At 63.1% G+C, this 57671-nt stretch carries 46 protein-coding genes and 2 tRNA genes (1 of these 48 running past the window's edge); 14 read left to right on the top strand and 34 right to left on the bottom strand.

Annotated features, from left to right (window positions below):
* The 4 genes from ACRQHG_RS00240 to ACRQHG_RS00225 form a co-directional block, all read right to left on the bottom strand.
* On the bottom strand, positions 1-1483 hold the 5' portion of the coding sequence (locus ACRQHG_RS00240) for a hypothetical protein (protein ID WP_435713118.1). Its footprint begins 1217 nt before the window's first position; the window shows 1483 of its 2700 coding nt (coding positions 1-1483); it begins with the start codon at positions 1481-1483; the stop codon falls past the left edge of the window.
* Between the two features lie 81 nt (positions 1484-1564).
* A complete protein-coding gene (locus ACRQHG_RS00235) occupies positions 1565-2200 on the bottom strand; it encodes an ATP-binding cassette domain-containing protein (protein WP_435713119.1) in 636 nt (211 codons plus the stop codon).
* Positions 2201-2270: 70 nt separating this feature from the next.
* Positions 2271-2600, bottom strand: a complete 330-nt coding sequence (locus ACRQHG_RS00230; protein WP_435713120.1) for a hypothetical protein — start codon at positions 2598-2600, stop codon at positions 2271-2273.
* A 43-nt stretch (positions 2601-2643) separates the two neighbouring features.
* Entirely contained in the window at positions 2644-3786 is a 1143-nt protein-coding gene (locus ACRQHG_RS00225) for a resuscitation-promoting factor (protein WP_435713121.1), read from the bottom strand.
* Between the two features lie 329 nt (positions 3787-4115).
* Here ACRQHG_RS00225 and ACRQHG_RS00220 point away from each other — a divergent pair, with 329 nt between their 5' ends.
* Positions 4116-4892 carry a hypothetical protein gene (locus tag ACRQHG_RS00220; protein ID WP_435719299.1) on the top strand — a complete coding sequence of 259 codons (777 nt, stop codon included), beginning with the start codon at positions 4116-4118 and terminating at the stop codon, positions 4890-4892.
* Positions 4893-4959: 67 nt separating this feature from the next.
* On the opposite strand, the gene ACRQHG_RS00215 is transcribed toward ACRQHG_RS00220, so the two are convergent.
* On the bottom strand, positions 4960-5958 hold the full coding sequence (locus ACRQHG_RS00215) for a TatD family hydrolase (protein ID WP_435713123.1): 999 nt from the start codon (positions 5956-5958) through the stop codon (positions 4960-4962).
* Positions 5948-7774, bottom strand: a complete 1827-nt coding sequence (gene metG / locus ACRQHG_RS00210) for a methionine--tRNA ligase (protein WP_435719298.1) — start codon at positions 7772-7774, stop codon at positions 5948-5950. The genes ACRQHG_RS00215 and metG overlap by 11 nt, the downstream gene beginning before the upstream one ends.
* Positions 7775-7969: 195 nt before the next feature.
* Between metG and ACRQHG_RS00205 the strand changes: the two genes are divergently transcribed.
* Positions 7970-8782 carry an isochorismatase family protein gene (locus ACRQHG_RS00205; protein WP_284896859.1) on the top strand — a complete coding sequence of 271 codons (813 nt, stop codon included), beginning with the start codon at positions 7970-7972 and terminating at the stop codon, positions 8780-8782.
* A gap of 42 nt (positions 8783-8824) precedes the next feature.
* Here the strand turns inward: ACRQHG_RS00205 and ACRQHG_RS00200 are convergent, their stop codons facing one another.
* The 5 genes from ACRQHG_RS00200 to rsmI all read right to left on the bottom strand — a co-directional run bounded on the left by ACRQHG_RS00200 (position 8825) and on the right by rsmI (position 14879).
* Entirely contained in the window at positions 8825-9790 is a 966-nt protein-coding gene (locus ACRQHG_RS00200) for a helix-turn-helix transcriptional regulator (RefSeq protein ID WP_284896860.1), read from the bottom strand.
* 214 nt (positions 9791-10004) lie between these two features.
* Positions 10005-11609 carry a YfcC family protein gene (locus ACRQHG_RS00195; protein WP_284889423.1) on the bottom strand — a complete coding sequence of 535 codons (1605 nt, stop codon included), beginning with the start codon at positions 11607-11609 and terminating at the stop codon, positions 10005-10007.
* 17 nt (positions 11610-11626) lie between these two features.
* Positions 11627-12583: a carbamate kinase gene (gene arcC / locus ACRQHG_RS00190; RefSeq protein WP_435713125.1), complete on the bottom strand. Its 957-nt coding sequence runs from the start codon at positions 12581-12583 to the stop codon at positions 11627-11629.
* Positions 12584-12705: 122 nt separating this feature from the next.
* A complete protein-coding gene (gene argF / locus ACRQHG_RS00185; RefSeq protein ID WP_435713126.1) occupies positions 12706-13701 on the bottom strand; it encodes an ornithine carbamoyltransferase in 996 nt (331 codons plus the stop codon).
* Between the two features lie 278 nt (positions 13702-13979).
* Entirely contained in the window at positions 13980-14879 is a 900-nt protein-coding gene (gene rsmI / locus ACRQHG_RS00180) for a 16S rRNA (cytidine(1402)-2'-O)-methyltransferase (protein WP_435713127.1), read from the bottom strand.
* A gap of 62 nt (positions 14880-14941) precedes the next feature.
* Between rsmI and ACRQHG_RS00175 the strand changes: the two genes are divergently transcribed.
* Both ACRQHG_RS00175 and ACRQHG_RS00170 read left to right on the top strand, forming a co-directional pair.
* A complete protein-coding gene (locus ACRQHG_RS00175; protein WP_435713128.1) occupies positions 14942-16711 on the top strand; it encodes a dolichyl-phosphate-mannose--protein mannosyltransferase in 1770 nt (589 codons plus the stop codon).
* A 135-nt stretch (positions 16712-16846) separates the two neighbouring features.
* The gene (locus ACRQHG_RS00170; protein WP_435713129.1) at positions 16847-18508 is read left to right on the top strand and encodes a S1C family serine protease; all 1662 of its coding nucleotides are present in this window, start codon (positions 16847-16849) and stop codon (positions 18506-18508) included.
* Between the two features lie 227 nt (positions 18509-18735).
* On the opposite strand, the gene ACRQHG_RS00165 is transcribed toward ACRQHG_RS00170, so the two are convergent.
* Positions 18736-19926 carry a cobalamin-independent methionine synthase II family protein gene (locus ACRQHG_RS00165; protein WP_435713130.1) on the bottom strand — a complete coding sequence of 397 codons (1191 nt, stop codon included), beginning with the start codon at positions 19924-19926 and terminating at the stop codon, positions 18736-18738.
* Positions 19927-20553: 627 nt separating this feature from the next.
* On the bottom strand, positions 20554-21366 hold the full coding sequence (locus tag ACRQHG_RS00160) for a hypothetical protein (RefSeq protein ID WP_435719297.1): 813 nt from the start codon (positions 21364-21366) through the stop codon (positions 20554-20556).
* Positions 21367-22035: 669 nt separating this feature from the next.
* On the opposite strand from ACRQHG_RS00160, the gene ACRQHG_RS00155 reads away from it, so the two are divergent.
* Complete coding sequence (locus tag ACRQHG_RS00155) at positions 22036-23430, top strand: amino acid permease (protein WP_435713132.1); 1395 nt, start codon at positions 22036-22038, stop codon at positions 23428-23430.
* A gap of 191 nt (positions 23431-23621) precedes the next feature.
* Here the strand turns inward: ACRQHG_RS00155 and ACRQHG_RS00150 are convergent, their stop codons facing one another.
* On the bottom strand, positions 23622-25013 hold the full coding sequence (locus ACRQHG_RS00150) for an NAD-dependent succinate-semialdehyde dehydrogenase (RefSeq protein WP_435713133.1): 1392 nt from the start codon (positions 25011-25013) through the stop codon (positions 23622-23624).
* A 388-nt stretch (positions 25014-25401) separates the two neighbouring features.
* Between ACRQHG_RS00150 and ACRQHG_RS00145 the strand changes: the two genes are divergently transcribed.
* Positions 25402-26304, top strand: coding sequence for a hypothetical protein (locus ACRQHG_RS00145; RefSeq protein ID WP_435713134.1), 903 nt, complete (start codon positions 25402-25404; stop codon positions 26302-26304).
* Between the two features lie 12 nt (positions 26305-26316).
* On the opposite strand, the gene ACRQHG_RS00140 is transcribed toward ACRQHG_RS00145, so the two are convergent.
* From ACRQHG_RS00140 to ACRQHG_RS00130, 3 genes are all read right to left on the bottom strand, one after another.
* A complete protein-coding gene (locus ACRQHG_RS00140; RefSeq protein WP_435713135.1) occupies positions 26317-27180 on the bottom strand; it encodes a Cof-type HAD-IIB family hydrolase in 864 nt (287 codons plus the stop codon).
* A gap of 41 nt (positions 27181-27221) precedes the next feature.
* Entirely contained in the window at positions 27222-28178 is a 957-nt protein-coding gene (locus ACRQHG_RS00135; RefSeq protein WP_435713136.1) for a ribokinase, read from the bottom strand.
* A gap of 167 nt (positions 28179-28345) precedes the next feature.
* Positions 28346-29866: a threonine synthase gene (locus ACRQHG_RS00130; RefSeq protein WP_435713137.1), complete on the bottom strand. Its 1521-nt coding sequence runs from the start codon at positions 29864-29866 to the stop codon at positions 28346-28348.
* A gap of 249 nt (positions 29867-30115) precedes the next feature.
* Here ACRQHG_RS00130 and ACRQHG_RS00125 point away from each other — a divergent pair, with 249 nt between their 5' ends.
* The 3 genes from ACRQHG_RS00125 (at position 30116) to ACRQHG_RS00115 (ending at position 33542) form a co-directional block, all read left to right on the top strand.
* Positions 30116-31480: an ABC transporter permease gene (locus ACRQHG_RS00125; protein WP_435719296.1), complete on the top strand. Its 1365-nt coding sequence runs from the start codon at positions 30116-30118 to the stop codon at positions 31478-31480.
* A gap of 62 nt (positions 31481-31542) precedes the next feature.
* Positions 31543-32889, top strand: a complete 1347-nt coding sequence (locus ACRQHG_RS00120) for an FtsX-like permease family protein (protein ID WP_435719295.1) — start codon at positions 31543-31545, stop codon at positions 32887-32889.
* 8 nt (positions 32890-32897) lie between these two features.
* Complete coding sequence (locus ACRQHG_RS00115; RefSeq protein WP_435713140.1) at positions 32898-33542, top strand: ABC transporter ATP-binding protein; 645 nt, start codon at positions 32898-32900, stop codon at positions 33540-33542.
* Positions 33543-33608: 66 nt separating this feature from the next.
* Here the strand turns inward: ACRQHG_RS00115 and ACRQHG_RS00110 are convergent, their stop codons facing one another.
* Positions 33609-34904 carry a DNA cytosine methyltransferase gene (locus ACRQHG_RS00110; protein ID WP_435713141.1) on the bottom strand — a complete coding sequence of 432 codons (1296 nt, stop codon included), beginning with the start codon at positions 34902-34904 and terminating at the stop codon, positions 33609-33611.
* Between the two features lie 192 nt (positions 34905-35096).
* Here ACRQHG_RS00110 and ACRQHG_RS00105 point away from each other — a divergent pair, with 192 nt between their 5' ends.
* A complete protein-coding gene (locus ACRQHG_RS00105; RefSeq protein WP_435713142.1) occupies positions 35097-35480 on the top strand; it encodes a hypothetical protein in 384 nt (127 codons plus the stop codon).
* A gap of 62 nt (positions 35481-35542) precedes the next feature.
* On the opposite strand, the gene ACRQHG_RS00100 is transcribed toward ACRQHG_RS00105, so the two are convergent.
* The 3 genes from ACRQHG_RS00100 to ACRQHG_RS00090 all read right to left on the bottom strand — a co-directional run bounded on the left by ACRQHG_RS00100 (position 35543) and on the right by ACRQHG_RS00090 (position 38570).
* Positions 35543-35618 (bottom strand) — tRNA-Ala (locus ACRQHG_RS00100).
* A gap of 148 nt (positions 35619-35766) precedes the next feature.
* Entirely contained in the window at positions 35767-37215 is a 1449-nt protein-coding gene (locus tag ACRQHG_RS00095; protein ID WP_435713143.1) for a hypothetical protein, read from the bottom strand.
* 128 nt (positions 37216-37343) lie between these two features.
* Positions 37344-38570 carry a molybdopterin molybdotransferase MoeA gene (locus ACRQHG_RS00090; protein WP_284889460.1) on the bottom strand — a complete coding sequence of 409 codons (1227 nt, stop codon included), beginning with the start codon at positions 38568-38570 and terminating at the stop codon, positions 37344-37346.
* Between the two features lie 136 nt (positions 38571-38706).
* On the opposite strand from ACRQHG_RS00090, the gene ACRQHG_RS00085 reads away from it, so the two are divergent.
* From ACRQHG_RS00085 to mscL, 4 genes are all read left to right on the top strand, one after another.
* On the top strand, positions 38707-39342 hold the full coding sequence (locus ACRQHG_RS00085) for a 5-formyltetrahydrofolate cyclo-ligase (protein ID WP_435713144.1): 636 nt from the start codon (positions 38707-38709) through the stop codon (positions 39340-39342).
* Between the two features lie 108 nt (positions 39343-39450).
* Positions 39451-39660: an FmdB family zinc ribbon protein gene (locus ACRQHG_RS00080; protein ID WP_081689984.1), complete on the top strand. Its 210-nt coding sequence runs from the start codon at positions 39451-39453 to the stop codon at positions 39658-39660.
* A gap of 108 nt (positions 39661-39768) precedes the next feature.
* A complete protein-coding gene (locus ACRQHG_RS00075) occupies positions 39769-40401 on the top strand; it encodes an SAF domain-containing protein (protein WP_435713145.1) in 633 nt (210 codons plus the stop codon).
* A 50-nt stretch (positions 40402-40451) separates the two neighbouring features.
* The gene (mscL, locus tag ACRQHG_RS00070) at positions 40452-40835 is read left to right on the top strand and encodes a large conductance mechanosensitive channel protein MscL (protein WP_026428418.1); all 384 of its coding nucleotides are present in this window, start codon (positions 40452-40454) and stop codon (positions 40833-40835) included.
* Positions 40836-41011: 176 nt separating this feature from the next.
* Here mscL and ACRQHG_RS00065 read toward each other — a convergent pair whose 3' ends face one another.
* The 13 genes from ACRQHG_RS00065 to manA form a co-directional block, all read right to left on the bottom strand.
* On the bottom strand, positions 41012-41413 hold the full coding sequence (locus ACRQHG_RS00065; protein WP_435713146.1) for a hypothetical protein: 402 nt from the start codon (positions 41411-41413) through the stop codon (positions 41012-41014).
* Between the two features lie 10 nt (positions 41414-41423).
* Complete coding sequence (locus ACRQHG_RS00060; RefSeq protein WP_435713147.1) at positions 41424-46109, bottom strand: PDDEXK-like endonuclease domain-containing protein; 4686 nt, start codon at positions 46107-46109, stop codon at positions 41424-41426.
* Positions 46110-46178: 69 nt separating this feature from the next.
* Entirely contained in the window at positions 46179-47183 is a 1005-nt protein-coding gene (locus tag ACRQHG_RS00055; protein WP_435713148.1) for a PIG-L deacetylase family protein, read from the bottom strand.
* Positions 47180-48493, bottom strand: coding sequence for a glycosyltransferase (locus ACRQHG_RS00050; RefSeq protein WP_435713149.1), 1314 nt, complete (start codon positions 48491-48493; stop codon positions 47180-47182). The genes ACRQHG_RS00055 and ACRQHG_RS00050 overlap by 4 nt, the downstream gene beginning before the upstream one ends.
* Before the next feature lie 9 nt (positions 48494-48502).
* The gene (locus ACRQHG_RS00045) at positions 48503-49318 is read right to left on the bottom strand and encodes a zeta toxin family protein (protein WP_435713150.1); all 816 of its coding nucleotides are present in this window, start codon (positions 49316-49318) and stop codon (positions 48503-48505) included.
* On the bottom strand, positions 49311-49589 hold the full coding sequence (locus ACRQHG_RS00040) for a hypothetical protein (protein ID WP_051278161.1): 279 nt from the start codon (positions 49587-49589) through the stop codon (positions 49311-49313). Before ACRQHG_RS00040 ends, ACRQHG_RS00045 begins: the two co-directional genes overlap by 8 nt.
* Before the next feature lie 219 nt (positions 49590-49808).
* Positions 49809-49880 (bottom strand) — tRNA-Arg (locus ACRQHG_RS00035).
* Between the two features lie 156 nt (positions 49881-50036).
* Entirely contained in the window at positions 50037-50975 is a 939-nt protein-coding gene (locus ACRQHG_RS00030; RefSeq protein ID WP_284893119.1) for a universal stress protein, read from the bottom strand.
* A 101-nt stretch (positions 50976-51076) separates the two neighbouring features.
* Entirely contained in the window at positions 51077-51811 is a 735-nt protein-coding gene (locus tag ACRQHG_RS00025) for a C40 family peptidase (protein ID WP_435713151.1), read from the bottom strand.
* Between the two features lie 413 nt (positions 51812-52224).
* Entirely contained in the window at positions 52225-52929 is a 705-nt protein-coding gene (locus ACRQHG_RS00020; protein WP_435713152.1) for a metal-dependent transcriptional regulator, read from the bottom strand.
* Positions 52922-54487, bottom strand: coding sequence for an MFS transporter (locus tag ACRQHG_RS00015; protein WP_435719294.1), 1566 nt, complete (start codon positions 54485-54487; stop codon positions 52922-52924). Before ACRQHG_RS00015 ends, ACRQHG_RS00020 begins: the two co-directional genes overlap by 8 nt.
* A gap of 207 nt (positions 54488-54694) precedes the next feature.
* On the bottom strand, positions 54695-56170 hold the full coding sequence (locus ACRQHG_RS00010; protein WP_435713154.1) for an NCS2 family permease: 1476 nt from the start codon (positions 56168-56170) through the stop codon (positions 54695-54697).
* 310 nt (positions 56171-56480) lie between these two features.
* Positions 56481-57671 (bottom strand): mannose-6-phosphate isomerase, class I (gene manA, locus ACRQHG_RS00005; RefSeq protein ID WP_435719293.1); only part of this gene is annotated, 1191 nt, incomplete at its 5' end.

Below are 57671 nucleotides of genomic sequence, written 5' to 3'. Positions count from 1 at the left end.
TCCGCTCGCTTCCCTGCATCAGGTAATTTGAAGAATAAAGTCCGAGCGCTCCGAGAGGATCCGTGCCAGGTGCGTCATCCGTTTTTATTTGCTGCGGAGTGAACTCACCAACCTCAAAGGGGGCGCCACCGTCACGAACAACCGAGCCAAGAGAGTGGTCTAAAGGAGAGGTCGCGCGATACGTAATCTCTGCTCCAATCTCCTGCGGAGTTACTTGCGCGGCTAGAGCGTCAGACTCGTTATAAGAAGTATAAAGGGGAGCAATGCCTACGGGATTCGCCACAAAGCTAGCCCGATATTCCTCGTCAGCCTGAGCACGCGGCGGAGCTTCATCTTCCACCGCCGTTTCGCCCGCGGGAACCGGAGTGAGTTTCGGAGCGAAAACATTATCGACAGTAACGTAAGCGCCATTGGTATAGGTCTCAGTTATTCGCCCGTAGGTTTCCCCTCCCTGTTCTGGAAGAGGCAGCAAAAACGCACGCGAGCCAAAGGGACCATTGTCATGCTCCAGATCAATGCGTTGCTCGACTGCATCCACCGTTTTTCCATGCTCGTCGACGCTCTCTATGGCAACAGAAATAGAGATATTCGGTGAGAAATCCTGGTTAGCAACGTATCCAAATATCTGAGAATTCATCCCATATGCCCGCCATGGCACCGGGCGACCACGTTCCGCCATTCCTGGCATTGCAGCGAGCGGCGCAATCGCCTCGTTTCCTTCTCCCGATCTTGCTTCCTGTGCCAGAGCAAGGTCTTGCTGAGTAACGACAAGACCGTTCGGAAGAGCCGCGAGATCATCTGCACTAAGAGGATCTCCAAGGCCCAATTTATGTTCAACTACCTTGTCGAATTCAATAAGAGGATTGAGCCATTCTCCCGACGATCCCAAAAGTTCACGTTCCGATACGGGATCTACTACTGCGACACTGGTTGCCACATCTGGCAGCGCAAAAGCCGTGAGAAGAACTGAGTTTTCATCCGGGATGGTGACGCTTGGATAGTGATACCGGTAGAGCTCTGGTCGCATGCCTATATGCGACTGGATTCCGGTGGGTTCACCGCCGGTGGGCGTGGGCCGAGCAATGATTCCTGTGGCGTCGAGGTTATATTGCGCCGTGCCTTTATCCAGAACCTTAGTTTCTGACTCAAGCACTTGCCATGTGACGCGATAGCTCTTCACAGGTGACGTTTGGAAATCTATTCTGTCCGAGGCAATTTGCGGAAGTACCCAAAATCCTTTGTAACTGCCGAGAAAACCGACCGGTGCCGCCACTGACACACCCTCAATTTTTCTCACTTCTTCTAGTATTCGCGATTCCAACTCCGGCAAGGTCTGCGCTGCATAGTTTTGTTCCAGCAGCGTCATTCCGGCTTTATCACGTGAGGAATAGAGGGCTTCGCCTGCCTTGTTATCGGTGACCAGAATGTCGTAACGTCCACGCCATTCGTCATCCATTTTGGCCCCGGCGAGGGAGTATGCCATGTGCGAGGCAAAGACCCACGCGAAGCAAAACAGCGCTATGAGCACGTAAACAGAACTGCGCTTCAAACTGGGCCGGAACATTTACAGGGTCACTTTCGTGTCAGCAATGGCCCCAATCACGTCATCGTGAGTGGCGACAAGAATACCGGCTCCCCGCCGTGCCTCCAACTGTAAAATCTCGGCAACCACGTGCGCGTTTCCCAGATCAAGCGACGAGGTGGGTTCATCCAAGATCAGTAGATCAGGTTGCTTTGCAAGAGCTCGTGCCAGCGCTACCCGCTGAGCTTCACCACCCGAAATCTTCGCTCCCCGGCTTTCCGAAATATCTGCAACACCAAGCTTTTCCAGCCATGAGTGTGCAGTGGTCTTATCAACGCCCCCGCACATAACGTTCTTGAGGACAGTTAGGTCGCCTAGTAAAAGCGCTTTCTGGTCCACGTACCCAATATTTGCGCGCCGGATATGTTGCGCTTCGCTTTCACGCAGAGAACTGAGATCTCTACCGCACCAGGAGACTCTTCCCGAACTGGGAGGCAGCTTTCCATATGCCACATCGAGGACGGTGCTTTTCCCCGAGCCCGAGCGGCCAACTACCGCCGTAATGCTCCCGGGCTCTACCGAGAAAGTAAGATCATCAAAAATAACCTTATTCGGCTTGCCAGATACCGAATACACCAAGCTCACCGCTCCAAAACCTATGAGGGTCTTGCAATCCATTTTTAACCGCCTCCCTTCGAGCATTAACTTACGGAGCGTGTGATCTTATAAGGCCCCTACCCCCGGTTGGTCACACCCACGTGACCAAGCAGAGATACACAAGAATAAGAATCACAGCCGCCACCGCCGCGATGAGCAAGGCGATTGTGCGGCGCTGCCGCCGGCCCGCTACACCACTGGAATCCGGTGAACCCCCGTAAGCCTTAGAACCCTGTGAGTGCCCAGATTCCCCAGAATCCCCAGGTTGCCCATCCAGGAATTTCCCCCACGCCAACCCGGCACCCACGAGGATCACAAATTGAATAACCCAGGCGTACCAAGGTAGCCCCACTGACCGCAGCCCGACCATCGAGATCAGCGTCATCGCACCAGCCAATACCGTGCTTCGCACCACATTCATGGTGTAACTGTATACCCGGGGCCGCGGGCTTAGCGCTGCAGGCTTAGTACCACCCGCGGGAATTGGAATGCCCGAGCGCGGCGCAGGGGCTGCCGTAGCGGCCTTCAATATAGCCCAGGCCCCAGCGGATCTGGGTGGCGGGATTGGTCTGCCAATCGGCGCCGGCGGAAGCCATCTTGGAGCCGGGCAGCGCCTGCGGAATGCCGTAGGCCCCGGAGGAGCTATTCTCCGCCAGGTGATTCCAATTCGATTCCCGGTTCCACAGCGTCACCAGGCAGGAGAACTGATCCTGACCCCAGCCGTAAGCGGAGAGCATACCCGAGGCAATTTCCTGGGCGGTGCCGGCGGGAACCACGCTGGCGCTCCCGAGCGCCGCGCTGCCACCGTCACCGCTCACGCCCGCCACCGCGGCGGCGCTTTCCGAGGTCCCCACCTTGACCACTTCATCCACGCGGGCCTGCTTGACCGCGGAAAAAGTCAGGGTACGAGCAACTTCCTTGCCGTTTTCCACCCGGATTTCGTAGGTATTGGCAGAAATGCCATCCTTACCTTCCGTTTCCACCTTGGTGGTGCCTTTGGCAAGCGCGGCGTCGTCGACCTTGGTGGAACCGTGCGCGTCCACCACCTCTTCGGTCACCACGCGCTTTTCCACCCGGGTGATGGTGACCTTCGCGCCGGGGGTGACCGCTTCGGCGAGGCTCTGCGAAACAACGTCGTCCCCGGAAACCATGATCCCGGCTTCCTGCAAGGCTTCCCCGAGGGTGCCCGCCGTGGTGGTGAGGGTGCGTTCTTCGCCTTCAAAATTAACGGTGAAAGAGTATTCGGACACCGTGGCGCCGGCCGCGCGTGCCACCGGGAAACCATCCGCATAAGCATTGGCGGGCATGGACATATGCGACATCAGGCCGATACCACTGCCGGCCAGCAGCACGGCCCCGAGCGCGGCAACCCCGCGCCGGCTGAGCGGGAAAGCGCTAAGCTGGGCGTTCGCGGCGGTATCCTCCACCGCGGCGGGTGCCTGGAATGCGGTACCGGTGGCCTGCGGCCGAGTGGCCAGCGCGGCCTGCACAGCCTCGCTCACCGCGCCGCGTTCCATCATGAGAGCCCGCGACCGCGGACCCGGGGTACGAACCTCAGCCCGAACGAATTGCTCGAGTCCCATTCCCTGTGCGCTGTGACGCCCCACTAAACTTCCTCCGTTGCTTGCGCGAGTACCCTCCGGCCCCGCTTTTATAACGAAACTATATCGAGTGTAATCATTTCGTAACATTTGGACAATGATCCGGAGGGGAAGACTCGTTTTTCTTGAGATTTTCAAGAACGCTCACACGGTGCTCGTGCGATTTTTCCGCGGATTCTTGCGGTTTTTGCGCGTATGGTACGACGACGCCGCCAGCTGGCGCATCGTAATCTGAGCGTTATTTCACACTGTCGGGGAGAGCTGGGGAGGCCCTGGGAGGGAGACGTAGCTAACGCGCCCCCAGCGCGGGCGTTACATCGATTACATTTAAGACTATGAGCACTCAATATCCCGGATACGCACAGCAGCCTGTTCCTCCGAGCTACCCCGTTCCCTCCGCATCGAAGCGTGGCACCGGCGCACTGCGCGGCCTGGCGGCTCTGACCACCGCGCTGAGCATCGCTCTTATTATCTTGTGCTTCACGCCGGTCCTGGCCCTGGGTGAAGATAATGCCTCGATCTTCGGGCTGGCGCATCCGGGTGGCGTGTGGCTGCCCGTGATCCTGTACGGCGTGGGCCTCCTGTTGGCGCTGCTGGCGGGAGTGCTCGGTTTGTTCACCACCGGCCGGGCAACCCAGGCTTTTTCGTGGCTGGCACCGCTGGGCGGGGCGGTCACCCTGGGTGGGCTCGTGGCGCTCTCCTTGGATAGTTCGGTGGGTGCGCTACGCGAATTCGGGGCGCAGTACACCGCGCTTTTCTGGGTGACCGGCGTGCTGGCCCTCATTCTAGCGCTGGTGGGGATCACGCAAGGCGTGGCTGCGGGCACGGCCGCGAAGAAGTCCGCGCGCCCCGCGTATCAGGGCTATCCCAGCTATCCCGGCTATCCCGCAGCGCAGCCCTACGGGCAGGGCGGCTATCCGGCGCCCGGGTACCCGAGCCAGGGCGCGCCGATGCAGGGGTACCCGCAGGGCTACGGCCAGGGCTACCCGGGTCAATCTCAGTATCCGGGCCAGCAGCCCTATGCCCAGCAGTACCGCCAGCCCTACGGCCAGCAAGCGTACGGGCAGCAGGCAGGGACCCAGAGTCCCGAGTCGGAAAGCCCGCAGAACTAACGAACCGCAGAACTAAACGAGCCGCGAGGCTGACTCAGCCGCAGCACCAACTAAATCCCAGAACTAACTAGGCCGCGCCCAGTTCCCCGTACACCGCCCGGGTGTTCTCCAGGAGCTGGGCGCACCAGTGCGCTTCGCTTAGGCCGCGCAGTTCGGCCCCGAAACGTACCGTCCACGCCATCACGTAGGGGGCGTTGGGGTGGCCGCGCCAGGGCACGGGCGTGAGGTAGGGGGCATCGGTTTCCGCGAGGAGCAGCGCCGGATCAAAAGCTTGGAAGGCCGCGCGGAGCTCATCATTGGCCGGGTAGGTCATTTGCCCACCAAAACTTCCGTACCAGCCTTCCTGGTTGCATAGCTCGGCAAGCGCGGCGTCGCCGGAAAAAGCGTGGAAAACTACGCGACTCGGGGCGCCGTCACGGCGCAGCACCTCCACGCAATCGGCGTGGGCCTCGCGGTCGTGAATCTGAACGGGCAGGTCGAGCTCGCGCGCGAGGGCGAGGTGGGCGCGGAACGCCTCGATTTGGGCGGCGCGGCCCTCCTCGGAAGTGCGGAAATAATCGAGCCCAGTTTCCCCAATAGCAACGACGGCGCTGGAGCGGGCCGCCTCCGCCACCCGACCGATGGCATCCTCCAGGCTGAGGGCGTGGTGAGCGGCGAGCTCCTGGGCTAACCCATCCGGGCCGGTCGCGGTGATGCCGCGATGCCGGGCGGCCTCATTGGGGTGGATCGCGAGCGCGGCGGAAAAATGGGCGCGATCCGCTTCTGCCACCGCAACGGTGGGCAGCAGATCCGGAACCTCGCAGGCGCAGGTAATGGCGTGGCATACCCCGGCGGCGTCCATGGCGGCAGCTTCCTCGCTCGGCAGCATCCGCCCGCGCGGCGGGGTGAGCGCAGAACCCGAGCCGCCGGACTGCCCCTCCCCCGCCGGCACCCAAATATGGGTGTGATTATCGATAACCGGACCGGCAAGCCGGGCCGGAGCATCGGGCAGGTACCAGCGGCGGGCCCGCTTTTTCTCCTTCGCGGAGAGGGCCGCGAATTCTTCCGGCGCTAATTCATTGCGCACGTTTAGCCCTCAACAACGCATCGAGGCGCTCCAGTTCCTCATCAACCACGCTGGTATCCAGCTTGGTGAAAACCGGGGACGGCTTCGAGATCGGGGTGCCAACCTGCACTTCCACCCGCGCCCACGGATGCGGATCGGAATAATCCCCGGTAATAATCGGGTAGGGCTTACCGGAATCCAGGTCGGTGACTTCTTCCAGGCGCGGCATCGGGGAAATATCACCGGCCCCGCCCAGCACCCGGTCCACCGCATTCGAAGAATGCGGAAGGAATACGCTCATCATGGTATTAAGATCAGAAACCACCTGAATGAGGGTGTGCAGCACCGTGCCCAGGCGCTCACGCTGGGAAGGGTCCTTCATCTTGAAAGGCTCGGTAGCGGAAACGTAGCCATTGGCCTCCCCTACCAGCCGCATAATTTCGGTGAGCGCGGCGCGCTGGCGGTGCGCGGCAATGGCATCACCCACGGTAGCGAACCCGGCTTCCACCGCATCCAGGAGCTCCCGGTCCACATCCTCGAGCGGCCCGGCCGCCGGGATTTCCCCGAAGTTCTTCGCGATCATGGCCGCGGTGCGATTGACGAGGTTCCCCCAGCCGGCCACCAGCTCGGAATTATTACGCCGCACAAATTCCGCCCAGGTGAAATCAGCGTCGGAAGTTTCCGGGCCGGCAATGGAAATAAAGTAGCGCAGTGCATCGGGCTGGTAGCGCGAGAGCACATCGCGCACATAAATCACCACGCCCTTGGACGAGGAGAACTTCTTACCTTCCATGGTGAGGAATTCCGAAGCCACCACCTGGGTGGGCAGGTTGAGCGTACCCAAATCCCCGGGCTGGCCGCCCCGGCTCCCCTCCCCGTTATAGGCGAGGAGTTCGGCCGGCCAGATCTGGGAATGGAAAACAATATTATCCTTGCCCATGAAGTAGTAGGAGCGGGCATCCGCGTTATTCCACCAGGCCCGCCAATCCTCCCGGCTTCCCACTCCGCGCGCTTCACGCCGGCGTGCCCATTCAATAGAGGCGGATAGGTAGCCGATAACGGCGTCGAACCATACGTAGAGGCGCTTGGAGGGTTGATCTTCCCACCCGGGTACCGGAATGCCCCAGGTAATATCCCGGCTCATCGCGCGCGGGCGTACATCTTCCAGGAGGTGCTTGGAAAATGAAATGACATTCGGGCGCCACTTCCCAGATTCTTCCACCTCATCAAGCCACTGCCCCAGGCGCTCCGCAAGCGCCGGCAAGTCCAAGAAATAATGCTCGGTTTCGCGGAATTGCGGCGTTTTCCCGGAGACCTTGGAGACCGGGTCGATAAGATCCTGCGGATCAAGTTGGTTACCGCAACTATCGCACTGGTCCCCGCGGGCCGAGGTGTTACCGCACAGCGGGCAGGTGCCTTCAATATAGCGATCCGGGAGGGTATTCCCGGTTTCCGGATCGAAGGCAACCGGGGCGGAGTGCACCACCATATAACCGTTATCCCGGCACACCTCAAACATCTGCTGCACAACCCGCTCGTGATTAACCGTGGTGGTGCGGGTGAACAGATCGTAGGAAAGCCCGAGCGACACCAGGTCCTCCACAATAATGCGATTATTGCGGTCCGCGAGTTCTTCCGGGGTGATTCCCTCCGCGTCGGCCGAAACCAAAATAGGGGTGCCGTGTTCATCGGTACCCGAGACCATGAGGACATCCTCCCCCACCATGCGCATATAGCGCGAGAACACATCCGAGGGAACACCGAATCCAGCAACGTGACCAATATGGCGCGGGCCGTTGGCATACGGCCAGGCAACAGCGGAGAGAATATGAGTCATGGCCACCATTCTACTAGCGTGCCGGCGCGCGCGCCCGCTCGCTGGCTATCACGCGTGCCCACTAGCTGGCTACCACGCGTGCCCGCTAGCGCGCCCGCATCCCCGCGCCTAAACTATAAGGGCGCGGCGCCACCATTGCGAAACCAGCCGGCCGCCGCGCACCGCGTGATGACCCGCTTCATCAGGAGGATGACTATGGATGAGACCCGCGCACTCATCATTGTTGACGTGCAACCCACATTCTGCGAAGGCGGCAGCCTCGGGGTAGATGGCGGTAACGCCGTTGCCGAACGCATTGCAGATTTTGTCACCGATAACGCCGAGGAATACGCTCTCATCGCCACCACCCAGGATTGGCATATTGATCCGGGCCCGCATTTTTCCGAGAATCCGGATTTTGTGGATAGCTGGCCGCCCCACGGCGTAGCCGATACCCCGGAGGCGGAGCTGCACGAATCCATCGCGGCGCTTCCTATCGACGTCCAATTCAAGAAGGGCCAGTACGCCTCGGGTTATTCCGGTTTCGAGGGCACCGATCCGCAGGGGAATCTCCTCGAGGACGTCCTGCGCACCGCCGAGGTCACGGATGTGGACGTGGTGGGTATTGCCGAATCGCATTGCGTGCGCGCCACCGCTATTGACGCGGTCCGTAACGGTTTCCGCACCCGCGTTTTTTCCGACCTCACCGTGCCCACCTCCCCGGAACTCGGGGCCGCGGCCCGCGTGGAGATGGACGAAGCGGGCGTGGAGCAGCTGCAATCCTCGGAGGCCTTCGGTTTTTACGAAGAGTCTGAGGTTCCGGATGAATTTGATGATCCGTACGACGCCGCCGCAGCTGGCGATGAGGAACTCGAGCACCTCGATGAGGATTACGAGCTCTACGAGGACGATGATTTCGATGACTACGCCGAAGAAGACGAAGATATCGATTTTTCGGATGAGGTCAATGAGGCCGATTTCGATTTCTCCGATATCGACTACCGCCCCGGAATGGACTCCGCGAAATAGCGCGGGTGTGCCAGCAGGCCCGCGAGACTCGCGAGGGGCCCGCTAAACCGAGCGCCAGAAGTCTTTGACCAGTTCCTCACGGTTAGCCACCTGGCTTTTCTTGAGGATATTGTGCACGTGCACCTTCACCGTGGAAGGTGATAGGTAGAGCTCGGTGGAAATCTGGGAATTTGTTTTCCCGCGCATGAGGTAGCCGAGCACTTCTTCTTCGCGCTTCGATAGCCCCCGGGCCTGGGAATAGAACACCAGGGAGGATTCGATGAAATCCTCCTCCAGGTGATTGACGGTTTCCGGGGGCCGGTCGAAGTGGATGCGCAGCACCCGCACCCCGAAACGCATCACGTGGATCACCCAGCAGATATACATGAGGTTTTCCAAGAAATTGCGTTCAGGAAGGAAGGCCAGCGCGGAAGCACTATCCGCGTGGGGAGCCACAAGGAAAATAAAGGTTATATTCCAGGCGAAGGTTCCCAGTACCGCCACCCAGGTAGCAACGTAAAGCCAGCGGTGGCGGCGCTGGCGAATTTTCTCCACCCCGGTGGTGGCATGCACATAATTCCACGTTGCCACGCTGAGGATCCCAATCACCACGATGCCGCGCATGGAGAAGAACACGAATTCCCGCCAGGCCGGATCGGGAATTAGCAAAGCCCCGGCACTGCCCACAATAAAAATCCCGGCCGGGATGAGGGTGCTGTGCCATTCCACTTTCGCTTCCGGTTCCGTCATGAAGGTGGCGTAGGTCAACCAGATCAGCCCCATGAGCAGGGCCCCCAGGGTGATGGATTCCAGGGGCGCGGTGATGTGGTAGACGCTGTCAATATTGCGTGGGTGGGTGAAGTCCGTGCGGGCCACGGTTGCGACGTCGAAAAAATACACGAGGAAAAGGGCAGCGCAACATACAAACATGCGACGGCGCGAAACGAGATAACACGCAAGCGCCGTCGCCGAACCCATGAGGATGAAGAGTCCCACCATCCAGGTGTAATAAAACAGTCCTATCGTCATTGCATAGCTCCGTTGCCTTCACCACGCGATTCCGCCACGGTTGCCCGCTACGCGGGATCGCGAGCGCGAGTGTCTCGCGCCACACCGTCACATTATAAAAGCATTAACCGCCGCGCCGAAATACCGGGCCGGCGGAATGCACGCTGCGGCCCCGGCGGTACCACGCCCGCCGGAGCCGCGCGTTTCGGCTATTTTTTAGCCGTATTCTTCGCGCCTACGCGCCGTAGATAAGCACCTGAGCCACGCAGGCCACCCCGCCGAAGCCGAGTACGAAGAGCACCATCGGCCACACGAAGCGGAACCAATGCTGGTACTTCATATCGAGCATCTGCAACGTTGCCATGACCAGGCCCGTGGGTGCCAGGAAGAGCATCGCGTACTGACCCCATTGATACGCACAAACGATGATCCACCGCGGGATACCCACGGCGTCGGCCAGCGGCGCCATAATCGGCATGGCCAGCACGGCCAGACCGGAGGAGGACGGCACCACAAAACCGAGCACGAAGAAGATCAGCAGCATAATAATGATGAAGAGCGGACCGGACATCCCCGAGACCAGGTTCGTTGCCGAATGGAGCAGGGAGTCGGAAATGAGGCCGTCGTTCATCACGATATTGATGCCGCGCGCCAACCCGATGATGAGCGAAACGCCCACCAGGCTGGAGGAGCCTTCGATGAAGGCATCCGTCAGCTGTTTCTCATTGAGGCGGTCTTTCCCGAAGAGGGAAATCGCCATAACCGCGATGGTAATGGTGAGGAAGGAGGCCGCCATGGTCGGGAACCACCAGCCCATGGCCATAACGCCCCACACCATAATCGGGAAGGCGGATACGAAGAGAACGAGGATGATTTTCTTCTGCCAGTTGAAGGCGGGAACATCATCAGCGTGGGTGGTCATCGCCCACTGTTTCTCGAAAGCCTCGTGATCTTCGTAAACGTAGGACTTCGTGAAGTCCTTCTTAATCATTTTTGCGTAGCGGTGCAGGTACCACACCACCACAATGGCGCCCACGATACAGCCACCCACGCGCCAGATAATGCCATCCGTGAAGGGGATACCTGCGGCATTGGAGGCGATCACCACGGAGAAGGGGTTGATCGTGGAGAAGGTGGTTCCCATAGATCCGGCCAGGAAGATCGCGCCCACGCAGATAATGGAGTCGTATCCCATGGCCAGGAATATGGGTACCAGAATCGGGTAGAAGGCCACCGCTTCTTCTTCCAGGCCGCACAGCGATCCGCCTACCACCATGAAGACGGATACCGCGAAGACGAGGAGGAATTCGTGGCCCTTGGTTTTCTTCGTCAGCGCGATGAGCCCTGACTCGAATGCACCTGTTTTTCTCACCACCCCGATGAGGCCGCCGAGCACGAAGATGAAGACCATAATGTCCACCGCTTCGATCGTGCCGTGCACCATGGCGACCGGAATATCGGCGACGCTGGCCGGATTCTGCTCGAGGGATTCATAGGAGCCCGGTACCGAGATCGGCTTATTGAGGGCCCCGGAGGTGAATTGGGAGAGGTCAATATCCATGCCCAATTCGCTCAGGGTGTCCTGAGTGCCGGGGTATTCCTTGGTTTCCCCCTGCGGGCTGAGCACGGAGAAGGTGCCGGTATCCGAGCTGTAGCTCAGCTTGGCGTAGGAGCCGGCCGGCACCAGCCACGTGGCGATAGCCGCCACGATGGTCAGGAAGAAGAGAATCGTGAAAGCGCCCGGGATGGTAATACCGCGCCGCTTCTTGCGGGGTGTTGTTGTGCCGGTGTCTTCGTCGGCCCCATTGCCGACGGGGGCATCGTTTGTGCGTGTTGTCATGATTGTGTCCTTCGGACTTAGGCGATGATCGCGGTGCCGCTCTCCCCGGAAATTCCCTGTTCGGCCTTTTCCAGAGAGGTAATAATGGCGCGTTTCCCGGCCGCGCCGTCCACGAATTCGAGGCAGGCTTCGACCTTGGGCAGCATGGACCCGGGGGCGAATTGTTCTTCCTCGATGTACTGGCGGGCTTGAGCCACGGTCATTTCGGGCACATCGCGCTGCGTGGGTTTGTTGAAATCAATGGCGACCGCGTCCACGGCGGTGAGGATGAGGAGAGTATCGGCGTCGACCTCCCGCGCCAGCAGCGCGGCGGTGCGATCCTTATCGATGACGGCCGCAACTCCGCGGTATCCCGAGCCTTCCTTGACCACCGGGATGCCGCCGCCACCGGCCGCGATCACGATGGTGCCGGCCTCCACGAGCGAGCTAATAACATCGCGTTCCACGATGGAGACGGGGAGCGGGGAGGCCACCACCCAGCGCCAGCCGCGCCCGGCATCCTCCACGTACTTGTTTCCGGTTTCCTCCATGAGGACCCGGGCATGTTCTTCGGTGAAGAAAGCCCCCACCGGCTTGGTTGGGCGCCCGAAAGCGGGATCTGCGGCGTCGACCTCCGTTTGGGTGACCACCGAAATAACCGGGCGGGCAATCTGCCGTGCCGCAAGTTCGGCCTCGATGGCCTGCTGGAGGTGGTAACCGATATAGCCCTGGGACATGGCGCCGCATTCGGCGAAGGGAATCGACGGTGTTTCCCCGGCGGCCGCGGAATTATCGGTTGCGACCTTGATCATGCCCACCTGCGGGCCGTTCCCGTGGGTGACAACGACGTCATTGCCGGTTGCCACCAAATCCACGATGGAGCGGGCGGTTTCCTTAATAAGTTCGAGCTGCTGCTCCGGGGTCTTCCCGAGCGCATTGCCGCCCAGCGCAACCACAATTTTTTCGCCGGCGGTACGGGTATTTTCCTGAGTCATCTTCTGTCCTTTTCACGCGCGGGCGACGCGCCGCGGGGTGGCCCTGCTACCTGCAGCCAGCTCCCCGGCGTCGTCGCCCGCGCTACCTGGGCACGGCCGCGCGGGCACGTGCCTGAACCCTCCTAGGAGAGGGTTGCGTACATAACGGCCTTAATGGTGTGCATGCGGTTCTCGGCTTCGTCGAAGACGCGCGAGCGCGGACCTTCGAAGACCCGGTCTTCCACTTCCATTTCCGTCACCCCGAACTTCTTGGCGATTTCCGCGCCGATGGTGGTGTTGGTGTCGTGGAAGGAGGGCAGGCAGTGCATGAAGATCGCTTCCGGATCGGCCTTGTCCATGAGTTCCTGGGTGACGCGGTAGGCTTCCAGCTCCGCGATACGCGAGGCCCACACTTCATCCGGTTCGCCCATGGAAACCCAAATATCGGTGTAGAGCACGTGGGCGCCGGTGGCGGCCTCCGCGGCATCTTCGGTGAGGGTCACGCTGCCGCCGGACTGCGCGGCGAGTTCCTTGCAGGTATCCACCAGCCACTCTTCGGGCATGCGATCCTTCGGGCCGCAGGCCACGAAGTTGAGGCCCAGCTTGGAGCAGACCACCATAAGCGAGTTCGCCACGTTATTGCGCGCATCACCGAAGAACACAAACTTCTTGCCCTTGATGCCATCCTCGAAGTTCTCCTGGACGGTGAGAATATCGGCGAGCATCTGGGTGGGGTGGAAGAGGTCGGTCAGGCCGTTCCATACCGGCACCCCGGCCTTGGCGCCCATTTCTTCCACGAGTTCCTGGGAGAAACCGCGGTATTCGATGCCGTCGTACATGCGGCCCAGCACCCGGGCGGTATCCTCAATGGATTCCTTCTTGCCCATCTGTGAGCTGCCCGGATCCAGGTAGGTCACGCCCATGCCCAGGTCCATGCCGGCCACTTCGAAGGAGCAGCGGGTGCGGGTGGAGGTCTTTTCGAAGAGCAGCACAATATTCTTGCCTTCGAGGTAGCGGTGCGGGGTGCCGCTGAGCTTGAGTTCCTTGAACTGCGCGGACAGACGCAGCAGGTAGCGGATTTCATCGGGCGTAAAATCGAGCAGCTTGAGGAAGTTGCGTCCGCGGATATTGACAGCCATTGTCGTTCCTTTCCTAGCGCGGTCCGTGGTCCCGTTCGGGCAGACCGGCCAGCGGTAACGGGGTCTTCTTTGGCCCCTGGGATCACTGTTGGCTGTCCAACCCGTACCCGCCTCGCGGCGAGAGGATCATGTCCCGGCCCCGGTTCCCCGGGGGTTGTTTTTACTGTGCATGATCCAGGTCACGCGCGCTAGGAAAATCCGGGTGGAGCGCGGGTGGAACGTGGTTTAGCCGCGTTTTTTGGCCCCTAAACCCCACTAAACCCGCGTATTTCCGCGCTTTATTCGCCCTGCTCCAGGGCGGCGCGGTAGAGCTCATTCGTGCGTAAACCGGTGCGCGCGGCCACGAAAGCGGCGGCGTCTTTGCGGCGCAGGCCGAGCTGGCACAGTTCGGCGACGTCGCCCACGGCCCGCGTGCGCACCTGTTCTTCCCTTTCGGCCGCACTACTTCCTGTTACGACGACGACGATCTCTCCCAGTGCCCCCGACTCGAAACGCTGCGCGAGTTCGGCCAGGGGCCCGCGCACGATTTCCTCGTGCGTCTTGGTGAGCTCCCGGCAGACCGCCGCCTCGCGCCCGGGGCCGAAAGCGGTGACGAAATTGGCGAGGGTGGCCCCCAGGCGGCGCGGGGATTCGAAGAAAATCATGGTGCGTTCTTCGCTTTTCAGGGCCGCGAGTGCGGCGGCCTGTTCCCCGGCTTTGCGCGGGAGGAATCCTTCGAAGGTGAAACGGTCGGTGGGCAGGCCGGAAGCGACGAGCGCGGTGAGCGGGGCGGAAGGGCCGGGGACCACGGTCACGGGGATACCGGCTGCGCGGGCGCGTACCACCAGGCGGAAACCGGGATCGGAAACGGAGGGCATGCCGGCATCGCTGACCATGAGGACGCGCGCGCCGGAGCGGGCTAGGTCGATGAGGTGGGCGCCACGTTCGGCTTCATTATGTTCGTAATAGGAGAGCACCTGGGCGCTCACCTCGATACCGATCCGGGCGGCGAGCTGGTAAAAACGCCGGGTATCTTCCGCAGCCACGGTATCGGCCCGCGCAATTTCGGCGCGCAGGCGCGGCGAGGCGTCGGCGTCGTTTCCAATGGGGGTGGCGGCAAGAACAATTCCCGCGTGCTGGCTTTCGTTCTGACCGGGGTGGTGCCCCTCGTGCTGTCCGGCATCCTGACCTGTGCTCATTCTGCTATTCTGCCACGTGCCTCGCCACCACGCGGGCGGGCAGTTATCGATAGAATCCGCACGTGAGCGAAAAACTAAGCGAACCCATCGGGCGCCTCCCCCGCGAGTGCGCGGAGCGCTACGAAGACGAGCTGCGCGGCCGGCTCGGGCTGGCCCCGCGCGGATTAGACTGGCTCACCCGCAGCGAAAAACGCCTGGGGTGGTGGATTACGGGAGCGATCACGCTCATCGCCGCCCTCACGCGTTTCTTCCGCCTGGGTTTCCCCGACCGCCTCATGTTTGACGAAACGTACTACGTCAAGGGCGCGAATTCGCTGCTGCGCCTGGGCTACGAGGTGGATTGGCAGGGCGGCACGGAATTCGACGCCGCTTTTGCCGCCGGCGACTTCTCCCACACCTCACCGGCCGGGGACTACGTGGTTCACCCCCCGCTCGGGAAATGGATTATGGCAGTAGGCCAGGCCATTTTCGGGGAAACTTCCCCCTTCGGCTGGCGTTTTATGGTGGCGCTGGCCGGCACCCTCGCGGTGGCGCTCCTCGTTCGCATCGCCCTGCGGCTTTTCCTCAACCCGTGGCTGGCCGGGGTGGCCGGCATCGCGATGGCCCTGGACGGCATGGGCATCACTCTCTCCCGCATCGGGATCCTCGATAACCTCCTCGCTTTCTTTGTATTGGCCGGATTCTGGGCGCTGCTGCGCGACCGCGATTGGACCCGGGAACGCCTTGCCCACCGGGTGGCTTTCGGGCCGGTACGAGCGGACGGCAGTCCGGCCGCCTGGGGCCCGCGGGTGTGGTGGCGCCCCTGGATGCTGGCCGCCGGAGTATTCCTGGGGCTGGCCTGCGGGGTGAAATGGTCCGGGATTTACGCCGTGGCAGTTTTCGGCCTGGTGGCTTTCGCCTGGGGCATGGCGGCCCGCCACGCGGTGGGCCTGCGCCTATGGGTAGGCGCCGCGGTTTTCCAGGAAGGCATCCCGGCTTTCGTGCATCTGGTTCCCACCGCCGCCGCTACCTACGTGGCTTCCTGGTTCTCCTGGTTCCGAGATAGCCGTTCCTGGGGGCACGGCTGGGCGGCCAGCGTGCGCGAGAGCACCCCGGAGGCCCTCCCCTTCTCCTGGCTCCCCAATTCTTTCAACGACCTAGCGCACTACCACAGCCAAATGTGGGATTTCCACAACGGGCTCTCTACCCCGCACACCTACCAATCCTCGGTCTGGCAGTGGTTCGTGCAATGGCGCCCGGTCTCGTTCTGGTGGCCTACCTCCGAAGAAATGGCCGGGCAGTGCCCGAGCGGCGAGCGCTGCGTCCAGGCGGTCACCTCGGTGGGCAACCCGGTGGTGTGGTGGCTGGCACTCCTCGCCCTGGTGGTGGTGCTCTGGGTGGCTTTCACCCGTTTCGACTGGCGCGCCTGGGCAATCCTAAGCGGCTACCTCGCCATGGCCGCGCCGTGGTCGCTGTACATGGACCGCACTATTTTCCAGTTCTACGCCGTTGCTTTCCTCCCCTTCGTGGCCCTCGCCCTCACCTACGGCCTCGGCTTTATCACCGGCGCGCTGGGCGCCCCGCACGCGCGCGGAACCGGGAGCGTCCGCGCTGATCTATACGACGACGCAGCCTGGGGCCACGCAGACTTTATCCGCGATGAGCCACCTGGTGTATGCGCCTATCCCGTGCGCTGGTGGCGATGCCGGATTAGCCGCCGCACGCTTGTGGCGTGCGGCGCCGTCGTCGTTCTTATTATTCTGGCGGCGCTATTCTGGTACCCGATCTGGACCGGGCAAACGGTTTCCTATGAGTTTTGGCGCCTGCATATGTGGCTGCCGTCGTGGATTTAGCGCGGCGGGCAATGCTCGCATTTTCGGACAACGTTCAGAAACTTTCCAGAATCGGCGGGCATGCTACCCGGTGTGACCGGACCACCGCGGCAGCCGTGGCGGGGCTAGGTGCGGAGTGAGGAAAGGACGTTTCACATGACGGATCAGTGGCGTAATGACTCGGGCGAATCGGGGGCGAACCGGCCCGGCGTGAATCAGCCGGGGGCGAGTCAGCCGGGCGGCACGCAGGCAGCCGGCGCTCAGCCGGGCGGAACGCAGGCAGGCGGCGCGCAATCGAATAGCTACACGAATGCGTACCACTACCCCAGCGCCCCCTCCGCCGGGTACGCTTCCACCGCGGGCAGCGCCTCGGCCGCGAGCAGCGGAGCCGCGCACTACGGGTACGCTTCCGCGCAGCCGCCCTATCCGGGCAGCTCAGCAGGGAACGGCTCAGGCGGGTACTCGGGAGGTTATTCCGGAAGTTATCCGGGCTCGTACCAGAGCGCTTCGCAAGGTTCCTATCAGAGCGCATTTCCCGGGGCATATCAGGGTGGGTACCAGGGCTCGTACCAGGGCTCCTACCAGCAGCCTGGCTACGGGTACGGTTATGGCCCCCAATTCGGGGCCGCTCCGGCACCGGTCAAGCGGCGTTCGAAGGGTACCACCGCCATTCTTGTCATTATCGGAATGGTGGTCGCGCTGCTCGTGGGCACCGGGGTGGGGTATTTCGGCCTGGCTCCGGAGCCGCAAGCGAGCTCCCCTTCCGTCAAGGATCCTTTTAGCTTCCAATATAACGACGGCCTGACCTCGCCGAATGATGGGCGCCAGCAGGGCGGGGCGGAACCGTATATGCCGATTCCGCGGGATTTCCCCACCCAGCTGCCCGGCGGTAACCACGGCGCGGACGGTCCTATTGACCGCGGCGAAAAGGTAAGCCCGGCCGGCGTAGCAATTATTAATGCGCGCATGGGCTCCGGTATGGGTGCCGGCAGCGGGATTGTGCTGACCGCAGACGGGCAGGTGCTCACGAATTACCACGTGGTTATGGGATCGGATGCCATCCAGGTAGAGATTCCGGCCGCCGGGAAAACCTACGCGGCCAGTGTTATCGGGCATGATGAGAAGCGCGACGTCGCCCTATTGCAACTCAAGGACGCTTCCGGACTCACCCCGGCAAAAATTGCCAGCACCCCGGCCAAGCAGGGCGATAAGGTCAGCGCGGTGGGCAACGGGCGCGGCCAAGGCTATCTCACCGAGATTAAAGGCGAGGTAACCGGGCTGGGTATGGACGTGCGGGTGGCCACCGAGGACGGCCTGAGCTTTGACACCCTCAAGAATATGATCGTCACCGACGCCGATGTGGTGCCCGGCTATTCGGGCGGGCCCATGATGAACACCCAGGGTGAAGTGGTGGGGATGAATAGTGCCGCGTCGCAGGGCACCACCTCCGCGCAGGTGTACGGTTTCGCGATTCCTATCGAGCGGGCGCTGTCCATTGTGGAGCAGATCCGCGCCGGGAAGAGTGACGATAATGTGACTGTGGGCAAGAATGCTGCTCTCGGGATTACCGTGGGGCTCAGCGAGCAGGGCGGGGTGACCGTGCTGGCCGTCGGCCCGAATTCCGGGGCGGCCAAGGCCGGCGTCAAGGAAGGCGATACGATTCTCAGCCTGGATGGCCAATCGGTTTCCAGCCCGGCGCAGGTAGCTAAGCAGGTGCGCACCCACAAGGTCGGGGACACCATCACCCTGGAGATTGCGCGCGGCGGCGGTACCCCGCAGACCATCGAGGTGACGCTGGGCGAATCGCCGGTGAACTAAGCGGGAGGCGGTGCGGCCGGCATACCAGAACTGGCGGCCGGAAGTAAACCGGGGCGGCACTCCGCAGAGAACCGGACCACCGCGCCGCCGTAACTCGCGGCCGAAATACCAGAAGGGGACCTGAACAGCTTCTGCTGCACAGGTCCCCTTCGGTGTTCCACAGGGAGCGGCGTACCGCTCCGGTACTTCAAGGCGCGGGGATCATCAGGCCCGCTGCCCTGGAGACTTTACTTCGAGGCGAGGCGGGCGCCTTCCACGAGGGTCTCGAGCTTCGCCCAGGCGATGGACGGGTAGATACGCCCGCCCAGCCCGCAATCGGTCGAGGCGATCACGCGCTCGGGGCCCACCAACGAGGTGAAATGCTCGATACGCTGGGCCACCAGCTCAGGGTGTTCCACCACGTTCGTGGAGTGGGAAACAACGCCGGGGATGAGGACCTTGTCCTCCGGCAGGGCGATATCTTCCCAAATCTTCCATTCGTGGGCGTGGCGGGCATTGCCCGCTTCGAAGGTCAGGCCGTGCGCCTTCACTTTCAGACACAGATCCACGATATCGCGGAAGGGAATATCGGTGGTGTGCGGGCCGTGCCAGGAACCCCAGCACACGTGCAGGCGCACGAGTTCCGGATCGATGCCTTCCAGCGCGTAGTTGATCGCTTCAATACGGCGAGCCACCCACGTGCGGTAATCGGCAACCGCCGGTTCCGGATTGACCTGGTCCCAGCCTTCCGCCAGCGAGGGATCGTCGATCTGGACGGTCAGGCCGGCATCGGTGATGATCTTGTATTCCTCGTGGAGGGCATCGGCCATCGCGGTGAGGACTTCATCTTCCGACTTGTAATACGTATTGGAAATACGCGCCGCGGACCCGGGAGACAGCGCCGCAATGAACCCGGAAGAAGCATCGAGACCATTAGCCTTGAGTGCCTTGAGCGTAAGGTCGACGTCGCGCTGGGTTTGTTCGGCACCGATGTAGGTCACGGGGCCGGTGATGGTGGGCATGGCCACTTCCTGGCGCTTGGCCTGGTGGATTCCCGATTCCGGATCCGTGTAGGCATCCTTGAACCGCTGCCAATCCCGGCGCTGATCGAAGGGAACGAGCTCGACCGCTCCCCCGCCCGCGGTGGCAGCCGCGTGGAATTCGTTATCCGTGAATTCCAGCCCGCCCAGGCGCGAGAAGGAGTACCACCACCAGGAACCGTAATTGGTTACTTCGGTCATGACGTGACCGTATTCGCCGTCGTTAATAATATCGAGGCCGATCTCCTTCTGGCGCGCAACAACGCCCGCAACTTCGGCATCGAGCTTTTCCTTGAATTCAGCCTCGCTAATCTGGCCGTTCTGGTGCGCTTCGTTGGTAGCGCGCAGCGAATCGGTACGCGGGAGGGAGCCGACGTGGGTGGTCTTGATCTTCGTCATATTAATATCCTTTGTGCTGGGTGTGGTGATGGAGATCGGTCCGACTCAGCGTATCCCATCAACGATACGACGCCGCAGCGGCGGGTGCTCGGTGAGACGTAACGGACCGGGGCGAGATGTCCTCGCGCGCGGAATCGCCCGAAGGCCAAGTGGAATCCGCGCTAGCCCAGCATTCGCATTCGGGCGGCGGGCATCGTCATGGCAGAGCGAGGATCAGTGAGAACCATGGTGCATCCTTTCCGTCCGAATCGAGGCGCCGGGGCCGTGCCGCCGGCATTGCTATCAGGTGATGCCCCGTGCGGGCACCCACCTCCAGTAGCCTAGAGGGAATTATTAAGCCACGTCAAACTATTGACCACTATATGAGATGAGGGTTATAGATTGAGGCATAAGGCCAGGTGCTTGGGCAGTTTGATACACATAACGGACCGGCGCACTGGACCCGCCGCGTGTACAGAATCCGCCAGAGATACAGGACCTGCCGGATACACAGGACCCGCCAGAGACACAGAATGGGCCCGGGTAGAAACCCGGACCCATTCAGCGTGAAACGATGAAACAGTTGAGGATGAATTACCTAGTGGCAACCAGCCTCGGAACTGTTGTCAGTGCCAGAGGCAGGTTTGCTTAGGCAAACTTGCGGTAGGCAACGAAGGCGCCACCGGCCAGGAGGAGCAGGGCAGCTCCACCGGCAGCCGCACCGGCGTCAACACCGGAGTTGGCCAGCTTCTTACCTTCGGCCTTCTTGGCTTCCTTCTTGGGGTCAGCCTTCTTCTCAGCCTTGGGATCAGCCTTCTTGTCGGCATCCTTCTTGGGCTCAGCCTTCGGGTCCGCCTTCGGATCGACCTTCTTGTCGCCGTCCTTCTTCGGGTCAACCTTGGGCTGCTCGGGCTTCGGGGTCTGGCCCTTCAGCGCGTCAAGAGCCTTCTGGGCGGCATCCAGTTCAGCAACGGCCTTGTCGTAGGCGCCCTGAAGCGCCTCAACACCCGGGAAAGCATCGAGGGCTTCTTCAGCGTAGCTGAGGGTACCCTTCTGGATGTCGATGTAACCCTGGATGTCAGCGATATCAGTCTTGATATCTTCCACTGCACGAAGACCGGCAACGCCAGCCTGTGCGGTGTTCATAGCCGTCTTAGCATCGGCCATAGCCTTCTGGAGAGCCGCATCGTTCGGGTTGGCTTCAAAAGCCACGCGAGCCTTGTTGTAATTCTCCTGGGCGGTAGCCAAAGCCGCGTAGGCAGCCTCAGCCTTCTTAAGTTCCTTGGGAAGTTCAGCCTTAGCGACCTCAAGTTCGGTCAGCTTGGCCTTCGCGTTCGAAACGGCAATCTCGAGCTTTTCGAGCTTTTCGGAAGCGGCCTTCAGCTCAGCTTCCGCGGCACTAACCTTCGCCTTGGCGTCGGCCACAGCCTTTTCTGCCGCCGTGGTATCGGCAGCGGTCACCTGGGGTGCATCAGGCGCGGCAGGAGCAGCGTAAGCTACACCCCCCCCCCGCGGCGAGCATCACACCAAAGGTAGCGCCAGCCACAATCTTCTTCAACTGCATGTCTACTCCTATAAACGTATGTCCATGGCATGCCTACCCCAGAAGAGCCCTTTTACCGACCGATCCCATTCGCCAGCCGTGCACTCCACTGAGCACCTGCCACAACAGTCACAATACTTTATTGCGCTCTATTAATATACGGGAACGATGAGATTTTCGAAACCTTGTGACCATCGCCACAGTGCGTAGATTAAGCTGCAATTCCGCGCCAAATTAACACGTACTTTTTATTGAAGAAATGTAATTTACCAGGTAGAAGCGCATGAGTACGCATTAATATACCCCGCTTCCTAAAATCTGACCTCATGGCACCGGATGTTAATTCTGTGGCTATAGTGACAATTGAGGCCCGTGTCACTCCGCAAGCGCAAGATGTTTCACTATGCACGCCGGCGGCCACCAGCTACTCGCCAGAAAGGGGTGACAGCGGCAAGCGAACTACTCGCGGTCAGCGGCTCTCACCCTCGCCGCTTTCCATCACGCACCTATAATTCCCCACCCGCGCACTCAAGGCGATAAGCTCAAGGCGCTATAAGCACATTCCTCACATATCGGGAAAGACCTCTATGTCCACGAATTCCACACCAGCGCCTAGCGGCACCCACGCCGCCCACCTGCACCGCGACCTCCACAATCGCCACATCCAGATGATCGCGTTGGGCGGGGCCATCGGCACCGGCCTCTTCTACGGCTCGGCCTCCTCCATCAGCCTGGCCGGCCCGGCGATCCTCTTCGTGTACCTCATTGGCGGCTGCACGATCTACCTTGTTATGCGCGCCCTGGGCGAGATGAGCGTGCACGAGCCGGTCCCCGGCGCCTTCTCCCACTACGCCTACAAGTATTGGAGCCCCCGCGCCGGCTTCATCTCGGGCTGGAATTACTGGTTTAACTACATTTTCGTGGCGATGTCGGAATTGTCCGTCGTCGGCCTGTATATCAACTACTGGTTCCCGGCGGTCCCCACCTGGCTCACCGCGGCCTTCTGCCTGGTGTTCATCACTGCGGTGAACCTGCTCGGAGTGCGCGCCTTCGGCGAATTCGAATTCTGGTTCGCGCTGGTCAAAGTGGTGGCGATTATCGGCATGATCGTGCTGGGAATCCTGGTGCTCGTCGTCGGGCTCCAAGAACCCCACCAGGTTCCGCCCGGAACCTCCTTCGCCGAGCTGGTTTTCCCCAATGGCCTCAAGGGGGCGACCTTCGCTTTCGTCGTCGTTATGTTTAGTTTTGGCGGCATCGAACTTATCGGCATTACCGCCGGGGAGGCGGACGACCCGCGCCGGTCCATCCCCCGCGCCATCAACCTGGTGATTCAGCGCATCCTCATTTTCTACGTGCTCTCGCTCGCCATCATCATGGCGGTCATCCCGTGGCGCTCCATCGACGGGCACGCCAGCCCCTTCGTCCAGATTTTCGATTCGGTGGGGATCACCTTCGCGGCTCATATCCTCAATTTTGTGGTGCTCACCGCGGCGCTCTCCGTCTACAATTCCGGCCTGTATTCCAATGGCCGCATGCTCTATTCGCTGGCGCAACAAGGGAATGCGCCGCGGATTTTCGCCACGCTCTCGCGCGCGGGCACGCCGTATGTGGGAATTTTGACGTCCTCGGCCGTGACGGTGGTGGCGGTCATTGTGGTCTTCGCGTTCCCGAATTTCGCTTTCGGGTACCTACTTTCCATCGCCCTCATCGCCGGAATTATCAACTGGACGATGGTCATGATCACGCAGCTGAAATTCCGCGCCGCGCTCGGCCCGGAACGCGTGGCGGGCCTCAGCTACAAGCTTCCCGGCGGCCTCGCCTCGAGCATTTTCGTACTGGTGGCGCTGGCGGCCTGCGTGGTCCTCATGCTGTTCCAAGATGCCTACCGCGTGGCCGTTTTCGTTGGCCCGGCCTGGCTGCTGCTCCTCACCATCGCCTACCAGGTGAAGGTTTCGCGTGAGAAGCGCCGGGCGCGCGCGTAATTATTAATAAAGTACGACGACGACCGGGCCGGGATGCTTACATCCCGGCCCGGTGCATCTGGCCCACGGGAGATTGGGCCACCCGCAGCTACTCAGGGCCGCGGGCGATCAGGGGAGCCAGCGGTCCGCTGGTCGGTCAGCCGCGCCGGTGACTAGCGCCGGTAACCGGCGCGGCACAGCCCGATCAGGGCTTAGAATTCACCGTCGATGGGCGAATTGGCCACCACCTTGATATTGACGAATTCGTGAATACCCAGGTCGATGAGCTCGTGGCCGTAGCCGGAGTTCTTCACGCCGCCAAAGGGAATATCCGCCGCGACCGCGGTGGGATGGTTGAGGTAGACCATCCCGGTATCCAGCCGCGCGGCTACCTTCTTGCCGCGTTCCAGATCCTCGGTAAAGACCGAGCCGCCCAGGCCGTAGGGCGAATCATTGGCCAGGGTAATCGCCTCTTCTTCGTCCTTGACCCGGTAAATCTGGGAGACCGGCCCGAAGAATTCCGTATAGCGGCACTTCGCGCCCTCGGGGATGTCCGTGAGGATAGTGGGCTGGAAGAAGTTGCCGTGCTCGGGTAGCTCAATTCCGGCTTCTTCCGCCTTAGCGCCCTCGGCGATGGCTTCCTCAAGCTGCTTGGCCAGATCGCGTTTCGCTGCCGCGGAGGACAGCGGCGCCAGGGTGGTTTCCCGATCCATCGGGTCCCCAGCCTTGAGCTGCTTGACGCCTTCCCGGTACTTCGCCAGGAATTCGTCGTACACGGAATCCACCACGATCATGCGCTTGGAGGAGCAGCACACCTGCCCGGCATTCCAATGCCGGCCGGTGACCGCCCAGGCGACCGTCTTATCAATATCGGCATCCTCAAGCACGATAAAAGCATCGGCCCCGCCCAGTTCCAGCGTGGACTTCTTAATGTACTTGCCGGCCAACTGCGCGATAGCCGCCCCGGCTACTTCCGATCCGGTGAGCGCCACCCCGCGCACCCGCGGATCGGCCAGCACAATTTCCGACTGGTCATGGGAGAGGTAGAGATTCTGGAAGCAACCTTCGGGCAGGCCCGCTTCGCGGAAGATCTCCACGAAGGTAGCGGCCGATTCCGGAACGATGGATGCGTGCTTGAGAATAAGGGTATTGCCGGCGAAAAGCTGCGGGGCAGCCACGCGGACAATCTGGTAGTAGGGGAAGTTCCACGGTTCCACCATGAACAGCACCCCGAGCGGCTGGAAGAGCAGCTGCACGGAATCCTTCCCGTATTTATCCGAAGGGAGCGTGCGGGTGGCCAGATACTTTTCGCCATTGCGCACGTAGTCTTCAAACATCGCGATGCAGATATCGACTTCCGCTTCCGCTTCCCCGATCACCTTGCCCATTTCCTTGGTGATAATCGAGGCGTATTCGGTGCGGCGTTCGCGCAGCAGGTCGGCAGCCTTCTGAAGCACCTGCGCGCGCTGTTCATACGATGTTTCCCGCCACGCCAGGAAGGCGTTATGGGCAACGTCTACTGCCTTCTTGACTTCCTCATCACTGGCAGTGGGATATTCCTTGAGTGTTTCACCGGTGTACGGACTGACTGTCTTGTACGCCATTGTTCGACCTCCGCGTATCGGTGCGAGCAGACCCGCGGCCCGCCCGCGTAGTGGATATATTCGATGGGCTTCCCGGCATATCCCGCGCGCCTCACCCCCTGCGCGAGCAGCGCATATACAGGGACTTAGGGCCGGGTAGAGAGGCGACGGCGCTTCGCTACCCGCGGGAAGAGATCACATATGTGGTTATGAGGGGAACACGGAATCTCCCGCATTCCTACCTATTACTCTACCTATTTTTCGGCACATGTGAGGGGTTTCATATCTCTGGGTGAACATGGGAAAGCCCCGGGACCCCTGTCCCGGTGCTGCGTCGTCGTTCCCATGCGCACGCGCTGCAACATGCTTGCCACACCCGCCGCCGGGGCGCGGCCCCTAAACTAGGGGTATGAGTAATACTTTCCCCCAGGGGGCAGATGTGCCCTCGGAGCAACCCTCGAATCCGCCCGAGCCCAGCGGCGCGCCCGCGCCTGCACCTGCACCGGCACCGGCACCAAAGGCAGCGCCTGCGCCCGCGGTTCGCACCACTCCGCCGCTGGCGGCCCCGCTCGGCGTGCTGGCCGGGTCCATTATCGGTTTTATTGGCACGGCGCTGCACTTCTGGACTCTGCATATGAGCGCCGGCACCCAGTCGGAAGATTTCGGCGTCAAGCTGTGGGAAACCGATACCAAGTCGGTGGCCATTTTCATCACCATCGGGCTGGCCCTGGGCGCAATTGGCGCTTTCGTGGGGTTGGTGCGCCAGGCGCCCGCCGCGGTGCGGAAGACGTGGTCCTCGGGCGGCATTGTTGGCGCCGTTATCGTGGGGATTTACCTGGTTATTAATATCAAGCCCTCGGATGCGGATACCATCATCGCTTACGGGCAGGCCCAGGGCGTGGATGTGGATATTGCGCCCGGTATTGGCTACTACCTGCTCGCGGTGGCCGCGGTGCTCATGTTGGGCTTCGGGATCTGGCAAATCGCCAAGACTCCGACCACGGTAGCCAGCGCTCCCCAGCCCGGCACCGGTGCTGGCGCAGCCGCGCAGGCGCCTTTTGCTGGCCAGAGCCCGCAGTTCCCGCCGCAGGATCCCGTTTTCCCGCCGGCACCGCCCGCTGCGCCAGCAGCGGCGTCGTCGCCTGAAAATACGGGCCCCGCGGAAAGCGCAGCGCCTGTGGAAACGCAGCCCGTGCAAGAAGTGCGCGAGGGCGAAGAACCGCGCGACGGCGAAGAACCGCGCGACGGCGAAGAACCGCGCGAGGGCGAAGAACCGCGGGACCCGCAGACCCCGCAGACCCCGCACAACTAGCGAAGCTTACGGCTACAGGCCCAGCTCGAAAAGGTCGCTGAGCACGGTGAGCACGCCTTCTTCCGCATTGGAGGGCGCCACGTAGCGGGCGGCCGCCACCACATCGGGCTGGGCATTCGCCATGGCGAAGCTGAAGCGGGCGTGCTCGAACATGGGGATGTCATTATTGAAATCCCCGAAGCACAGGGTTTGCGCCGGGGTGATGCCGAGGCTCGCCTGGAGACCGGCCAGGCCGGTGCCTTTCGTGGCGGCGGAGGGATTGACGTCCGTCCACAGCTGCCCGCTGCGCACCACATCCACGCCCGGCCCGAGGGTTTCCAGCAGCGGGATCACGCGCCGGAGCGGGTCAGCGAAACTGAGCACCCCAATTTTGTAAATCCCCTCGGTATGGGGCATGAGGTCGGGGACGATCGCATTCGCGTGGTAGTAGGCGAGGGTTTCGTCCAGGAACGCACTGTCGCGGCGTTCGGCGTAGGCCTTCTCCCCGCAGAGCACCGTGCCCACATCCTCCCCGGCCGCGCTGAGCTCGCGCACGATCTCCACCACCCGCGCGCTGGTTTCCCGCGGCAGGGTGGTGGTGGCCAGCGCCTCGCCGTCCCGGCGCACATTCGCCCCGTTCTCCGCGATAATCGGCATGCCTTCCACGTGGGCGGAAAACATATCCGCGAGGGTCTGGTACTGGCGCCCGGAGGCCGGGCAGAAAATAATGCCACGCTCCCGCAGGCGCGCCACCAGCTCATTGCCGCGTTCCGGGAAAATCTTGCCCGGCAGGAGGAAGGTGCCATCCATATCAACGACGACGAGTTTCACGCTGGCGGCGGCCTCGCGCAGGAGGCTCAGATCGGTAGGTGCGGGCTCGGTAGGTGCGGGAGGCACGAAAAAACCTTTCTGGATAGTTCTTGGGTCAAGCGCCGTGCTTAGTTTTCCGTGGTCGCGACACCCGCTCCGGTACCGCTAGCTGCGCCAACACCGGCCAGGGCCACCACATCCGCGCGGCTGGCCGTATAGCCTTGCGCCCCGGAGGCCCCGGTGGCGATAGCGCCAAGCGCCGTGCCCCACCGGGCCGCGGTGGCCAGGGATTCGCCCACGGCCAGGGCGGCCGCAAAAGCCCCCACAAAAGCATCGCCCGCGCCGGTGGTATCCACAACATCCACGTGGTGAGCCGGCAGCGCATCAGCCTTGACATCAGCGTCGGGCAGGTAGGCGTCAATATACTGGCAGCCGTGGCTTCCCAGCGTCACCACGATGGAACCGCCGTAACGCAGGTGGAGCTGCTGGGCGCGGTCGGTCACCTTGGTTCCCAGGATGGTATCCGCCTCGGTTTCGTTCACGATGAGCACGTCCACATTCTCCAGCAGGTGGCCCACCGGGGCTGCCGGGGCGGCGTTGAGCACCGTGGTAGCCCCGCGTTTCTTCGCCTCCGCCAGGGCGGCCGCCACCGCCGGTTCGGGAATCTCCAGCTGGCAGACCACAATATCCCCCGCCTGCACCGCGGCGAGGCGCTCCACCACATTCTCCGGGGTATTCGCGGCATTCGCGCCGGCCACCACCACGATGGCATTTTCGCCATCGGCATCGGATTGGATCATGGCCTGCCCGGTGGGTTCACTCACCCGCAGCACAGCAGCCATATCAAGATTTTCTTCCGCAGCGAGCTCAGTGGCAACGGCATCCCCCACCGCATCGCGCCCGAGGGCGGCAACCATCGTAACGGGAATCCCCATGCGAGCCGCGGCAACCGCCTGGTTGAGGCCCTTCCCGCCCAGCGCGGTGTGGGAGCTGAGCGCGGAAATTGTTTCTCCCGGCTCCACAAAATTCTCCACCTTGAGGAAAGTATCGGAATTCATGCTTCCAACAACGAAAATGCGTGCCATGGATACACCCCGTTCTGTTTAGGCTCGTGCGCGGGCGACGGCGCCAATCGCGCGGCTCATCACCCCCATACTACCCGGAGCCGCTCCGGTTCCGGGCGCGCTCACCCAAAGGTGGTACGACGACGCGCGCGGCGCGCAGCGCCGCGCGGGGAACCCTCCCCCTGCCACTAAGCGCAATGCGTGGCGATATACTCGCGCACCGCTTCCGGATCGGCGGGAACCTGGGTTGCACGCTGCGGGAGGGCGAGCAGCCCGGCCAGGCGTTCCTCCAGGCCATCGGCCACATCCCCGACCGCTTCGCGCACGGTATGCGCGAATTTCTCCGGGCGGGCGGTTTCCATGGCGAGCACAGGGACCGCACCGTCGCTCAGGCGGCGGGCCACCGTGACCGCGTCCGCGGTATGCGGGTCAATGAGGATCCCGCTGGTCTGGTAGGTCCATTCAATAGCGGCCAGGCGGTCCGCATGGTGGGATGAGGAGGCCGCGAAACCGAATGTCTCCCCGAATTCCGGCAGATAATCGCGCATATCCAAGGTCCCGGTGGCGCCCAGCTGCTCCCAGGCGGCCGGGAAATCCTCCCCCAGCACCTGCCAGATGAAACGCTCCACATTGGAGGCCTTGGAAATATCCATGGAGGGGCTGGAGGTGGCGAAGGTGTGCTCGCGCGAGCGCGGGGTATAGCGCCCGGTGGTGAAGAATTCTTCCAGCACATTATTTTCGTTGGTGGCCAGCAGCAGGCGGCGGATGGGCAGACCCATGCAACGAGCCAGGTGGCCGGCGTAAATATTGCCGAAGTTACCCGAGGGCACACAGAAATCCACCTGGGTGGCATCAGCGCCCGCATCGCCAGCTCCGGCCCCCGCCCCGCCGGCCCCGGCACCTGCCCCGCCGGCCCCACCGGAAGCGGGAGCGGACGCCGCGGCAGCGGCGGCGTCGTCGTTCAAAGCCTGCGAAAAAGTTCCATCGGTATAACGCAACCACGCCCAGAAGTAGTAGACGATCTGCGCGGCGATCCGCCCGAAGTTGATGGAATTGACCGCGCCGATGCGGTAGCGGGTTTTGAAATCGATATCCGAGCTGAGGGTTTTGACGATGTCTTGGCAGTCGTCGAAAACGCCATCGACAACGAGGTTGTGGATATTGGCGTCCTGGAGGGAATACATTTGGGCGCGCTGCACCGCGGACATGCGCCCGCGCGGGGACAGCATCACCACCCGCACGCCCGGCTGGCCGCGGAACGCGTATTCCGCCGAGGAGCCAGTATCCCCCGAAGTGGCGCCCAGGATGGTGAGGTCGCGGCCGGTGGCGGCCAGCACATAAGGAATGGCCTGGCCCAGGAATTGCATGGCGAGATCCTTGAAAGCCATGGTCGGGCCTTCGGATAGGCCCACCAGCACCAGGGTATTATCCACGCGGCGCAGCGGCACCCCGCCCGGGAAATTCTGCGAGCTATAGGCGGCCGCGGTGAGGCGCGCGAGGTCCGCGGTGGGAATATCGGTGGCGTACAGGCCAATAATCGCGGCGGCCAGCTCCGGGTAGCTCAGGGTGCGCCAGGCTTCGAGCTGGGCGGCGCTCACCTGCGGGATGCTAGCGGGCACCACCAGGCCGCCGTCCGGGGCCAGGCCGTCGAGCAGAATATCGGTGAAAGAAGCCGGTTCCATCCCGGAACGCGTGGAGATGAACTGCATGCTCGCCTTTCGCTGAGGGTGGGCGCGGGGAAGAAGGCCGCTCTCCCATCATAGTGGCTCCCGGCTGCGCGCAATACGGGCGGCCGCTGTAGTGCTGGCGCATGGCCCGGAGCAGGCCGCCCGGCGCGCCCAGCCGCCCGCGAACGGCTCTTCACATTCTCTTCACGAAGCCTCCAGGAAGTCTCCAGTAAGCTGAGAAAAGCTACTACCTATCAGAAATTTTCCCGAAGACGTGAAAGGTACCCGGTAGTGACCTTAGCTGGACGCGCGTGGCGTTACGTCGCCCGAAAACATATTCGTACCCTGCTTCTTTTCGTCATTATCACGGCGGTGGTGACCGTGCTGGTTTCGGCCGCGGCGGTGCGAACAGCCTCAGCCGCCGCGGGCCGCGAAGCAGAACGCACCCTGGGCTCCGGTTTTGTGCTGGAGAACTCCCCCTATAATTCCGGCACTCCGCGCGGGGGCGGCACCGTCAAACCCGCGGACGTGGAGCGGATCGCCGCCCTACCCGGGGTGGATCGCTACACCGCGCGCCAGGATGTGACCGCGGATCTGGTGGGCGCCAAGGTGGCCCGGCTGGACCGCCAGGAATATGACGCCAAGCGCGAGGCGCAGCTCGGCAACGCGGTGAGCGTGCGCGGGGTGAGTTCCAGCGCGGATGAAACGAATATTCGCAGCGGCACCCTGGAGCTGGTGGCCGGGCGGCATATTACCCGCGAAGATAAAAATAAGGCGATTATTCACGAGGACTTAGCGCGGCTCAACGGCCTGACCGTGGGCTCGAAACTCACCCTGCGCGGGAACCCCTACGATTACGACAATACGAAGAAATCCACCGCGGAAGTCACCGTGGAAATCGTGGGGCTGGTGCGCGGGGATAATCCGCAGCCGGCCGCGCGCCGCCTCGAACTTTTCGCCAACGCGGTCTACACAGACCTCGCCACCACCCGCGCGCTGTACGCCTACACCCCGGAAACCGAGATCTACCAGGACACCACTTTCTTCGTGGCCGAGGGCGCCGATAGCGAAACGGTCATGAACGAGGCGCGCGGCCTGCCCATCGATTGGCGCAACTATCAACTCACCCGCACCTCCCAGCTGCTCACCGGAATTACCGGCGCGGTGGCCGGGGTGCAGAGCGTCATGACCGGCGCGATTATCACGACGACGCTCCTCGCCCTCGCGCTTCTCAGCCTGGTCCTGGTGCTCTGGCTGCGCGAACGCCGCCGCGAAACCGGAGTGCTGCTCGCTATCGGCACCTCGAAAGCGAAGATTCTGGGCCAGTACCTGGTGGAGCTGCTCTTTATTACTATTCCGGCGGCGGCGTGCGGGGTGGCGCTCAGCACCGTGGTCGCCCAGCGGATGGGGACCAGCGTGCTGGCCTCGGTGAAGAAATCCGGGATGGAGGAGCTCACTTCGCAGGCACCGCTCGGGGGCGGGGTGGATGTCACCACGGCCACCCGAACCTTGGATGATCTTGCGGTCCAGTTGAGTGCGGGTACGACGACGCTCGCTCTGGCCCTCACCCTCGCCGTGTTTATCGGGGCAACCGTGCTGGCGGCTCTCCCCATGCTGCGCACTTCCCCGCGCAAGCTGCTGGTGAGTGCGGCATGAGTGGGGTGACTCCCGAAAGTGGGCACGTGGGTGATGGTGCGCGAATCGGCGATGGAACGCGAGTGCGCGATAGCGAGCCACAGGGGACTCAGCTCCCCGCACCCATGAGCGCGGGGACGCGCGCCGGGCTCGCGCTGCGGCGCCGCCCGGTCCGCAATGTGCTGCTTTTCGTGGTTATTAGCGTGATTTTTACGGCGCTGGTGGCGCAGGCCGGGGTGCGCGGGGCCATGGGCCAGCTGCGCACCGCCATTGATGCCCAAGTGGGAGCCGGGTTCGTGGCGAGCGCGCCGGCTGCTGTACCCAGTGATGCGGGTGATGCGGGTGGCGCTGTCCCAAGCGATAACCCAAACACCAATCCCGCCGATAATCCGCTGACCCAAGCCGCACCCACCCTGACTCCGGTCCAGGCCAGCCAGCTCGCGGCGCTGCCCGGCGTGGCTAGCACGACCACCGAGCAAGATATTCTGGCCACTCCGGTAGGCGCCCAGGCCGTGGCCACCGCGGGCGGGGTGCAGCTGGATGCAGACGTCATGGGCGCGGTGACCGTGACCGCAAGCTCGGATCCGGCGCGATTCCCGGCTTTCGCGGCCAAGCTCTACCGGCTCACGTCCGGACAGATGAACAGCGGCGCAGAACCGGGCGCCCTCATTCACCGTGATTTCGCCGAGGCGAACGGCTTGCGAGTCGGTGATGAACTGCGGCTGCGCGGCCCTGCCGGTGAGGTCACCCGCCAGGTCACCGGGATTTTTGACGGCACCACCCCGAATCCGTCTGGACTGCCGACGAGCGCGGCCGCGAATCGCATCCTTGTGGACAGCGCGGCCGGGCGCGAGCTCAGCGGGGACGCGGGTGCCACCCGGGTGCGGTGTTTCACCGCGAGCGCGAGCGAGTTACCCGCGAGCCTGGCCGCGGCCCGCGCCGCGCTTCCCGATCTCACTTACGAGCACAATGCCGCGAGTTTCACCGGGGTGCTGCGCGCGGTGGATAACGTGGAGGGACTGTTGAGTGCACTGCTCAGCGGTGCCTGTGCGGCCGGCGTGGTGATTGCCGCGGCAGTGTTGGCCCTGTGGGTGCGCGGGCGTATGCGGGAAATTGGGGTGCTGCTTTCGCTCGGGCAGCGGCGCCGCGTGATTGCCGGCGGTTTCGCGCTTGAGCTGGGCGCGCTGGCGCTGGCTGGCGGCGTCGTCGCTATTCTTGCGGGACGCCAGCTCACCGCGCTGGTGGGGCGGGCCGTTGTGGATGGTGCGGCGCCGGGCGCGCTGGCCGGTTTGCCTCCGGTGGCGGTGAGCGGCGCGGATATTGCGTGGGCGCTAGGTGTTGGCGCCGGGATTCTTGCCGTGGCGCTGGCTATTGCGCTGTTTCCAATCATGCGCCGGTCTCCCCGGCAGATTCTTTCGTCACTGAGTTAGGAAAAATTATGAATGTTATGGAACTTGATCACGTGAGTTACAGCTACCCGGGTAGCGGCGCGAAGGTGCTGACCGATGTGTGCGCGGGTTTTGAGCCGGGTACGGTTACGGCGCTGCTGGGTGCTTCGGGGGCCGGGAAATCGACGCTGTTGAGTTTGCTGGCGGGTCTGGATACGCCCACGAAGGGCGCGGTGCTTTTTGAGGGCGTGGATATTGCGACGACGGGCTACGCCCATCACCGCCGCGCCCATATTTCGCTGGTGTTCCAGAATTACAATCTCATTGATTACTTGACGCCGCTGGAGAATGTGCGGCTGGTGGATCGGCGGGCGGATAGTTCCGTGCTGCTGGAGCTGGGGTTGAGTGAGGACGAGATTCACCGTAATGTGCTGCGGCTTTCCGGTGGGCAGCAGCAGCGGGTGGCGATTGCGCGGGCGCTGGCCTCCCCCGCGCCGGTGATTCTTGCGGACGAGCCGACGGGGAACCTTGATGAGGACACCGCGCGCGGCGTGGTCCAGATTTTGCACGACGCCGCACATCTGCACGGCAAGTGCGTCATTCTTGTCACGCACTCCGCGGATATTGCCCGCGGCGCGGATCGCGTTCTCACGCTCTCCCACCGGCGCCTCACCGAGCGCACGGCTGTGCGCTAAGCGGGCGAGATGCGGGCAGGGAGCGACCAAGGCTGAGGCGTGTATTCCGCAGCTGATGGGAATTTCCTAGCAAGCTGTGCGCATCCGTTGCGGAATAACGCGTTCTGTGAGCCCGAAGTGCGCGTGGGCTTCGGTCGCGGTGAAAGAAAGCAAGGCTTCATCACCGAGCGGCGTGAATTCACCGCGGGTAGGCGTTATGTTATCGGCCTTGAGTAGCTCTGCGGCTACCGCGCGGCCGAGCATGACGGGAACGGAGTTTCCGATTTCTCTGAAGCCGTTCCACTTGGTTACGTGAAATCTGAACCAATCCGGGTAGCCGTGCAAGCGTGCTGCTTCCCGCACTGTGATTACCCGAGGATGGACGGGATGAATAGGGCGGGGAGCTGTGTGCGCACCGCGATCTGAGGCGGTACCGGCACGCAAGGTATTGCAGATTCCTTCGGGGTGAAGCCGAAGGAATCTGCTGATGCGTTCGGTTGTTCCGGGAAGAGTAGCAGTGAAGCGATCAATTGATTTCTGGGTGTGAACTGTTCGCGCGGATGCGGTAAGCCGGTTACCCACAGATGGGCGAGGCCGGGCGTAATTCCTCGGATCTTGCGCAATACCGCGCAGGATTTCCGCGTAGGGGCTTGGTTCCGAGTATTCAACGCTCTCCTCCGAGTCACCGCGCAGCAACTCCTCAAAAGCATCTGCGTCGGGTAGATCTGCAAGAGCATCACTGACGCAGGGCCCCAAAGGGAGCAGACTCCCTTCCGGAAGTGAACCATCGATACGGCGTGGCGTATACCGTGGGCTTGGGTAGCTGGGGCGCGGGCAGTCCTGCCGATAGCCCAATAAGAAGAGCCTTTTGCGGGATTGTGGAACACCAAAATCTGCTGCTTGAAGCACTGATACCGGCTCCACAATCCGGTAGTCCCCACGAGAGATAAATAGTGCGACAACTTCGTCAAGGAGCTGCCGGTGCGAGCCGACGGTTAGCCCCGCAACGTTTTCCATAACAAAGTAGCGCGGGCGCAATTCCAGGACTAAACGGACAAATTCCTTGAGGAGGGAATTACGTTCATCATCCAAAGCGCGTTTGCCTATCAGTGAGATCCCCTGGCAGGGTGGACCTCCCGCCACGAGGTGAATCTCTTGGTCCTGAATATCTGATTCGCAGCGAATCATAACGCCGCTGACCTTACGCACGTCCGCGCAGAATGTTTTGCCGTAGGGGAAATTAAATTCGTGAACGGCAGCGTGGATCGGATCGTATTCAACAGACGCGACAACGTCATACCCGGCTTGCGCAAGGCCGAGAGAAAGCCCGCCGGCACCCGAAAAGAGGTCCACAGCAATGGGACGACGAATACTCTGTGACATGCTCAAAGCTTATGGGTGGCCTACGACAGAATTTTAGAGCAGAAGGAAGCTTCCATGACCGTATCCGCCCATGGTAGCCTGACCATCGAAGACCCCGGAACTATACCTAGACTCGGCTAAACCGCCGGGGTTACGGCTTTCCACGATCCGCACATACCTGAAACAGGGTAATAGATCAGGCTAGGAGTCGGAATGGCTAAATGGCAGCCGAGGCAAATTGGAAGAGGGCTAACCATACTCCTCGGGGTCGTTGTTACACTATGCGGCTGCTCAGGCAACGAAACCACTTTGCACTCGGAAAAGCTCATAAACTGGACAAAGTACGAGGTTACAGATTCACACGAGCTGACTTTCACCGCTATCACGGGTGACCCCAAATGTTTCAAGTTGCGCACCGTCGCCAAGGAAACTGATGGACGCATTGAGGTGGCAGTTATCGAGGGAATACCGCCGAATGCTCCACAACACTGCACGGCTGTGGGGAGGATCGAAAAGGTCATTGTTAAAACTGAAGCTCCAGCGTTAAATCTGGATGTTCGCGCTTTACCAGCAGAAGAAGTCCAGCTGAATCCCTGACTCCCGAAAAGCGGACTTCGGTAAATGAACAGAAACGTGGTGTGGGTATTTATCAGTCAGAGTGGTGGAGCTAAGGGGATTCGAACCCCTGACCTTCTCATTGCGAACGAGACGCGCTACCAACTGCGCCATAGCCCCAAAGACCTGATTAGTTTAGCACCCGAACGGCCCGGAATGAAATCTCGGGGAGTGGTTCCCATTACACCACTCCCCGATCTTCCGTTCTCAGTTAGTACCCGCGGCGCGGCAGTTCAGCAGTCAGCCAGACCGATCCAGCCGGCCACAGCTACGCGCGGCGCTTGCGCAGCAGCTCGTCCAAAGCGGCCCCACCCGCGAGGCCATCATGCGCAGGTGCAGCCGTCTGTGCGGGAGGCACTGCGGCTTCAGCCTTCGGTGCCGTCGCGCTACTTTGCGAAGCAGCTTGGCCCGCAGGCGCTGCCGCTGCCGATACCGCCACTCCCTGCGCTACAGCATCCACGAAAGTCACCCGCTCGCCGATCTCCTTGGGGCGGTAGGGTACCGGAGCTACCGGGGCTTCAGGAGCCTGGTAGGGCGCTACCGTGCGCTGTTGGATCTGCGGCTTGAGCGTATAACTGGGCAGCTGGCGGCGCGGAACCGCCCCTGCCACGAAACGCTTGGGAAGCTTCTCCGCTTGTTCGCGCTGCGAACCAGCAATAGGAGCGAAATCTTCCGCGGCAATAATCCCTTGCTCAAGGGTCACCGAAATGCCGGAACGGCGCTTAGGCGCCCGCGCCCCCGCGTTCCGGCTCCGTGCTTTTCCCGGGTTCACCCCGGCCTCATATTCCTTGGCGTTCGCGGCCTGAGCATCGCGAGCTTCGCCAGCGTCACCGTCACGAGCATCGCCAGCAGCGCCAGCTTCTCCTTCGCTAGTCGCATCTGCGCCGCCGGTGGCCGCGGAGGCGGCCGTCGGCGTGGTGGCCGCACTACCGCTCGCTGCGCTACCGCTCCCCGAGCTCGCGCTCGCGACGCTCCGGCTGAGATCAGCACTCCGCCCCAGGTCCGCGCTCCGGCTCGCATCAGCCGTCAGAGCCCCGAGGTCATCACTTCCCAGGGCCGCGCTAGCTGCACTCAAAGCCGAATGCGCGGAAGCAGCCGAGACCGCCGAACGCCCGGGGCGCGGGCGAGCCGGGCGGCGCGAATGGCGCTGCGCCCCGCGGGTCTTCCGGATACCAAGTTCCTCGGTGAGCTCGGCAATATCCTCACGGTCACGAGCGGTTGCCTTCCCCATTTCACTGAGAAGGTAGCCGAAGCCCGCCCCGTACAGCACCCCGATGCCCAGAGCAACGTAGAAAATCCAACGTGGCATCGTCGTCGTAAAAGCAAGAGCGCCGAGCACCACAATAAGCAAGCCTAAAGCGCCCGCGACCACAAAACCGCGCTGCCGATTCGCCGCGCGTTGGGAAATACGTGCCTTACGGCGCGCGCGTTCCCGCGCCAGGGTGCGCACATTACGCCCCGCGCTGGGTGGAAGAATATCGCGTTCGTCGTTCTCTGCCATGATGACCTCCGGCTTCCGGAAAAAAATGGCCCCGGTTGGCCCGCCAGTTTCCACGCCCGCCGTTCCGTCCGGCAGCGCGAGGGTGCGTAGCTGGGGTGAATAGCGTTCGTCGATGCGCACATCCGCGAGGATGACGCGCCGCCGATACACACCAGGGATGACATAGACCATGAGCAGCACAACCACTGCCATCAACGCGTATCCCTGGAATCCCACACAGCCACTTTAACCAATCGTGGGGCGCTCAGGCAGGGACGCGCCGTTACTTTCGTAGAGAGAATAACAACGGTGTGATTCGTGGGACGGATGGGGTTGTTGAGCTGGGCTATCCCTTCAAGCTGGGCCTACCCGTTGAGAATCATGCACTCCAATTCGTCGCCGATGCCCACGCTTTCCTTATCCGCGGGCACCACCGCGAGCCCGTTCGATTTCGCGAAATTCGCCAGCGAGAGCAGTTCCACATCCCCCACCGGGTCAAATTCGTAGCCGGCGCGCGGATCGCCGTACACCTGCACCCGCACGTAATCTTGCACGCCGGGCCGGGAGAGCAGCCCGCGCGCCGCCCGAGCCCGAATGGAGCGCGGGGTCACATGCTTGTAGCCGGCCATTTTCCGCAGCGAGGGGCGCACAAATACCTCGAAGCACACCAGCGCGGCCACCGGGTTGCCCGGCAGGCAGAACATGAGTGCCGAATTTGCGCCGTCGCCCCCGATGGTACCCACCCCGACGTGCCGGCCCGGATTCATAGCGACGGCGTCGAACCGCATCGAACCGAGCGGGGACAGGACCTCTTTGAGGGTATCTCCACCCCCGTAACTCAAACCGCCGGTGGTGAGGATAACGTCGGCGCGCAACAGCTGGTCTTCCAAAGACTCGCGCAAGAGATGCCGGTCATCGGAAACCGCCGGTACGCGGTACGCAACCGCCCCGGCGTTACGTACCGCGGTGGCAAGCGCGTGCGAATTCGCGTCGTAAATCTTTCCGTTACCCAAAGCTTTTCCGGGCGCCACCAGTTCATCGCCCACAGACATCACGACGACGCGCGGCGCCGGCCGCACCCGCACCCGGTCGCGCCCGGCCGCCGCCAGCAAGGCAATATGCCGCGCCCCGATACGGGTGCCTTCCTCCAGAATCGTGGTGCCGGCCCGCAGGTCCTCACCCTGCGCGCGCACATTCTCCCCGGGGGCCACCCGCGCCGTAATATCCACCTGCGCTTCCCCGTGATCTGTATCGATAAGGGGAACAACGGCGTCCGCGCCCGTGGGCATCCGCGCCCCGGAGGCGATGCGAGCCGCCGCGCCGGGAGTGTGGGCGATGCGGTCGGTGGTGACGGCGAAAATATCATCGGTGACCGGGAAATGCGCCGGGCGGGCGGGTTCGGCACCGAAAGTTTCGTCCGCGCGCACCGCGTACCCATCCAGAGCCGCCAGGTCGGTGTGAGGAACATCAACAGTTGCGACAACGTTTTCGGCAAGAATACAGCCCATCGCGTCGGCAAGCTCCACATCGAGAGCCTCCAAAGGCTGGGCGACCTTTAAGAATTCATCGAGTTGCTCGGCTACTGTTTTCACGTATTCCTCCTCGGTACACAGCACAGCGTACCGGTTTGGGGGCCTGCCGGCGCTCACGCCGCGCGCGGACCTTGACTCCAAACCACAAGGGCCTTACTCCTAGCGGGCATCCAGCACCTCGTGCCACACTGGTGCCATGACCGACCACACCATATCTCTTCCTGATGTCTCCGCGATGGCGGTGCCGGAAGCCAAACAAGCCTTGCGCGCAACGGTGCGCGCGGCTCGAGCTAAGCGCACGCCCGCCGCCCGTGAGGAAGCCGAAGCCCGCTGGGTCACCACCGCACTGGATTTCCTCGGCACCGCCACCACGGTTGCCGGCTATATTTCCGTCAATAACGAACCGGGCACCCGGGCGCTGTGCGATGCCATTGTGGCCAGCGGGCGCACGCTTCTTGTTCCCAAGCTCGGCCCCGGGCTCACCCGCCAGTGGGCGCGCTACACCGGCGCGGAGAATCTTACCGACCAGGCACCCGGCCGCCCGCCCGCACCCCGGGGCGAAGCCCTCGATTCCACGGTGTTGCGCCAGGTCGACGCCGCTTTTATCCCCGCGCTGCTCGTCAATCACGACGGCGTGCGCCTGGGCCAGGGCGGGGGCTGGTATGACCGCGTGCTCAAGCAGCTCGATAGCGCCACCCCGGTCGGTGCCCTGATATGGCCCGAAGAATACGTGCACACGCCCCTCCCCCACGATGAGATGGACGTGCCGGTGCGCTACGTGCTCCTCCCCGAAACCGTGGTGGACCTGGGCGGACATTCTCCCCTGCACTAGGGTTGCGGGCGACTTCCCCGAGGGGCACCTGTCACGCGCTAGAATAATGCGCCGTACGGCTTGTGCCGGCCGCCCCTCGGCTCGGCCACCGGCCCGGAAAGGAAGAACGTGCCTACCTACAGTTACCGTTGTGACAATTGCGGTCACCATTTTGATGCGCACCAGTCGATGACAGCCGCCGCCCTGGTCACGTGCCCGGAGTGCGGGAAAGACGCATTGCGGAAGGTAATGGCAGGGATTAGCGCAATCGTATTCAAGGGCTCGGGTTTCTACCACAATGACTCGCGTTCTTCGGGTGGGAGCTCCACGCAGAACTAAGTACGACGGCGCAGCTCGGTTTATCCCCAGCTTCGTGAAACGCTGCCGGTATCCACAGGCGGGCCCACTTCTGGTTTGCGGCTGAGTGTTCCTCGCTAGCCTCGGGCTATGACTGGTATCCACACGCGGCTGTGGCGGGCACGCCATCTGCTGCTGGCCGGGGTTGCCCTCCTGGCTTTTTTCACTATTCTTCAGGCCATTGAGCGCCGCTACCCGGAAACCGGGCAGGTCTTGGTCGCGCGCCGTAATCTACCGGCCGGGCATGTGCTGAGCGGGCGTGATGTGGAGGCGCGCACCGTGGCCCGGGATCTTATTCCGGAGAATGCGCTTTTTTCGGTAGCTGAGGCCAGCGGGCAGCGCCTGGCTGCTAATATCCCGGCCGGGTATCCCCTGGCCCGCGGGGTGCTGCTCTCCCAAGAATTTTTACGCGATCCGCCCGCCGGGCACGTGGTGGTGGCGGTGCGGGTGGCTTCCGATGGGACCGGGAGTTTTATTGAGCCGGGTAATTTTATTGGCTTATATGCGCCGGCCCCGGAACATAGTACGGAGGCCGGAGCGGTCCGGGTGGTGGAACGTGCCGCGGTGGTGGGAATCGGGGAAGAGGACAAGAATGCTGGCATGCTCTCCGAGGGTGTCACATATCGAGTGCTCTACCTGGTTGTTCGCGAAAAAGACGCTAATCTTATCGTGGGCTATGCTGCCGCGGATTCTTTGCGGGCAGTGCTGGTAGCCCCTCCATAGTTTCTGTCGCCGGGGTGGTCCCGGTGGCGCTCCGCGCGAAAGGATGGAAGGTGCTCGCGGGTTTCAAGAAATTCATTATGCAGGGTAACGTCATGGACCTCGCCGTCGGTGTTATCGTCGGTGCGGCTTTCTCAGCCGTGGTGAAGTCCCTGACGGACCATATTCTCATGCCGCTTATCGCCGCGATTTTCGGGCAGCCGAATTTTGACGGTAATTTTGTGTGGCACCTGGGTGGGGGCGAAATCCAATTCGGGAGCTTCCTCACCGCGGTGGTCAATTTCTTCATCGTGGCTTTCGCGCTGTACTTCTTCCTGGTGCTCCCCATGAATAAGATGCGTGAACGCCACGCCAAGCCGGCCGCGGAGGCCCCGGAAGATCCGCAGCTCATCCTCCTCAAGGAGATCCGTGATGAGCTGCGGGCCAAGCGCGACTAATCTGCGCGATTGATGTGCCCGACTAATCGGCGCGACTAATTTGCACGGCTAATCGGCGTGCCTAATCCGCGCGATTCATCGCTCGACTACGTGCGGTTCTGAACTCGCAGGTTCTGAGCGGGTGCGGAGCTTCGCTGTTTTTCCGGAGTTCGCTACCGCTTAGGGCTTACCGATATTTAGAGCTTGCCGAAGTGGGGCGGGCGTTCGTCGAGAATGCTCTGTTCGTGAGCGGTGCGCGCCACGATATCCCGCGTGCGAATATCGCGTGCGGATACGGCCGCGTCCCGGGGTGCCACGGTGGTGGACCCCGGGACGCTCTTTTTTAACCCAGCTCTTGTGCTAGAAGTCTCCGTGCCTGGCAGCTCTGCTTGCCCCTCCCCGCGTGCGAGGCGCTGGAGAGCTTCGGCGGCGTCCTTGAGTTCGCCGCTTTCCACCCTCCGGGCATCCACTTCGGAAAGGCGCACTACCGCTCGGTGGACGCGTGTTGCCTGCCGAGCACCATCCTCCTGGCTGCTATCTGCCACCTGGCTGTGATCTACCGCCCGGCGGGTGTGTCCGGAATGTGCCTCGCTCGCCACGACCGCGCACCTAATCCTGGGCCAGGCCGGAGCGGCGCACCACGTTACCGAGCACCGCATCGGCCTGGGGCCCGCGGCGGCGAATATCAAGTTCGCTCCGTAGCTCTTCCACTAGCTGCTCAGAAGTACGGGCCACCCCATCGGAGGCAATCCAGGCCACCATGTCATCAAGCTGATCATCCGAGTAGGCGGCCAGCGGCAATCCCGGCCGCACCGCGGGTTTCTTCCCCCGGGCTCGCCGCGATGCTTCCGGATCCGACGCGGAAGTTCCGGCCTGTGCACTGCCGGCCGCGTTACCCGGGGCCGGGGTGTGCGTACCCGAAGTGTTATCTGCGCCCGGTGCGCTGTGCAGGCCATCCGCGCCGCCATCGCCGGGCGATGCTTCCGTGCTTTCCGCGCCGGCCGCACCGGCAGCGCCCGGCATTCCGGCATCCCTAGCATCTGCGTCACCCGCGGCGCCCGTGGCGCCCGATGTGCCGGTTTCACCCGCTTCATCGGCCACGTCCACCGCATCCGCGATGTCCGCACCGAACGCGGGGGTATCTTCAGCCCGGTGGCGCGCGGCGGCCTCATCGCGGCGCACCACCCGCACGAGCGCTTCGATACGGTCCGCCTCAGCTTCCGGATCAAGGAAAATCGAGGAGGAGAAGGTTTGAATCACCTTCCAGCCCAAATCCTCGAGCATCTCAACCCGGTAGCGGTCCCGGCGGCGCAGCGAAGGTTCGGCAACGTAATCGGCGTCGTCGGTCAAAACAGCAACCCGCCAATCGCCTTCGTGTTCGGCAACAACCAGGGGGATGCGCAAGCCGGCATCGTAGCCATAGTAGAGGGCGGTGAAAAGGCCGCGCCCGCGCAGGCGCGCAGCCAGGTCGAAGAGCAACGGGCTGGCCTTGGCCACATCCTCATCCGCCCCGATAAGTAGTTCTTCCCGGGCGGCCGTCTCCAGCAGGGTGGCCAGAAGCCGGGGGGCCGCCCCGGAAAGGTCATCCACCCCAATATCGCCGGGGCCCAGGGAAGAAATTACGCTCATATAGCGGCTGGGAACCAGGAGTGCCTCGCTCAGGTAGCGCGCGCCCTCCGCTTCGGTGAGCGGACCGAAAGTATGAAGGACCCGGCCGTGGACCGTCTTACCGAAGCCCACCGAGAAAATAACCCGGTCGCGTCGCAGCCCGCTCGCCCCGGTAATATCCACCACCGGCACCAGGCTGGACGCGGATTCGCCCGCCTCGGCCAGCGCCGGGCTATTCGCGATGGTACGTTCCACCGCCGCCCGCACGTGCACGGCATGCAAACGTGAAATTGTAATAACCGCGAGGGATTCTTCCGGGCGGGTGAGGAGGTGATCCACCACCGCATCCACCACCGCATCCACTTCCGCGCTGGGGGCTTCCACCATCCCGGTATTCGGGGAGGGCACCCCGCGTCCGTCCACCACCTGCAGGCGGTCCGCCCGGCGCACCCGCCCCGCCGGAGCGGCGCGGTCGGCGTCGTCGTACCCGAGGGTGCGCAAGCAGGCGAGGGCAAGATCATCGTGATGCGCACGGAACGTGGGAAGTTCGCACACCGGAAGCGCATCGGCCAGGGCCGCGAGCGCGCTATCCGCGCCCGCCCGCGCCACGTCACCGAGGACGACGAGCTGCGAGCCGCGCGCCATGAGGGCGACCACCGCGGCGAGGGGAACATCCTCGATACCGTCCAGAATCACCACATCCGCCCAGGGCAGGGTGGGGATAAGCTCCGGGACAAGAGCCGGGGGCACCACCCATACAGGGCGGGCCGCCTGGACCAGCGCGGTTGCTGAAGCGGCCACGTCGGCCAGCGCGCTCACGCCGGCGCGGGCCAGGTAGCGGTCCACCGCCACGGTTTCTTCGCGCTGCTTGCGGGCCACCGATTGCATATGGGTGATCGCGGCGCGCAGCACCGGGCCGGGCAGGCTCTCCACGTGTTCGCGATCCAGGTCCCGCACCGTATGTACGAGCATGGCCAGCTGCTGCGGGCCGGCCTGGGCCAGCACGGTATTCCGGGCGATGAGCTGCTCGAACACAGAGTTGGTGTAGGCCAGGTCGAGTTCGGCGGCCACCGCTTCCCCGCTCACTTCGCGGCGGGCCATATCGCGGGCGAAATCACCCAGGCCGCTGTCCTCGAGGTCGTGGAGCAGGTCAATGCGGCGCGGCTGGGAATCGAGAACCCGGCGCTGGGAGACCAGGGTGCGCACCAGGGCCAGCACGTTTTCGATGGGTTCGCGGCGCAGGCCGGCGCGGTGCGGGAGGAATTCTTCGAGTTCGCGCACCTGCCCGTCCACTTCCGCGGCGGTGGCCCGGATCATCGTCATGCCCTCGGGGAGGGTGGGCCAATCACTTTCCGCGCTGTAGCGGCGCCAAATATCGCGCTGGCGCGCCACTTCGCTCAGGGCTGCGTGCATATCCGCCACCCGGATCCCGGGGCGCACAAAATCGCGGGCCTGCTTGGTCAGGGCGCGGCGCTGGGCACGTTTCATGCTTTCGCCGTGCTCGGCGCGCCATTCATCGCTCGCGGTGGCGATCACCATATCAGCCACCGAGCGCTCATAGACGGCGGGTTTGAAGACCTCGAGGGTATCGGCTATCCCTTCGAGCATCTTGATTTGTTCCATCCACTGGGCCAGGGTCTTCGGGCGGGCCAGGCCGGTTTCCCCGGCCACCCGCTGGGATTGCTCCATGACCAGAGGAAGGGTTTCGGTGGCCATGCGGGTCACGGTGGAGAAGGCGCGGGCGGCATCGTCCTCCGTACGCACCTGCGCGCGCAACCATTCGGAATTCCCGCCCCCGCTAAAAGCCCCGGCGCGGCTCGCCTCTGCCAGCCGTTCGAGCACCGCCTCGCGATCCTCACGCACCCGGGCCGCGGCGGTGGCATCCAGGCGCACCTTGGTGGCCGGGCCCTGGGGCTGGGCGGCGAGCTCAGCCAAATGTTCAAGCACGTCATATACCGAGGTATTCCACACCGGATCGACGGCGTGCAGGGCGTTCACGTACCCGCGCAGGCTGCGGCGCGCCGCCTTGAGATCGCGGCGCACGGCCAGGGTGCGTTCTTCGTCGATCTGCGGAAACTTTTGGCGCAGGCCCTGGCGCAACCGCAAAGCCGCACCGTTAATATCGGAAAGATCAATGAGTAGTTCACCCACGCCGAGCTCAGCGGCCCGCGCGGTCACCGCCGCGCGCCGCGCCCGGGTGCCGGGAATATAGAGGACGGAGCGGCTGGATGCGGCTGCGTCCGCGGCAATCGCGACCAGGGTGGTGACGTCCGCGCTTCCCGGCGGGGTATCAATCACGACGTCGCGGCCAGTTGCCACGGCTTCCACCGCGGCAAGTTCGGCCACATCCAAATCGCCCACCCCGCGTTCACCTTCGGGGGCCCGGTCACGTTTTTCGGCCGGCGGCAGCGGAGCGCTGGTGAGCTGGTGGGTTCCGCGATCCCCGGCAATTGCCGCGAGCACTCCGGAACGAATCATGACAGGGCGCAACAGCTCCGCGTCGGTAATCGCGCGCGCCGCCGGATCGGCAAACATCCCCAGCAGCACCTGCGGGCGGTAAGAAGCCCCGGGCAGATAGAGATGCGATAGGCGCCGCACCCGGGTAATAAGTTCATCTTCGGTGGCCCGCTCCACCCGGGTAAGCTGGGCCAATTCGCGCACCGGGGCGCCGTGCTGGCGCAGCGCGCTCACAATATCCGGATTGACGGACAGGGCCGGGGTGGTTTGGATAAGGGCATCGGTGCCCACATCCTCCACCTGCAGCAGGCGGTACACAATCGGCACGCTCACTTCGCGCACCTGCCGGGTTTCTTCGCTGTTGGGAGCGGCGGGCTGCTCGAGCGACTCCTCGAATCCGACCGAATCTTCCCCGAGGGCTGCCCCTGCACCGTTCGCACCAGAACCGCCGGCCGCCCCGTGCGCAGCGGCTTCCTCCGCGCAGGCCCGCATCGCTTCCGGGTCGAGCTTGAGTTCGCCGGTGTCCTCATAGCCGGGCTCCAGCTCGTCACTGGGCCGGCGCGGCGGAAGCTCCGTCCACGTCAAGTTGCCGCTGGCCAGCTGAATCGGGGCGTACCCGTATTCTTCCGCGGCACGCGCCACCTGGTCTCGCAGGGTACGCCAGGTAGCGAGGGCCTCCTGCTGGCTGCGCTCCTCTCGAATAAGCGAGGTGAGGCGGGTGGGCGCCCCGGAAGAAAACTGCGCTCCCCCGGTCGGATGCGGATGGGTGAGATCGATGCACACCCGCGCGGCCACATTCTCCGCCGCGCGCTCGGCCCGCGCGGCCAGCTCCTCCTGCCAAGCCGCATAAGCTCGCGACACAAGCTCTTCGCGCTGCGGGGCGGGAAGCGGCGCGGGATGTTCCTCCGCCGCTTCCGCTGTACTGCTGTCACTTTCGGTTCCGTGCTGCGCGGCTGCGGTTTCCGGGGCGCCGTGCGCTGCGACGCCGCTAGCGCCGGCCTGCGGTGCCTGCTGAGCTGGAGTGGCGGAATTTCCGGCGGCTTCCGCGCTGGCGGCGGACGCGGCCGGTGCCGGGGCCGGTGAGGAAGCGACGGGCGTATCTTGCCCGGGTTCTGCGGGGTCACGGTCGCCCGCGGGCACCGCGGCGGCCTCGGGAACCGCGGCGGTATCACGAGAAAGAGATTCACGAGCCGAATGCCGGCGAGATGAGCGTCTGAAGAGAGGAGTCACGACCTTAACGCTACTCAGGTCCGGCGTAAAAGTCCCTATGCGCGCCGCAATAAGCCAAAAATTACGGCCTTATTCCGCCACCGGCGTGGAGGACTGAGGTGTGCTCACGGCCCGCGCGGAAGAATCCGAAACGGGGAACGACGACGCATCATCTGCCGGGCGCAATCCCGGCCACAGAGGGAGCTCCTGGAGCTGGCCGCCCACGTGCCGGATAAGCAGCTGCGGGGCGGGTTCGGAATCTGACGACATGGTGACCTGCTTCGCGGCGCCAATAACCGGCAGGCCCGCCAACGCGGGATCCGCGCGATGAACTACGGTCAGCTGGGAGGCATAGCAGCGCAGCGCCGCCACCACGGTGGCTTCATGAGCCCGGGCGTTGCGGTAGCACCATCCGGCCTGCCCGGGAGTGGATGCTAGCTCGAGCACCGGAATTCCGCTCACCCGGCCTAGGGCAGCGGCCAGGTGATGCACCCGGACGTGGTCGGGGTGGCCGTAGCTTGCTGCGGCGTCGTACCCAATAATGGCGGTGGGCCGCACGTGCGCGAGGAGCGCCCGCGCATCTGCGATTTCTTCGCTCAGGTCCGCGCGTGAAAAGGCGCGCGGTCCGGCGCTGGGCGCGGGGCCGGCGACCCCGGGTGCGATCCAGGCCATCCCGGAATCGCGGTAGCGGCGCGGCGCGGCGCCGGGTGTGAGGGCGGGCGGGGTGCCGAGCCAGAAGCCGTCCGTGACCCCGAGGATGGCGCGCGCTCGGGTGATCTCCTCTTCGCGCCGGGCAACGAGTTCGGCCTCCCCCGCCCCGGCGGGCAGGGTTCCGGGGACCGCTTCGCCTTCTTCGCCGCGCGTGCAGGTGAGGATGCTGACGCGGTGCCCGGCGGCGGTGAGGAGCGCGGTGAGGCCGCCGGCTTGGATCGCTTCGTCGTCCGGGTGGGCGTGGAGGAAGAGGGTGCGGGCGAAGAGCGGGTCGCCGGGATCCCAGGTGTAGTGGATCGCGTTGGTGCCCGCGCTGGTCTGGCTGCTAGTGCGGGCGTTGGTACGCGCGTCAGTGTGCGCGTTGGTTCCGCCGGCGGTGCTCATGCGTGCCTCCCGAGTGTGCGGTAGGCGGCGGCGTAATCGCGCGCGACCGCGTCCCAGGTACGCGATTCGGCGAAAGCGCGCCCCGCGGCGCCGTGCCGGGCCCGCAAAGCCGGATCGTCCAGGTAGGCCCGCACCGCGCCGGCCCATTCGCGCGGCTCGCGGCTGTGGCACAGGGTGCCCGTGACGCCGCCGTGCACCGATTCGGGAATCCCGGAGGAATCCCAGGCCACCACGGGGGTGCCGCAGGCGGCCGCTTCCACGTTGATGATCCCGAAAGTTTCCGAGAAAGACGGGTTGAGGAGGAGCTGCGCGTGGGCGAGGAAGGCCGCGAGGCCGGCGCGTGGGAGCGGCCCGATGAAGCGGACGTCGCTTTCCATTCCGGTTTCTGTTACGACGGCGCGCAAGTGGTCCTCGTAGCCGGCGAAGTCATCGGAGGCCGCCCCGGCAATAACGAGGAGCGGGCGGGTACCAGCAGGTAGCTCCGCGAGCGCGCGAATCGCTAAATCCGGGGCTTTCAGGGGTTGGAGGCGGGCGGCGAAGAAAACGTAGTCCCGGCCTCCGGTCACCTCGGTGACGCAGTCGGGGGCGGCGGGGGCGGAAGCCGGTGAGGCGGCAACGAGTCCGCCAGCGCGGGCCGGGTGGAACATCTCAATGTCCACGCCCGGGTGCACGATCTCGACCGGGCAGGGCGGGGTGCCGTAGCGCTGCGCGATCATTTCTTTTTCCGCTTGGGATACCGCAATAATGAGGTCGGATTCGCGCACGCAGCGCGCTTCACCGGGCACCCGCCCGGAGGATTCCGCGGGTTCGCCGTCGGCAAGATTTTGGCCTTCCCGCGCCGCTACCGAATGGAAGGACTGCACGTGTGGGCGCCCGGTTTCCTGGGCGACGGGCAGGCAGGCCACGCCCGCGAACCAGTGGTGGGAATGGATAAGATCGACGCCGCTGCCGTGCTCGGCCATCCACCGGCGGAATTCCACCGTGAAGGGGGCGATGAGGCCATCGGTGTGGCTTTTCGCCACGGGATGGCGCGGGCCGGCCGGTAAGAAGAACGCACGCACGCCCGGCATGACCTCATGCATATAGGGCTGGCCGGGTTCGCTGGCGCGGGTGACCAGATCGACCCGGTGCCCGGCACGGGCCAGGGCCTGGGCGGTATTGGTCACCACCACGTTGAGGCCGCCGGCATCGGCGGATCCGGGAGTGGCCAGTGGGGAGGTATGCACCGAGGTCATAGCGACATGGAGCGGGGCAGGCGCGCCGTCGTTCCTATCCGGTTCTTGTACGTGGTGCGTATTTCCCAAGGTCATTCCCCCAGCCTACCCGGATTCGAGGGTTTTCCGAATATTCTCCACAAGTGCCATAACAGGCATATCGTCGGGAGTGAACTTCCGTATACCTTCATCCAAGCGAGGAACGAGCTCCGCTAAATATTCCTTTTCCTGCACGGAAAGTCCCCTATGAAACTCGTGCCGGAAAACTTCAAAACCGCGGCTCGCTGGTGCGCCGTCGTAAAGATAGTTACCCGAACGATTCGTAACCGTGAAACGGTCAAAAGGACTAATGCTCGCGCATACCGCCGCAACCGTTTGGTCAAGAGCGTTTACCGCCACCTCATGTGCTTCGGGTGGCGTCCAGCGAGCATCCAAGCCGCGTAACCGATCCGCGTAAAATCGCTCCAATAATCCTGCTTGGGAAAGCACCGGTGGAACCGCAACAATAATCGCGTGCGTGCGGCGCCCAAGCTCGCGCGCTTTCCTAGCTTCGGCTATTACCATCGCGGTATTGCGCCATGTTCCTTCAACCAGAGTGGAAAATGAGTTTTGTGACGCCCAATCGATGCACATCGCGATCCATTGGCCAGAGGCTTGGGCAGTTATGTGAGGCATCTGGAGAGGATCGTTCTGGCATAGCCAATCATAGTCAGGATGAAAAGCTCGCAGATCATCGCCGATAATGCGCGTAATATTTTCATTGAGATAGCGAGATACTACCGTTTTTTGCGTTTTAGTTTTACCGGCACCCGGCTGGCCACCGAGAAAAATGGATACTGGCGATCGCGATATCCGAGATCTGGCGAAGACTCGCGGTTTGACGCGACGGATCCACTCTGCACGGATATCAAGATCACACATGAGAAAGAGTGGCGGGTAATTGCTCACGCAGTGCATGCCACGAGCGAATACAACGAATTTGTTCCGCCCGGTCATTTTCATTCACAGCATCGCGTTGCTCAATGAGCTCGAGGTATTTACCGTCATAAACCGCTCGACGTGCTTCGTCACCCGCAATATCAGCCTGCCTGGAGAGGGAAATATACCGCCCGCAAAGCATCGTTCCCGCTTCATAGAACACGTCATAAAGAACCGTGTCAGAATAGTCCTCGTAACCAAAAGGCTCCGTCATGGTGCCACACCCCTTTCGCCCTTGTTCTATCCTAAGCAGTAGTCCCCACACGGGCTACCCCACGCTGACCGTACTATACATACGAGTTCCGTCACACCAACACCATGTCTCTGCGCGTGAGCAAACAGATCATTGCTCGCGTGTATTATCGCTGTCATGATCCTCCAGCAATTCGCTATCTGCAGACCCGGCTACGCTACGCCGCGTACCGATCTACTGTGCCCCCGAAAGGATTCGAACCTTCGACCTACCGCTTAGGAGGCGGTCGCTCTTCCCCTGAGCTACGAGGGCGGGCCCACCGCCGACCGTTCATCCGAACGACGGTAGGAATAAGATAACCGTTCCAGGTTACTCTGCGTGACACCGTGGGCGCCACTTACCGATTACAGGACCTTCGGCGCAGCACCCAGATACTTACCGCTTACCGGCCCCGCGCCACCGCGCCCGCTACCGCGCCGAAGGATCGGGCACATCCCAGGGCACATTGGTATCCGGAACGTGGAGGTTCTTGGTGGCGTGGGTCGGAACCACGAGCACCGGCGATTGGGTACCGAGGAGCAGCGTGTGGCTGGTAGAGCCAAAGAGCAACCCGGTGATTCCGCCGCGGCCGCGCGCGCCCACGACCACCAGGTCCACGGAGCTAGAAAACTCCGCCATGATTTCTGCCGCGGAGCCTTCCACCGCGTAGCAGCGCACCTGCACGGTTTCATCGCCGCGCAGCACTTCGGCCACGGTTTCTTCCAGGCCCAGGCGGGTGTCATCCAGAATTTCGCGGGTCATATCTCCGCCGGGAAGCAGGCCGCCCCCGGCGCGCGTCACCGATACCGCATTAATCGCGGAGACCTGCGCACCCCAGCGCCCGGCCATCCGCACCGCCAAATTCAGCGCGTATTTCGATTCCTGCGAGCCATCCACGCCCACCACAATGTGGCGGATCGGCAGGCGCCGCGAATGCTGGAGCGGCACCACGGCAACCGGGCAGTACGCCTTGGAAACAATCGCGCCGGCCACCACGCCCAGCTGGTCAATATCCGCGGTATCCGCCCCGGAATACCCGACCACCAGCCGCGAAGCAGTTTTGGATTCCGCCAGGAGCAGCTCCACCGGATCCCCGGGCAGCGCTACCGCGGTAGCTTCCAGCCCCGCCAGGCCCGCCACGCCTTCCTGGGCGAGGGCCTCCCGCGCGATACTCATGGCGCTCTCATAGGAGCCGCGAGGATCTGGGCCTTCCTGGTAGCAGGTGAGGGCCCGCAGGGTGGCATTACGGCTCACGGCCACGTGCGCTCCCCACACAAGTGCTGCGCGCGATTCGGGGGAGCCATCCACCCCAACGACCACGGAATTCTCATGCTGGTACATCGTTACCTCCGTTGCCCATTCTCCCACGGGCCCACCCCGGGGTGGAACTGTGCGTAAAATACGAACGCCGCCGGGAGCTCCGACGGCGTTCGCACATAAATCTTCTCAAACCTCGCGACAGGCGCGCTTTAGGAAACGCGAATCACGATGGGGGTATCACCGCACCACGAGTCCGGGCCCACGCGGGTACCCATGCTCGGGTTCCACGCGGCCACGTTCTTGCCGTTGCCCAGCGAGATCGCCACGTGGCCGGGCCAGTAGAGGATGTCACCGGGCTGGGCTTCCGCGTAGGAAACCTGGCGACCCACCGAGAGCACCGAGGTGGTGTACCCGCCGATGGCAACGCCGTGCTGGGCGTAGACCCAGCGCACGAAACCGATGCAATCCCAACCCGAGGGGGTGGTGCCAGCCCACACATAGGGCGAGCCCACGCCGCTGAGGGCGGTGTCAAGAACGGAGGAGCCGATGGCGCTGGGAGCGGCTTCCACTTCCACGCCAATGCCCGCGGCTGCGGGAGCGGCAGCATTATCAGAAGAGGTAGTGGCGGTTTCAGCCGTGGCGGTGGTGGTGCTGGCGGCCGGGGCAGCTACTTCAATAGCCGGAGCTGCGGATTGAATGTTGATCTGTTCGATCTTCCATTCCGAGGTGGCGCTCGTGGTGCCGGCGATGCCAGCGGCAACGTCCTGCGCATGCGGGTTGGACAGCGCCGCCTTGGCGGGCGCCGCCGCGGTATCAGCCGCCGCATTCGGAACGATCAGTGCTGCTGCGCCGCCCACAACGAGAGCTGCGGTGAGACCACGTACTGCGGGGTTCGCCAGGTTGTGAACCTGCGACCGCGTATCAAGAGCGTGGCGTCCGGTCATGGGATGATCTCCTACAAAACTTTTCCTGCGCACCCCGAGGGGCACTTTCGGTACGTCCATTAGCGTAACGATTAGGCAACGGATTGTCACGTTTATGTAACAAGTGGCACAGGAGGTCCGTTATCATCCCAAAACGGCGAGCTCCCGGCCTTCCCTCCGCTTTTTTCGCGTGATATCGGGCTTTTCCCAGCACCTGTTTATAACGTTTTGATATACTTTTTCGCGGCTTACGTCACGCTGAGGTGACGAACTGTGGTGGAGACCACGGGCACGACGACGCCGCACTACCGCTCCGCCAGGCCGATAATCCGGCTTTCATTGCTACCTGATACAGCCCGGCCGCCCGGAACTCACCGCTGCCACCCGGCCGTCACCACGGCTACTCGACGCGCACCGCCTCCAGCCCGGCCGCCTCAGGCGTGCACGAGGAGGTGTTTGCGAATCCAGTCAGTGAGAGGAAGAACTCCGCTTGCCCCGTGGGCGAGGATATCGCCGTCGTCCTCAACACTGATAGTCACCGCAGCATTGGGTTTAATGCCGGCCGCGGCCATGGCTTCGAGGAGGTCGCCGTCGGTTTGCACCACTTCACCGATGCGCGCAATGGTGACTTTCCCGCCGTTCGGGTTGCGTTCCAAGTAATCAGCCACGGCGAGTAGACCGGTGCGCGCGGCAATATCCGCGCCGGGGCCCATGGAATTTTCCGCGGGAATCGGGTTACCGAAAGGATCGTGGCTGAGTTCGAAGCCCTGCTCGCCCAGCACGTGGGAAATGCGTTCTTCCAGTTCGCGGGACATCACGTGCTCCCAGCGGCAGGCTTCTGCATGCACGTGCTCCCAGGGCATCCCGAGCACGTGGAGGAGGAAACACTCGGCTACCCGGTGTTTGCGCATCACACTGGTGGCGATGCGCCGGCCTTCGTCGGTGAGCACGATGGCGCGGTCTTTATCCAGGTACATCATGCCGTCGCGTTCCAGGCGTGCCACGGTTTCCGAGACGGTGGGTTTAGATTGGCTCAGGCGCTCCACGAGCCGGGCGCGCAGCGGGACGATTCCTTCTTCTTCGAGTTCGTAGACCGCTTTGAGGTACATCTCGCGGGTATCAACAAGGTCATCACTCATCGCGCGTCTCCTTCGTCTCTGCGGCGGGGGCGGCATCCGGGTGCCCGCCCGCATCCGGTTCCTCATGCGTATCTTGCCATTCTAAGCTGCCTGCGCGCTGCGGGGAATGCCCAGTTTCCGAACCGCTCGCTGCGTTCTCGCGCGGCTCACTATCGTGCGCTTCGTCCTCCGGTTCGAAAAGATCGGCTTCCACTTCGTCGTGGTCCTCCGCGGTGAAGCTTTGCCCGCTATCCGTCTGTCCGGTGCGGTTGGCCCGCAGCTGGGCTTCGCGCTCCTCATTTTCGTGTTCGAGCGGCCCGAGGATTTCCAGCTGGAAGGGGTGGCGCACCCGGTAATGCACTTCCACATCCCATTTGCGCCGGCCCCACAGGTAGGCGCCCACGGTGGCCACCAGGCAGCCAATCGCGCCGATGCCCACGCCCCAGCGCGCCCCGGCCGCCCCGGAAATACCGCCGACCACCAGCGAACCAATCGGGGTCACGCCCTGGTTAACCGTCTGGTAGAGGGAGACCACCCGCCCGCGCATCTGCGGAGAAGTAGACATCTGCACCGCGGCATTGGCGGCGGTGAGCATGATGAGCATGAAGAAACCGACCGGCACCAGGGTGAGGGTGTAGATCAGCAGGTTCGGGGCCAGCGCATTCGCGGTGACCGCGATACCCATGGCCACGCCCGCTCCCACCACGGAACGCACCCGCGGCTGCTTGGTGCGCCGCGCCCCCACCACGGCGCCGGAAAGCGAACCCACCGCCACCATGGAGGAAACAATGCCGAATTGGGTGGAGTCGGCGTGGAATTCCATGGTGGACATGGACACCGTGGTGAGCGGGGTATTCATGGCCAGGCAGGACACCACCCCCACCACCGCGAAAATCACGAGGAGGTCGGAACGGTTGCCCACGTAGCGCAGGCCGTCAATCGTTCCCTGAATCGCGGAAACTTTCTTTTCCGGCCGCGGTGCCGGGTGGAATTCCTCCGGACGCATGAGGGCCAGCGCAATAAGGGTGGCCCCGAACATGATGCCGTTAATAATGAAGACCCAGCCGGTGCCGATCACCCCGATCAGCAAACCGCCCAACGCCGGCCCGATGAGGCGCGCAATATTAAAGGACATGGAGTTCAGGCCCACGGCGTTAGGCAGCCAGCGCGGGGGCACCAATTCGGAAATAAAAACGAGGCGCGGGGGATTATCGAAGGATTGAATCACCCCGATGGCCAGGGCGAAAAGGCAGACCACCAGCACATTCGCCCAGCCCAGCAGCACCAGCACGCCCAGGGCCACCGCGGTGAGCAGCATTCCGAATTGGGTGAGAACCACCATTTTGCGTTTATCGAGGCGGTCAGCGAGCGCGCCGGCTAGCGGCATAATAAAAGGAATGGGGACGAATTGCAGCGCCGTCACAATACCCACGGCAAAAGCATCATTATTGGTGAGGTCGCTCATGACGAGCCAGTTCTGGGCGGTGCGTTGCATCCACCCGCCGGTATTGGCGACCAACGAGGCAGCGAACCAAATAGCGTAGTTGCGGTATTTCAAACTGGCGAATGTACGCCCCACTAAATCCTGCCCCCTGCGGAAAAATCCGATAACTATAGCGGCCGACGGGCGCGGCGGGCTCGCAGCTGCGCTATCTGCGGTGAGTTTATCACGCACGGCCAGGCAAAGCTCGCCTTTGTCTCACCGGCGAAAATAGTACGACGACGCACGGCGGGCCCGCCCCGGGGAGGGGCGGGCCCGCCGTGAATAAGCTGGCAGCCAAAGTTCTTAGCCGAGCAGGAGTTTCTGAATCGGGTCAAGCAGGAAGTAGATCACGAAGGCAACGAGGGTGCCCCACATGAGCGGGTGAACCTTGCGGGCCTTGCCGGCCGCCACCGCCATAATGACGTAGGCGATGAAGCCCACCCCGATGCCTACCGTAATGGAGTAGGAGAAGGGCATGAGGGCAACGGTGAGGAAGGCCGGGATCCCCACGCTCAGATCGTCCCAGTCAATCTCGGTAACCTGCTGCATCATGAGGAAGCCCACCGCGACCAGCGCAGGAGCGGCCGCTTCGGAAGGAACCAGGGTGACGAGGGGCGCGAAGAAGATGGAGAGCAGGAAGAGAGCGCCGGTGGTTACCGAGGCGAGGCCGGTGCGCGCACCGTCAGCTACGCCCGTCGTCGACTCAACAAAAGAGGTGTTCGAGGATACGCCACCCATACCGCCGGCCAGCGCCGCGAGGGAATCGAGGAGCAGGATGCGGGAGGTGTGGTAGGGCATGCCGTCTTCGTCGAGCAGGTCACCTTCGGAAGCGACCGCGACCATGGTGCCCATGGTGTCGAAGAAATCGGCGAGCATAACGGAGAAGGCCAGCACCACCACGGAAATAACGCCGAGCTTCTGGAAGGGCCCCACCACGGAGAAGCATCCGAGGGTGGAGAAGTCCGGAATTTGCACCGGGGAGCCGTTGAGGGCGGGCGCCCCGCCGTTCCAACCGGTCACGTCGCCGCCGGCCACGCTTCCGGGCTTGGCAATAATATTGACGATCACGGCCGCGATGGTCGAGGACACGATGCCGATGAGGAGCGCGCCGGGCACCCCGCGCAGCAGGCAGATCGCGGTGAGGAAGAGGCCGAAAACGAAGACGGCCAGCGGCCAGGAGGCGATGGAGCCGTTGATCCCGAAGGACATGATGGTGCCTTGGCCGGGGCGGATGAGGCCGGCGTTGACCAGCCCGACCAGGGTGATGAAGAGTCCCAGGCCCACAGAAATGGCGGTGCGCAGGAACTTCGGCACCGCCCGGAAAATGGCTTCACGCAGGCCCGTCACCACGAGCAGCGTGATGACGATACCTTCAATAACGATAATTCCCATACCGTCAGCCCAGGTCATTCCGGGCATCTGCACGATGACCACGCCGACGATGGTATTGAGGCCCAGCCCGGCCGCCATGGCCAGCGGGAAATTAGCGATGACGCCGGTGAGCAGCGTCATGAGGCCGGCCACCACGGCGGTGCCGGCGGCGATGGCCGGGAGGTTCGGGCCCTCGGTACCGCCGCCCAGGTAGGCGCCGGTGGAATCCGGACCCGACAGGATAATGGGGTTAAGAACCAGAATGTAGGCCATGGCCACGAAGGTGACCAGCCCGCCGCGCAATTCGCGGGCCACGGTGGTCCCGCGTTCGCGCAGCCGGAAAAAATCCCGCTTCGGCTCGGAGGTTGTGCTGTGGTTCGTCTCGACGTGCGTGGAAGTTACGCTCACGAAGATCTCCTCGGTAGTCGTGCGGTCCGTTATGCGCTGGCGAGCACGTGATCCGCAAGATTGACGGGCGGTCCTGACCGCCACCGGCACCCATTCTTGAACTGCGGTCACCACCCACGCAAGGCACGTCTCATTATTTGGACGGTTTTTCACCATTTTCGTCTCATATTTTGAGACGTGCGCGGGATGTGGCGGAGAAATGGCGCGGTGGCGCGGTTTTCTACCCCTTCACCTCCCGCGTGAGTCCGACCACGCGCGGCAGCGCCATACCTCGCCGCGATGCGAATACCAGCGCGCCCGGCCCGGGTTGTTACGGAACAGATGCGACGACGACGTCGCCAAACCCACGGACCGCTAATTCTCCATCACAGTGCGGCACGAAAACCGCCTGCCCGGAGTTGAGCGGTTCACGCCGGCCCCCGGCGAAGACTTCCACCGCACCTTCCAGGCAGACCACGGTGCGCGGGCCGCGCGAGCGCAGCTTTTCAACGGCGGTGGCATCGCGCAAGTGAACCACCGAGAGCTCAAAATCGTCCACGGGAACATAGAAAGTGGAAACCGCTTCGCTCATATGCTCGGGGGCGATGCGGATGGGCGGGACTGCGGCGTCGTCCATAATCCGCAGCAATTCGGCCACGTCCACGTGCTTCGGGGTGAGGCCGGCGCGCAGCACGTTATCGGAGGCCGCCATGATTTCCACCGCGGTTCCGGACAGGTAAGCGTGCACCGTCCCGGCGGGAATAAAGAGGGCTTCTCCGGGGCGTAAGGTCACCGGATTCATGAGGAGGGAGGCCACCACTCCCGGATCGCCCGGATAATGCTGATCCAGGGTTTCCACAATGCGGTCCGCGCGCGGCGAGGGAGAGGCACCTCGCTCCAGGCGGGCGGCGCAGGCAGCAACCACCTGCTCAATCTGCTCGGGTGCCGGGCGGGTGCCCGCGGAAAGGAGATCGGCAAAGACCGCTCCCACCCCGCGTTCTTCCACGAGGGCGGCGAGCCGGTTCGTGAGGGGAAGGCCGAGGCCGCCGAGCACTTCGGCGATGCGCCGCGGGGTACGCAGCCCGCAGATCGCCTCGAAAGGCGTGAGTGCGTAGGCCAGTTCCGGTTTGTGATTGCGATCCCGGTAGGAGCGGTGGGGTGCGGTGCGGGAAATTCCGGCGGCTTCTTCCCGCTCGAAACCGGCGCGGGCCTGCTCGAGAGAGGGGTGAACCTGGAGGGAGAGCGGCTGGTGCGGGGCAATAAGTTTGAGTAAATACGGCAATTCGCCCCCGTGCCGGCGCGCCACATCCGCACCGAGCATCTCCTCGGGCGCCCGGGCGATGAGATCACGCAGGCTCGGACCGCCGGGAGCTACCAGGGTGGTGGATTCTCCCGGGAGCGCCGCGGTTTCCGACAGCTCCACGGATCCCGCATGATGTAGGCGATCCGGGCGGTCCGGAAGTTCCGGATATTCCCGAAGTTCTGTGCGCTCTGGCGCGCGGGTGCCGCGCGCCGGGCCGGC

Source organism: Actinotignum vesiculae (assembly GCF_051267215.1).
Lineage (GTDB): Bacteria > Actinomycetota > Actinomycetes > Actinomycetales > Actinomycetaceae > Actinotignum > Actinotignum schaalii.
The sequence above is the reverse complement of the archived record's forward strand: the minus strand, read 5'-3'. Positions and strand labels throughout refer to the sequence as shown.

Bases quoted from the DNA above. Each gene is read 5' to 3' on its own strand.
- ACRQHG_RS00165 (WP_435713130.1), bottom strand. From the start codon at position 19,926: ATGACGAAGATCAAGACCACCCACGTCGGCTCCCTCCCGCGTACCGAT.
- ACRQHG_RS00105 (WP_435713142.1), top strand. From the start codon at position 35,097: ATGGCTAAATGGCAGCCGAGGCAAATTGGAAGAGGGCTAACCATACTC.
- ACRQHG_RS00085 (WP_435713144.1), top strand. From the start codon at position 38,707: ATGACCGACCACACCATATCTCTTCCTGATGTCTCCGCGATGGCGGTG.
- argF (WP_435713126.1), bottom strand. From the start codon at position 13,701: ATGGCTGTCAATATCCGCGGACGCAACTTCCTCAAGCTGCTCGATTTT.
- ACRQHG_RS00050 (WP_435713149.1), bottom strand. From the start codon at position 48,493: ATGACCTTGGGAAATACGCACCACGTACAAGAACCGGATAGGAACGAC.
- ACRQHG_RS00155 (WP_435713132.1), top strand. From the start codon at position 22,036: ATGTCCACGAATTCCACACCAGCGCCTAGCGGCACCCACGCCGCCCAC.
- ACRQHG_RS00110 (WP_435713141.1), bottom strand. From the start codon at position 34,904: ATGTCACAGAGTATTCGTCGTCCCATTGCTGTGGACCTCTTTTCGGGT.
- ACRQHG_RS00045 (WP_435713150.1), bottom strand. From the start codon at position 49,318: ATGTGTGATCTTGATATCCGTGCAGAGTGGATCCGTCGCGTCAAACCG.
- ACRQHG_RS00075 (WP_435713145.1), top strand. From the start codon at position 39,769: ATGACTGGTATCCACACGCGGCTGTGGCGGGCACGCCATCTGCTGCTG.
- ACRQHG_RS00040 (WP_051278161.1), bottom strand. From the start codon at position 49,589: ATGACGGAGCCTTTTGGTTACGAGGACTATTCTGACACGGTTCTTTAT.
- ACRQHG_RS00020 (WP_435713152.1), bottom strand. From the start codon at position 52,929: ATGAGTGATGACCTTGTTGATACCCGCGAGATGTACCTCAAAGCGGTC.
- metG (WP_435719298.1), bottom strand. From the start codon at position 7,774: ATGACTCATATTCTCTCCGCTGTTGCCTGGCCGTATGCCAACGGCCCG.
- ACRQHG_RS00170 (WP_435713129.1), top strand. From the start codon at position 16,847: ATGACGGATCAGTGGCGTAATGACTCGGGCGAATCGGGGGCGAACCGG.
- ACRQHG_RS00115 (WP_435713140.1), top strand. From the start codon at position 32,898: ATGAATGTTATGGAACTTGATCACGTGAGTTACAGCTACCCGGGTAGC.
- ACRQHG_RS00055 (WP_435713148.1), bottom strand. From the start codon at position 47,183: ATGAGCACCGCCGGCGGAACCAACGCGCACACTGACGCGCGTACCAAC.
- ACRQHG_RS00150 (WP_435713133.1), bottom strand. From the start codon at position 25,013: ATGGCGTACAAGACAGTCAGTCCGTACACCGGTGAAACACTCAAGGAA.
- ACRQHG_RS00235 (WP_435713119.1), bottom strand. From the start codon at position 2,200: ATGGATTGCAAGACCCTCATAGGTTTTGGAGCGGTGAGCTTGGTGTAT.
- ACRQHG_RS00130 (WP_435713137.1), bottom strand. From the start codon at position 29,866: ATGCAGTTCATCTCCACGCGTTCCGGGATGGAACCGGCTTCTTTCACC.
- ACRQHG_RS00025 (WP_435713151.1), bottom strand. From the start codon at position 51,811: ATGACCGGACGCCACGCTCTTGATACGCGGTCGCAGGTTCACAACCTG.
- ACRQHG_RS00145 (WP_435713134.1), top strand. From the start codon at position 25,402: ATGAGTAATACTTTCCCCCAGGGGGCAGATGTGCCCTCGGAGCAACCC.
- ACRQHG_RS00200 (WP_284896860.1), bottom strand. From the start codon at position 9,790: ATGACGATAGGACTGTTTTATTACACCTGGATGGTGGGACTCTTCATC.
- ACRQHG_RS00230 (WP_435713120.1), bottom strand. From the start codon at position 2,600: ATGAATGTGGTGCGAAGCACGGTATTGGCTGGTGCGATGACGCTGATC.
- ACRQHG_RS00205 (WP_284896859.1), top strand. From the start codon at position 7,970: ATGGATGAGACCCGCGCACTCATCATTGTTGACGTGCAACCCACATTC.
- ACRQHG_RS00135 (WP_435713136.1), bottom strand. From the start codon at position 28,178: ATGGCACGCATTTTCGTTGTTGGAAGCATGAATTCCGATACTTTCCTC.
- ACRQHG_RS00220 (WP_435719299.1), top strand. From the start codon at position 4,116: ATGAGCACTCAATATCCCGGATACGCACAGCAGCCTGTTCCTCCGAGC.
- ACRQHG_RS00195 (WP_284889423.1), bottom strand. From the start codon at position 11,609: ATGACAACACGCACAAACGATGCCCCCGTCGGCAATGGGGCCGACGAA.
- rsmI (WP_435713127.1), bottom strand. From the start codon at position 14,879: ATGAGCACAGGTCAGGATGCCGGACAGCACGAGGGGCACCACCCCGGT.
- arcC (WP_435713125.1), bottom strand. From the start codon at position 12,583: ATGACTCAGGAAAATACCCGTACCGCCGGCGAAAAAATTGTGGTTGCG.